The sequence below is a fragment of the Mesorhizobium sp. M0062 genome, assembly GCF_040323125.1.
GTDB lineage: Bacteria > Pseudomonadota > Alphaproteobacteria > Rhizobiales > Rhizobiaceae > Mesorhizobium.
Window position 1 is genome coordinate 1 of the sequence record NZ_JAMYUO010000016.1, and the last position, 57,047, is coordinate 57,047.

49 protein-coding genes and 3 pseudogenes (1 of these 52 running past the window's edge) are annotated in these 57,047 nt (G+C 63.7%); 22 read left to right on the plus strand and 30 right to left on the minus strand.

What is annotated here, in order from left to right:
- Positions 1–283: 283 nt before the first annotated feature.
- On the plus strand, positions 284–1,153 hold the full coding sequence (yghU, locus tag NKJ64_RS19110) for a glutathione-dependent disulfide-bond oxidoreductase (protein WP_023740034.1): 870 nt from the start codon (positions 284–286) through the stop codon (positions 1,151–1,153).
- Positions 1,154–1,273: 120 nt separating this feature from the next.
- Here yghU and NKJ64_RS19115 read toward each other — a convergent pair whose 3' ends face one another.
- Positions 1,274–2,491: an aminotransferase-like domain-containing protein gene (locus NKJ64_RS19115; protein ID WP_352463184.1), complete on the minus strand. Its 1,218-nt coding sequence runs from the start codon at positions 2,489–2,491 to the stop codon at positions 1,274–1,276.
- 269 nt (positions 2,492–2,760) lie between these two features.
- On the opposite strand from NKJ64_RS19115, the gene NKJ64_RS19120 reads away from it, so the two are divergent.
- The gene (locus NKJ64_RS19120; RefSeq protein ID WP_352463144.1) at positions 2,761–3,501 is read left to right on the plus strand and encodes a sulfotransferase family protein; all 741 of its coding nucleotides are present in this window, start codon (positions 2,761–2,763) and stop codon (positions 3,499–3,501) included.
- 22 nt (positions 3,502–3,523) lie between these two features.
- Here the strand turns inward: NKJ64_RS19120 and NKJ64_RS19125 are convergent, their stop codons facing one another.
- The 4 genes from NKJ64_RS19125 to NKJ64_RS19140 all read right to left on the minus strand — a co-directional run bounded on the left by NKJ64_RS19125 (position 3,524) and on the right by NKJ64_RS19140 (position 5,341).
- On the minus strand, positions 3,524–3,712 hold the full coding sequence (locus tag NKJ64_RS19125; protein ID WP_023671412.1) for a hypothetical protein: 189 nt from the start codon (positions 3,710–3,712) through the stop codon (positions 3,524–3,526).
- A 281-nt stretch (positions 3,713–3,993) separates the two neighbouring features.
- Positions 3,994–4,698 (minus strand): Crp/Fnr family transcriptional regulator, encoded by a 705-nt coding sequence (locus NKJ64_RS19130; protein ID WP_023671411.1) that lies wholly within the window; start codon positions 4,696–4,698, stop codon positions 3,994–3,996.
- A 173-nt stretch (positions 4,699–4,871) separates the two neighbouring features.
- Positions 4,872–5,045: a hypothetical protein gene (locus NKJ64_RS19135; protein WP_023671410.1), complete on the minus strand. Its 174-nt coding sequence runs from the start codon at positions 5,043–5,045 to the stop codon at positions 4,872–4,874.
- Positions 5,046–5,185: 140 nt separating this feature from the next.
- A complete protein-coding gene (locus tag NKJ64_RS19140) occupies positions 5,186–5,341 on the minus strand; it encodes a DUF1127 domain-containing protein (RefSeq protein ID WP_023671409.1) in 156 nt (51 codons plus the stop codon).
- Positions 5,342–6,100: 759 nt separating this feature from the next.
- On the opposite strand from NKJ64_RS19140, the gene NKJ64_RS19145 reads away from it, so the two are divergent.
- Positions 6,101–6,982: an SLC5/6 family protein gene (locus tag NKJ64_RS19145; protein ID WP_352463145.1), complete on the plus strand. Its 882-nt coding sequence runs from the start codon at positions 6,101–6,103 to the stop codon at positions 6,980–6,982.
- A 36-nt stretch (positions 6,983–7,018) separates the two neighbouring features.
- Here NKJ64_RS19145 and NKJ64_RS19150 read toward each other — a convergent pair whose 3' ends face one another.
- Positions 7,019–7,666: a class I SAM-dependent methyltransferase gene (locus NKJ64_RS19150; RefSeq protein WP_352463146.1), complete on the minus strand. Its 648-nt coding sequence runs from the start codon at positions 7,664–7,666 to the stop codon at positions 7,019–7,021.
- Positions 7,667–8,112: 446 nt separating this feature from the next.
- Between NKJ64_RS19150 and NKJ64_RS19155 the strand changes: the two genes are divergently transcribed.
- Complete coding sequence (locus tag NKJ64_RS19155; RefSeq protein ID WP_352463147.1) at positions 8,113–13,299, plus strand: phosphorylase family protein; 5,187 nt, start codon at positions 8,113–8,115, stop codon at positions 13,297–13,299.
- Between the two features lie 359 nt (positions 13,300–13,658).
- On the opposite strand, the gene NKJ64_RS19160 is transcribed toward NKJ64_RS19155, so the two are convergent.
- From NKJ64_RS19160 to NKJ64_RS19235, 16 genes are all read right to left on the minus strand, one after another.
- The gene (locus NKJ64_RS19160) at positions 13,659–13,946 is read right to left on the minus strand and encodes a hypothetical protein (RefSeq protein WP_352463148.1); all 288 of its coding nucleotides are present in this window, start codon (positions 13,944–13,946) and stop codon (positions 13,659–13,661) included.
- 90 nt (positions 13,947–14,036) lie between these two features.
- Complete coding sequence (locus tag NKJ64_RS19165; RefSeq protein WP_023689831.1) at positions 14,037–15,020, minus strand: substrate-binding domain-containing protein; 984 nt, start codon at positions 15,018–15,020, stop codon at positions 14,037–14,039.
- A 120-nt stretch (positions 15,021–15,140) separates the two neighbouring features.
- Positions 15,141–16,193, minus strand: coding sequence for an ABC transporter permease (locus tag NKJ64_RS19170; RefSeq protein ID WP_023705098.1), 1,053 nt, complete (start codon positions 16,191–16,193; stop codon positions 15,141–15,143).
- Positions 16,193–17,710, minus strand: a complete 1,518-nt coding sequence (locus NKJ64_RS19175) for a sugar ABC transporter ATP-binding protein (RefSeq protein WP_352463149.1) — start codon at positions 17,708–17,710, stop codon at positions 16,193–16,195. Before NKJ64_RS19175 ends, NKJ64_RS19170 begins: the two co-directional genes overlap by 1 nt.
- Positions 17,707–18,720 (minus strand): LacI family DNA-binding transcriptional regulator, encoded by a 1,014-nt coding sequence (locus tag NKJ64_RS19180; protein WP_023814831.1) that lies wholly within the window; start codon positions 18,718–18,720, stop codon positions 17,707–17,709. The genes NKJ64_RS19175 and NKJ64_RS19180 overlap by 4 nt, the downstream gene beginning before the upstream one ends.
- A gap of 267 nt (positions 18,721–18,987) precedes the next feature.
- On the minus strand, positions 18,988–19,452 hold the full coding sequence (locus tag NKJ64_RS19185; protein WP_023834497.1) for a GFA family protein: 465 nt from the start codon (positions 19,450–19,452) through the stop codon (positions 18,988–18,990).
- Between the two features lie 31 nt (positions 19,453–19,483).
- The gene (locus NKJ64_RS19190; RefSeq protein ID WP_023747809.1) at positions 19,484–20,020 is read right to left on the minus strand and encodes a cysteine hydrolase family protein; all 537 of its coding nucleotides are present in this window, start codon (positions 20,018–20,020) and stop codon (positions 19,484–19,486) included.
- Positions 20,021–20,099: 79 nt separating this feature from the next.
- Positions 20,100–22,109, minus strand: a complete 2,010-nt coding sequence (locus NKJ64_RS19195) for an amidase (RefSeq protein ID WP_352463150.1) — start codon at positions 22,107–22,109, stop codon at positions 20,100–20,102.
- A gap of 232 nt (positions 22,110–22,341) precedes the next feature.
- Positions 22,342–23,766 (minus strand): SEL1-like repeat protein, encoded by a 1,425-nt coding sequence (locus NKJ64_RS19200; protein WP_352463151.1) that lies wholly within the window; start codon positions 23,764–23,766, stop codon positions 22,342–22,344.
- Between the two features lie 38 nt (positions 23,767–23,804).
- Positions 23,805–25,412 (minus strand): WD40 repeat domain-containing protein, encoded by a 1,608-nt coding sequence (locus tag NKJ64_RS19205; protein WP_352463152.1) that lies wholly within the window; start codon positions 25,410–25,412, stop codon positions 23,805–23,807.
- A gap of 106 nt (positions 25,413–25,518) precedes the next feature.
- On the minus strand, positions 25,519–26,289 hold the full coding sequence (locus NKJ64_RS19210) for an exodeoxyribonuclease III (RefSeq protein WP_352463153.1): 771 nt from the start codon (positions 26,287–26,289) through the stop codon (positions 25,519–25,521).
- Positions 26,290–26,296: 7 nt separating this feature from the next.
- On the minus strand, positions 26,297–26,941 hold the full coding sequence (locus NKJ64_RS19215; RefSeq protein WP_352463185.1) for an alpha/beta hydrolase family protein: 645 nt from the start codon (positions 26,939–26,941) through the stop codon (positions 26,297–26,299).
- A gap of 21 nt (positions 26,942–26,962) precedes the next feature.
- The gene (locus NKJ64_RS19220; protein ID WP_352463154.1) at positions 26,963–28,090 is read right to left on the minus strand and encodes a tetratricopeptide repeat protein; all 1,128 of its coding nucleotides are present in this window, start codon (positions 28,088–28,090) and stop codon (positions 26,963–26,965) included.
- Entirely contained in the window at positions 28,087–28,992 is a 906-nt protein-coding gene (gene ku / locus NKJ64_RS19225) for a non-homologous end joining protein Ku (protein WP_023685883.1), read from the minus strand. Before ku ends, NKJ64_RS19220 begins: the two co-directional genes overlap by 4 nt.
- 272 nt (positions 28,993–29,264) lie before the next feature.
- Positions 29,265–31,751, minus strand: a complete 2,487-nt coding sequence (gene ligD / locus NKJ64_RS19230) for a DNA ligase D (protein WP_352463155.1) — start codon at positions 31,749–31,751, stop codon at positions 29,265–29,267.
- A gap of 116 nt (positions 31,752–31,867) precedes the next feature.
- The gene (locus NKJ64_RS19235) at positions 31,868–32,092 is read right to left on the minus strand and encodes a hypothetical protein (protein WP_023689819.1); all 225 of its coding nucleotides are present in this window, start codon (positions 32,090–32,092) and stop codon (positions 31,868–31,870) included.
- Between the two features lie 45 nt (positions 32,093–32,137).
- Here NKJ64_RS19235 and NKJ64_RS19240 point away from each other — a divergent pair, with 45 nt between their 5' ends.
- From NKJ64_RS19240 to NKJ64_RS19265, 6 genes are all read left to right on the plus strand, one after another.
- Positions 32,138–32,464 (plus strand): hypothetical protein, encoded by a 327-nt coding sequence (locus NKJ64_RS19240; protein ID WP_352463156.1) that lies wholly within the window; start codon positions 32,138–32,140, stop codon positions 32,462–32,464.
- 27 nt (positions 32,465–32,491) lie between these two features.
- Positions 32,492–33,499: an aldo/keto reductase gene (locus NKJ64_RS19245; protein WP_352463157.1), complete on the plus strand. Its 1,008-nt coding sequence runs from the start codon at positions 32,492–32,494 to the stop codon at positions 33,497–33,499.
- 406 nt (positions 33,500–33,905) lie between these two features.
- Positions 33,906–34,853 carry a substrate-binding domain-containing protein gene (locus NKJ64_RS19250; protein ID WP_023673481.1) on the plus strand — a complete coding sequence of 316 codons (948 nt, stop codon included), beginning with the start codon at positions 33,906–33,908 and terminating at the stop codon, positions 34,851–34,853.
- 171 nt (positions 34,854–35,024) lie between these two features.
- Entirely contained in the window at positions 35,025–36,656 is a 1,632-nt protein-coding gene (locus NKJ64_RS19255) for a sugar ABC transporter ATP-binding protein (protein ID WP_502902877.1), read from the plus strand.
- Entirely contained in the window at positions 36,653–37,669 is a 1,017-nt protein-coding gene (locus NKJ64_RS19260) for an ABC transporter permease (RefSeq protein ID WP_023673479.1), read from the plus strand. The genes NKJ64_RS19255 and NKJ64_RS19260 overlap by 4 nt, the downstream gene beginning before the upstream one ends.
- An 11-nt stretch (positions 37,670–37,680) precedes the next feature.
- Positions 37,681–38,178 carry a GNAT family N-acetyltransferase gene (locus tag NKJ64_RS19265; protein WP_023703086.1) on the plus strand — a complete coding sequence of 166 codons (498 nt, stop codon included), beginning with the start codon at positions 37,681–37,683 and terminating at the stop codon, positions 38,176–38,178.
- Positions 38,179–38,244: 66 nt separating this feature from the next.
- Here NKJ64_RS19265 and NKJ64_RS19270 read toward each other — a convergent pair whose 3' ends face one another.
- Entirely contained in the window at positions 38,245–38,478 is a 234-nt protein-coding gene (locus NKJ64_RS19270) for a hypothetical protein (protein ID WP_031193476.1), read from the minus strand.
- A gap of 145 nt (positions 38,479–38,623) precedes the next feature.
- Positions 38,624–39,252, minus strand: a pseudogene (locus tag NKJ64_RS19275) (glutathione S-transferase family protein).
- 210 nt (positions 39,253–39,462) lie between these two features.
- Here NKJ64_RS19275 and NKJ64_RS19280 point away from each other — a divergent pair.
- From NKJ64_RS19280 to NKJ64_RS19310, 7 genes and pseudogenes are all read left to right on the plus strand, one after another.
- Entirely contained in the window at positions 39,463–40,449 is a 987-nt protein-coding gene (locus NKJ64_RS19280; RefSeq protein WP_023699147.1) for a tagatose kinase, read from the plus strand.
- Complete coding sequence (locus NKJ64_RS19285) at positions 40,446–41,723, plus strand: D-tagatose-bisphosphate aldolase, class II, non-catalytic subunit (protein ID WP_023699146.1); 1,278 nt, start codon at positions 40,446–40,448, stop codon at positions 41,721–41,723. Before NKJ64_RS19280 ends, NKJ64_RS19285 begins: the two co-directional genes overlap by 4 nt.
- 52 nt (positions 41,724–41,775) lie before the next feature.
- Positions 41,776–42,366 (plus strand): DUF922 domain-containing Zn-dependent protease, encoded by a 591-nt coding sequence (locus tag NKJ64_RS19290; protein WP_023699145.1) that lies wholly within the window; start codon positions 41,776–41,778, stop codon positions 42,364–42,366.
- Positions 42,367–42,561: 195 nt separating this feature from the next.
- Positions 42,562–43,647: an ABC transporter ATP-binding protein gene (locus NKJ64_RS19295; protein ID WP_352463159.1), complete on the plus strand. Its 1,086-nt coding sequence runs from the start codon at positions 42,562–42,564 to the stop codon at positions 43,645–43,647.
- A gap of 39 nt (positions 43,648–43,686) precedes the next feature.
- Entirely contained in the window at positions 43,687–45,012 is a 1,326-nt protein-coding gene (locus NKJ64_RS19300) for an ABC transporter substrate-binding protein (RefSeq protein ID WP_023693796.1), read from the plus strand.
- 141 nt (positions 45,013–45,153) lie between these two features.
- Entirely contained in the window at positions 45,154–46,053 is a 900-nt protein-coding gene (locus NKJ64_RS19305; RefSeq protein WP_444849008.1) for a carbohydrate ABC transporter permease, read from the plus strand.
- A gap of 1 nt (position 46,054) precedes the next feature.
- A pseudogene (locus NKJ64_RS19310) lies at positions 46,055–46,958 on the plus strand (carbohydrate ABC transporter permease).
- Between the two features lie 31 nt (positions 46,959–46,989).
- Here NKJ64_RS19310 and NKJ64_RS19315 read toward each other — a convergent pair.
- Positions 46,990–47,694 (minus strand): SDR family oxidoreductase, encoded by a 705-nt coding sequence (locus NKJ64_RS19315; RefSeq protein WP_023715144.1) that lies wholly within the window; start codon positions 47,692–47,694, stop codon positions 46,990–46,992.
- A gap of 117 nt (positions 47,695–47,811) precedes the next feature.
- Between NKJ64_RS19315 and gcvA the strand changes: the two genes are divergently transcribed.
- Positions 47,812–48,711 (plus strand): transcriptional regulator GcvA, encoded by a 900-nt coding sequence (gene gcvA / locus NKJ64_RS19320; RefSeq protein WP_023685899.1) that lies wholly within the window; start codon positions 47,812–47,814, stop codon positions 48,709–48,711.
- Between the two features lie 58 nt (positions 48,712–48,769).
- On the opposite strand, the gene NKJ64_RS19325 is transcribed toward gcvA, so the two are convergent.
- Entirely contained in the window at positions 48,770–49,873 is a 1,104-nt protein-coding gene (locus NKJ64_RS19325; protein WP_352463160.1) for a flavin-containing monooxygenase, read from the minus strand.
- Positions 49,874–50,043: 170 nt separating this feature from the next.
- Here NKJ64_RS19325 and NKJ64_RS19330 point away from each other — a divergent pair, with 170 nt between their 5' ends.
- Positions 50,044–50,292 carry an FAD-dependent oxidoreductase gene (locus tag NKJ64_RS19330; RefSeq protein WP_245274447.1) on the plus strand — a complete coding sequence of 83 codons (249 nt, stop codon included), beginning with the start codon at positions 50,044–50,046 and terminating at the stop codon, positions 50,290–50,292.
- Between the two features lie 37 nt (positions 50,293–50,329).
- On the opposite strand, the gene NKJ64_RS19335 is transcribed toward NKJ64_RS19330, so the two are convergent.
- Positions 50,330–50,746 (minus strand): winged helix-turn-helix transcriptional regulator, encoded by a 417-nt coding sequence (locus tag NKJ64_RS19335; RefSeq protein WP_023673465.1) that lies wholly within the window; start codon positions 50,744–50,746, stop codon positions 50,330–50,332.
- A 136-nt stretch (positions 50,747–50,882) separates the two neighbouring features.
- On the opposite strand from NKJ64_RS19335, the gene NKJ64_RS19340 reads away from it, so the two are divergent.
- On the plus strand, positions 50,883–51,470 hold the full coding sequence (locus tag NKJ64_RS19340; RefSeq protein ID WP_023685903.1) for a dihydrofolate reductase family protein: 588 nt from the start codon (positions 50,883–50,885) through the stop codon (positions 51,468–51,470).
- 95 nt (positions 51,471–51,565) lie between these two features.
- Here NKJ64_RS19340 and NKJ64_RS19345 read toward each other — a convergent pair.
- Positions 51,566–51,981: pseudogene (locus NKJ64_RS19345) on the minus strand (VOC family protein).
- A 256-nt stretch (positions 51,982–52,237) separates the two neighbouring features.
- Between NKJ64_RS19345 and NKJ64_RS19350 the strand changes: the two are divergent.
- Positions 52,238–53,446: an MFS transporter gene (locus tag NKJ64_RS19350; protein WP_023740063.1), complete on the plus strand. Its 1,209-nt coding sequence runs from the start codon at positions 52,238–52,240 to the stop codon at positions 53,444–53,446.
- Between the two features lie 29 nt (positions 53,447–53,475).
- Here NKJ64_RS19350 and NKJ64_RS19355 read toward each other — a convergent pair whose 3' ends face one another.
- Positions 53,476–55,770 (minus strand): cation:proton antiporter domain-containing protein, encoded by a 2,295-nt coding sequence (locus tag NKJ64_RS19355; RefSeq protein ID WP_352463161.1) that lies wholly within the window; start codon positions 55,768–55,770, stop codon positions 53,476–53,478.
- A gap of 238 nt (positions 55,771–56,008) precedes the next feature.
- Here NKJ64_RS19355 and NKJ64_RS19360 point away from each other — a divergent pair, with 238 nt between their 5' ends.
- A complete protein-coding gene (locus NKJ64_RS19360; RefSeq protein WP_023673885.1) occupies positions 56,009–56,740 on the plus strand; it encodes a DUF2270 domain-containing protein in 732 nt (243 codons plus the stop codon).
- Positions 56,741–56,777: 37 nt separating this feature from the next.
- On the opposite strand, the gene NKJ64_RS19365 is transcribed toward NKJ64_RS19360, so the two are convergent.
- On the minus strand, positions 56,778–57,047 hold the 3' portion of the coding sequence (locus tag NKJ64_RS19365; RefSeq protein ID WP_023699394.1) for a hypothetical protein. 75 nt of this gene lie beyond the right edge of the window; the window shows 270 of its 345 coding nt (coding positions 76–345); the start codon falls outside the window, past its right edge; it ends in the stop codon at positions 56,778–56,780.

Sequence of the window (57,047 nt, forward strand, 5' to 3'; positions counted from 1 at the left end):
ACCATCGCCGGTCCTCCGGCGGACAAGAAAACTGTCACCCATGCTATCGGTCCATTCTGTTACCTATCTATCCGGTTCGGACAAGCGTCCTTCTCCCCGTCACTATACGGGGAGAAGTGCCCGGCAGGGCCATGAGGGGCGGCGCTGACATCGATAATAGTTCAACACAAGTTGAACCTTTCTGAATTGCACCTATGTGTTCCAGTATCTACGTTCCGCCGACTTTTCCGCCATCAGTCTCGCGCCGTCGTTTTCGCCCCGCCAAACCCAAGGAATTCCCCGCATGACCGAATACATCCCGCCGAAAGTCTGGAGCTGGAAGAAAGCCAATGGCGGTACGTTCGCCAGCATCAACCGGCCTATTGCCGGTCCGACGCATGACAAGGTGCTGCCGGTCGGCAAGCATCCGCTGCAGCTCTATTCGCTGGCGACGCCGAATGGGGTCAAAGTGACTGTCATGCTGGAGGAGCTTCTGGCGCTCGGCCACAAGGGCGCCGAATACGACGCCTGGCTGATCCGCATCAACGATGGCGACCAGTTCGGCTCGGGCTTTGTCGAGGTCAATCCCAACTCCAAGATCCCGGCGCTGCTCGACCGCAGCGGCAAGACGCCTGTCCGCGTCTTCGAGTCCGGCTCGATCCTGCTTTATCTCGCGGAAAAGTTCGGCGAATTCCTGCCGACCGAACAGCCGGCGCGCGCGGAAACCTTGTCCTGGCTGTTCTGGCAGATGGGCTCGGCGCCCTATCTCGGCGGCGGCTTCGGCCATTTCTACGCCTATGCGCCGGAAAAGTTCGAATACGCCATCGACCGCTTCGCCATGGAGACCAAGCGCCAGCTCGACGTGCTCGACCGGCGGCTGGCCGAGACCGAATATCTCGGCGGCGCCTTCTATTCGATCGCCGACATGGCGGTGTGGCCCTGGTATGGCGGCCTGGCGCTCGGCCGCATGTACAATGATTCCGCCGAATTCCTGTCGGTGCAGGACTACGAGCACGTACAACGCTGGGCCAAGGCGATCGACGCCCGCCCGACCGTGCAACGCGGCCGCATGGTCAACCGCGCCTTCGGCGACCCGGCCATGCAACTGCACGAGCGCCACGACGCCAGCGATTTCGAAACGAAGACGCAGGATAAATTGGTGGTGGCGGAGTGACTTTTTTACCCTCCCCCTTGTGGGGAGGGTCGATCCGCAAAGCGGATCGGGGTGGGGGTCGGCGCCAAGCACCCCCACCCGACCTTCGGTCGACCTCCCCACAAGGGGGAGGTAGGGCGCCTAGCCCTTCATCAATTTCGCCAGCCTCGGCACGCCTTCACCCACCGCGCGTTCATCTGCGAGCGTAAAGCTCATCCGCATCGTGTTGCGGCCCGAACCGTCGGCGTAGAATGCGTTGCCCGGCACGAAGGCCACGCGGGCTTCCTTGACCGAGCGGGCGAGCAGTGCCGTGGCGTCCGCACCTTCGGGCAGCGTCAGCCAAACGAACATGCCGCCTTCCGGTCGGCTCCAGCTGACGCCATCCGGCATTTCCGCTTCGAGTGCCGCAAGCAAGCCGTCGCGGCGCTGGCGATAGGCGCCGATCAGCTTTTCCACCTGGCCGTCATACACGGCCTCGGAGACCCGGTGCATCACCAGCTGGTTGATCGACGGGCTGTGCAGGTCCGACGCCTGCTTCATCAGCACCAGTCGCTCGACGACGCGGCGCGGCGCGCAGACCCAGCCGACGCGCATGCCCGGCGACAGGATTTTGGAGAACGAGCCGCAATAGAGCGTGCGGGCGTTTTCGATGCCGCCGGAGCGTTCGCAGTCGAGCGCCAGGATCGGCGGCTGGCCCTCGCCGTCGTAGCGCAGCGCGCGATAGGCGGCGTCCTCGATGACGGCAATGTCGAGCTCGTCGGCGAGGTCGAGCACCGCCTCGCGCTGCTGGCGGTTCAGCGTCTCGCCGGTCGGGTTGGCGAAATCGGGCACCAGATAGGCGAATTTCACCTTGCCGCCCTCTTTTGCAAAAGTAGAGGGGGCAGCAGCCGCCGCCTGGTAGGCGGCCGGCGTCATGTTGCCGCCATCCGGCGTCAGGCGGTCGTAGCGCGGCTCATAGGCGTTGAAGGCCTGGAGCGCGCCGAGATAGGTCGGCCACGTCACCAGCGCTGTGTCGCCGGGCGACAGGAACAGCTTGCCCAGATAATCCAGCGCCTGCTGCGAGCCGGAGGTGATGAAGATGTTGTGCTCGTCGCAGGCAATGCCGAGCTTGCCCATCTGGCCGGCCAGCCATTTTCTGAGCGGCAGATAACCTTCGGAGACCTGATACTGAAGTGCTGCGCTCGCCTCCGCACCGCCCAGCACCGAGGCATAGGCATCGGCGATCGCCTGGGCCGGAAACAAGGCCGGATCGGGGATGCCGCCGGCAAAGGAGATGATGTCGGGCTGGTCGAGCAGTTTGAGCAGCTCGCGGATTTCTGACGCCTTCATGCGCGAGGCGCGCGACGCCAACAGGTCCATCAAACTCACGAGCCAACCTCCCGGGATGCGGCATCTGGTCCAGCATGACCGTCCCGGCCATGCGAATTTAGGTCAATCTGGCTGACCTATTATCAGGCTCCCCCACCCGCGGGAATAGCCAGACCGTCATTCCGCGTGGCCCAGACGAAAAAGCAAACACATTTCTGCCCTGCACAGGAAAAATTGTTGCGCGCCGAGGGGCGCGGATGCAACCTCATTCCGAGCGGACCGGCATAAAAAGAAAAGCGGTCTCAACCAGGGGGGATAAAATGGCGCTTGAGCTCATCGGAGCCGGATTCGGCCGCACCGGCACATGGTCGACCTTTGCCGCGCTGAACAGGCTGGGCCTTCCCAGCTACCACATGCAGGAAGTCATCCTCAACAAGGCCAACAAGGGCCATCTCGACTTCTGGCGCAAGGTGGCCAACAGCCCGCCCGGCAGCCAGCACGACTGGACCAGAGTCTTTGCCAACTACAAGGCGACGGTCGACAATCCGGGATGCTGCGTGTGGCGCGAATTGATGGCCGCCTATCCCGACGCCAAGGTGCTGCTCACCCTGCATCCGCGCGGCGCCGAGGCCTGGTACGACAGCACCATCGACACCATCCACTTCACCGAGACATTGTGGCAGTTCAAGGTGCTGGAATGGCTGACGCCGTTCGGCCGCAAATTCGGCGACATGTCGCACAGGCTGATCTGGGGCCGCACGCTTGCCGGCGTGATGGACGACCGCGCCAAGGCGGTGGCGCGCTACAACGCCTATACCGAGGAGGTGATAGCGGCGGTGCCGCCGGAGAAGCTCCTGGTGTTCAAGGTCAGCGATGGCTGGGCGCCGCTCTGCGGCTTCCTCGGCGTGGCGCTGCCCAACGAGCCTTTCCCCAACCTCAACGACCGCGAAAGCGTCAAGAAGATCATCCGCGACATCATCAAGGGCAGCTACATCATGCTGGGGCTGTCGGTGGTGGCGGTGCTTGCGGCGATCGCGGCGCTGTGGTGGTGGCTGGGGTAGCCGCCGGACCGTCAGGGTACCGCTACTTGCGCGTGATCCAGCCGAGCAGATCCGGCTCGACGTCTTCGTGGTCGGTCAGGTCGCGAACCAGGGAAGCGGCGAGCGCGCGCCACCGCTTTTCCGGGACATTGTCTTCCATCACCGATTTGATGAAGGCGGCGCGCAGGATGGCGCAATCGAAGGCGGATACATCGAAAAGCAGTTCTGCCATTTCGGTTTTCCCCGTTCACATCGGCGGGCGGCCTGTCGAAGCCTCAGGCGCCAGCGCCCCCTATACATGGTCACGACAGCAGATTCATACTCTTGCCGAACCAAGGTTCAACACAATTCGAATGTACGGTTTTTACCAAGCCATTGCGGTTCGTTGCCCGCTTTTGCGCCGATGCTAGATTTGCCGGGCGGCCTCTCCCCAGATGGCCGCAAATGGCCGGCGCGGCTCTGGCAACATGCTTTCACCGGCATTCGCGTCGGCCATTTCCAGCGGTGCCAGGCTCAGCCCAGCAGGCGTTCGTAATCGGCCTCGGCCTGGCCGTAGAAACCGTCGGCGACGGCGATCAGGCCATCGCGGTCGCGGATGACGATCTCGCCGCGCCTCGACCGGATCAGGCCGCGCCCTTCCAGGATCTGCAGTCCGATGGTGACGCCCGGGCGCCTGACGCCGAGCATGACGGACAGGAACTCATGCGTGATCTGGATCTGGTGGCCGACCACCCTGTCGTCACACATCAGGAGCCATCGGGCCAGCCGATCCTCGAGCTTGGCGCGGGCATTGCTCAGCGCCGTGGATTTGGTCTGGCCGTGCAGGTAGTGGGCATAGCGGAGCAGGAAGGCGCGAAGCGTCGGGCTTTTCTGCAGCGCTGCCTTGAACGGCTCGGAATCGATGCACACCGCCTCGCCTGGCATCTGCATGTAGCAATCATGGGGCGCCCAGTCGGCGCCCATCACCAGAGCGGAGCCCGACATGCCTTCGTGGCCGATGATGCCGACCTCGGTGTCGAGCCCCGGCCGGTTCCTCGCCACCACCGAGGCCAGGCCGCTTTCCAGGAAGCATACCGAGGCGACCGGCTCGCCCGCCATTTCGAGCGGGGCTTTGAGATCGAGCACACGATGGTGCAAATGCGGCGCAAGCAGTGCGAAGTCGGCCGGGTTCATGCGGCGCAAAAGGCCGCTTTTCTCCTTGCTGACCGACTGGTCCATCGCTCTCTCCCGTCAAGGGCAAGAGCACATGTCATCTCCCAGCCGTCGGCGCCCTGCCCAAATGCAAACGGTCATTGGACGATAGCTGACTCGGATTCAGCCATTGTACTTCGTACAAAACCGACAAATCAGGGGCGACGCCCCATCAATCAATCCAGCAGCTTTTTCCTGGATCAGCGCTTCGGGCGGTCAGCCGCAACCATGCGCGCTTCGCGCACGATGGACGAGCGATCGTTGCCGATCAGCGATGCGATCTCTTGTATCTGCTGCTCGGAGGCCCCGGTTTCCCGCGCCAAGGCCGCGAGCGTCTCGGCGCTCAGACCGGACTGTCTCGGTTGCTCCGCCATGGCTCCAATGCCTCCTCTCGGGGCAGGAGTGCGATGGTCGCTCCCAAGCGTCAGCGCCCATTGATGTGGCCGACGATGCTATACTGTACGCTTCCGAACAATCGATGGCGAGCGATATATTAGCGACGCTGGATGCGGCCCTAGAACGGCAGCCTTATCTCATCGATCGACCTCGACTCCGTCCAGCCAATGTCCTTCTGGATCTCCGTCGGCAGCGCATTCAGTGCGCGCACGGTCTTCCTGTGCTTGCTGGCGCGCGCCAGGGCAGCACGAATTCTGCTGAGACTTTCAAACATCGGTTACCTCCATGCAGCAGCAAAGCGCTGCCTCAGGCCCGCTCTTGCACGGCCTCTGTAACCGATCGATTGCGCGGCAACGGTGAAGCGCTTCACAAACCGATGTCGCCCAGAAACATTTGTATACAAATTAGTTGCGCTCCCGCGGTTGCGTGATCCGACCTATGGCAGGGCGATCGCATATGGCGCTCCCTCGGGTTCGGCGACCCACCTTCCCTTCGTCGGCGCAAGGCGATCACATATGAGTTCTTACGAAGAGGACCCCACCCTAACCCTCCCAAAAAGGGGGAGGGAACGCTGCCGCAAGCCACCCTTTCTGGCGTCGAACCTAGGCGATTTGCGGCGATCAGCGCCTACCAAGTCTCCCTCCCCCTTGTGGGGAGGGATTAAGGGTGGGGGTATTCGTAGAGCGGAAACCTGTCATATGCGATTGCCCGCTCCGCGGAGGGAGAGGAAATGCCAATCACCGAGGTGGCGGCCTTGATGGGCTGGGTTTCCTCTCCCCATGGACATGGGGGAAGTGGCCGCGGCGGACGGAGTGGGGCTGGCGCCGCCTTATGCGATTGCGCTGCCCTCCTCCGCACCATTGCCCGCATCCTCGTCCGCCAGCCTCGGCTATGGACGAATCCCATCATGCGCAATAAGGATGGGGTCTGCCGTGGCGCTTTCGCGCCGGAGCAGGCGACGTTCGATCAATGACGCTGCGCCGGGCGCCTTTGACGCCGCCCCGCAAAAGTGTCGATACCGGGGGATCTGGTCATGACCGACAACAAGCCGACCGTAGACGTTACCAAGGACTGGCAGGCAACGCAGGGCCAGAAGTCCGGGGCCACGCGGCTGCGCCTGTTCGCCGTGCTGTCGTGGGTCATCGCCATTGGCGGCGAGATCGCCGGGATCGTCTTGCTCTACAAGCACAAGTTCGACCAGGGCAACCTGCCGCTGCTGATCGGCATTCTGGTCGGCATCGCGATCTTCGCCATCGTCGGCAGCCTGCTCTGGAAGGCGGCCAACCGGAAGGACCCGGCCCGCGAATCCGACACGTTCAGGTTCTTCGTCCAGAACCAGCTCGGCGCGATCATCACGCTGATTGCCTTCCTGCCGCTGGTTATCCTGATCCTCAACGACAAGAACATGGATCCGAAGAGCAAGAAGATTGCCGGCGGCGTCGGCGCGGTGCTGGCCGTGCTGGCGACCCTGATCGGGGTCAGCTACCAGCCGCCGTCGGTCGAGCAGTACACGCAGGACATGAACCAGTGCGCGGCGCAGATCAAGGCGGGCCAGCCGACCACAGCCTGTTCGCCCGAGGTCGCCGCCCAGGCGCAGGCGATCGCCACCGACTCCACCACGGTGGCCGATGCGACGAAGGACGCGGCACACCCCAATGGCCAGGATGTCGTCTACTGGATCGCGCCGGAAAACGGCGCGGCGAAGTCTACGACAGAGCATGTCTTCCACCTCTGCGCCGCCGTCAGCCCGCTGAAAGACAAGACCGTCAACAGCGGCTCGGTGACGGAAGCCTACGCCCAGAACGCCATCCGCATCACGAAGCAGATCGAGATGGAACAGAAGCAGTGCGGGTTCACGGCGGCGCCGGCGGCAGCGCCCGTGGCACCGGCGCCGGCGCCCGCTCCGGCGCCATAATCCGCCTGGGCTGAAGGCGCGCCCAGCCGGGCGCGCCTATAGCTTCCTGAAAAAGCCGGACAGAATGTTGGGACCCACTTCGCCCGGCCGCAGCCTGATTCCGTCCTCGAATCCGTTCAGCGTCACGCACTCAAAACCATGGTGCCCCAGCAGCGCCACCAGCGCTTGACGGTCGAAATGGTGCAGGTGCTCGTTGGGCAGACGCATGCGCCACGTCTCGAACCACGCATCGCCCTCGGCACCGAGTTCACGCCAACGGCAATAGGGCACGGCGATGGCCAGATGGCGGGCCTGAAGGCGGGCGAGGAAACCCAGGTCCGGGATGTGCTCGAGCACGTCGAACATGGCGACGAGATCCCACGCGCCGGCAAGCGCCTCTTCCCAATCGACAAAGCACACACCCTCGGGCAGCGGAAACCGGGTGATGTCGCAGCCGGCGCAGTCGGCAACCCCGGTAATTTTGGCGGCTTCGACGAAGGTGCCGGTGCCATAGCCAATCTCCAGCACGGATCGCGGTATCTGGCCGGTGATCCCCAGCACCCAGCCAAGCCGCTGATAACCGAGCTTGATGGTCCGGTCGCTGAGATCCTCGTAATAGGAAATGTACTGCTTGTCGTACGTGATCGGCGTGGCGTCGATCTGATGGATTACGCCGAAGCGGTCGAGTGCGTAGTTGTCTAGCATTGGCGTGCGGCCCCCAAGGATTGGGCAGACTTACATGGCGGGGATAAATGCGAGGTAAGCGGCTGGCGGCATCCCGATCATGGCTGGAGCGCGACGAGAAATAGTGTCACATTGGGCCGGTAGCGACTGTCTGTTACGCGCGGCTCTCTCAAAAAAAGCGAACGTCCTATATTCGTTTTGCGATGTCTGCGTTTGGCCCAGAAGCGACCTTGATGCAGCGCCCAAAGCGGGCGCTGCATGCAGGCGCTCGTATATCGCGGGCGAGGTCAGGTGATCCGCACCTCCAGTCCCATCGATGCTTGACGTAGCACTGAAAGGGGTTGCTGCACGCCCCGGAGCGTATCGCGCGGTTGGCACCTCGCATGGGGATCGTTGATCGGAAGCTGTTGCTCATGCCATACGAGTTTAGTAGTTTTGATTGTTCTTCTTAAGGTTGTTGCCGACCTGTGACCATCCAAAGCGCTGACGAGATTTTTGCCGAAGCTGACCGACGTGGGCTGCGCCGCGTCCTCATCGTCACGGCCATTGCGCTCGAAATGCGTTCGGTACGCGCGCACCTGCGGCCGTTGGGGGACAAGACCCTTCGCAACCATCAAATCGTCGAGCTCGGAACCTTCGCTTCGGATGGGGAGGACTGCCTTGTAGTCGTTGCCGAAAGTCGCGCCGGCAATCTTGAGGCACAGGCGTCGGTGTTCTATCCCGCCCAGGAATGCGGACCCTTCGACATGATCGTGTTCGTGGGTGTGGCTGGGTCCCGTAAGAAGGACATTCCGATCGGATCGGTGGTCGCCTCTAGTGAAGTGTATTTTCCCTACTCGGGAAAGTATGAGGGCGGCGAGTTCAATGCTCGGTCGGCGGGATTCCCCGCCGACCAGGTTCTCGTACAATTGGCAACGAAGGTTGAACGGGATGGCGATTGGGTGAATCGCATCCGTCCTGCGCTCAGGGGTACGTTGCCAAGCATCGAGGATTATCCAAAGCCGCACCCGCCTGGCGCTGTTATCGGGCCGATTGTTTCGGTAGAGGCTGTCTCCGCCGACGCGACTTCACAACTCGAAGTCCAGATTTCGAAGCATTGCGGTGATGCGCAGGCGGTCGAAATGGAGGGCTACGGCGCGCTGTTTGCAGCCCGACAGGAAAGTACGCCCGCGATCATTATCCGAGGAATCTCCGACGCCCGCGAAGGCAAGGAGCCTGACAAGGACGCCATCTACCAGCCGGTTGCCGCGGCCCATGCCGCCGCGTTTGCCTTCGAGCTAATTGCCCTCAGGATGAAGCGCTACCCAGCGAGCTCGTTGAGAGGCAGGGGGGAGGCGCTGGTCTTGGCTTCGCCACCTGAAAGATTGCCACCACCTTCCGAACCACAGCAGGATCGCGTGGGCGTTGCTTTTTCGTTTGCGGGCGGGGCGAAAGATTTCCCGCCCGAGCGCTGCGAGAAGATCGCAGAGGCCCTGCGACAACACCTCGATGACGATTCTATCGAGCTAGAGAGGACTGAAAGCGGTTCGTTCCACATGATCTTCTCGCTGCGGACCGAAGACGTTTCACGCGCTTCGGAACCGGCTCTCGCTGAACTATTGTCCTCAAGGTTTGGGGCCACGTTGACGAGTGTCGTTGAAGAGGACGTTTTTGCAGCGGCCCGTTCATCATTGAAGGCTCTCGAGGCAGCGTCTCGGGAGCTCTTGGAATGGTCGAGGAGCTTGCCTGACGGTACGGAGATTCCTCGACCCGAACTCGACACGCTACTTGCAAAGATCGAGGGCCCAGAAGGGTCGACGACCGCCTTGCTGGGCGAGCCAGGCGCAGGCAAGTCGGCTCTTCTTGCGACGATGGCTCGGAATCTCAGAGAGCGCGATCTGCCCTTTCTCGCGATAAAGGCCGATCTGATTGATCCTTCGGTGGCAGATGAAGACGCGTTGAGGGTAGCGCTTGGGTTAAACCAGAACGTCACGACCCTTCTGTCAGGCATCGCTAGCCTGAGGCCGGTCGTGCTCATTATCGATCAGCTCGACGCGCTCGCGACCTACATTGACCTAAAAACGGGTCGCTTGAACGTTTTGCTCAACATCATTCGGCGGCTGGGCGGTAATGACAACGTGCATGTCGTCGTGTCTTCGAGAACCTTCGAGTACGAACACGACACTCGCCTCAAGACGGTGCGTGCCGATAGTCTTCACCTCGACTTGCCAGCCTGGTCGACCGTCTTGGAAATCCTCGAGCGCAACGGCGTCAAGGCGGCGGGATGGCCCGCTGACGCGCAACGTCTCATGAGATCCCCCCAAACCCTCAAGACCTTTCTTAGTCTTCTTGAGGGCGGCGGTGCCGACGACTTCACCAACTATCAGAAGCTGCTCGATCGACTTTGGAAGGAACGCATTCTCGCAGTACCCAATGGTGGCGCGCTTTCCGCGCTAACTTCGCGAATAGCCGAAGACATGGCCGAGCATGAGAACTTGTGGGTTCCGAGCGCGCGGTACGCGACCGAGCCCGACAACGTCGCCGCGTTGATTGCCGCCGGCGTCCTTGCTGACTTTGGTTCAGATAGCAAGGTCGGGTTCACGCACCAGACACTGTTCGAACATGCACTCGCCCGTTCTTTCGCCGAAAAAGAGGGTCGCCTGTCGGCATATGTACTTGGCCGACAAGCGTCACTTTTCATCCGGCCGAAGACTTGGGCGGGCCTCTCCTACCTTCGCAATGTCGATCCTCCGACCTATGCCTCCGAGGTCCAAGCCATTTGGAACCACGCGACCCGCCGCCACCTGAAATTTCTGCTTGTCGAGTTCCTGGGCAGCCAGACGGCGCCGACGGAAGTCGAAGTGTCGCTGATGCGGTCCGCACTGTCTTCGTCGACCCGGAGAATTGCCCTTCAAGCCATGCAGGGAAGCCCCGGCTGGTTCGAACGCCTACAGCACTCTGCCGTACGAGAGGCGATGACGACGCCCGATGAACTTGGTATAGCGACAATCACCCTCATGAGGGCCATGCAGTTTGACAGCGTCAGCGTCGTGAAATTGATGAGGTCAGTGTGGCTTTCAGACAAGGAGAATGACGGAAACATCTGGGCTGTGCTTCAGGAAGCGCCCAAGTGGACCGATGCCGAGCTTGAAATGGCAATCGACGTCATCATGCGCACGGACATCGCCGACTTCGCATTCGAGCACACCATATCCGCGATCGGTGCGGAACAGCCGGAAACTGCGTTGAGGTTGTCGCTGGCGAGGCTCGACAAGCAACTGACGGCGACGATGGCCCAGTCAGCCTCGAGGGCTGCCGCGGCCAATCCAGAAGATGATGAAGGTTCACTTGCCTACCACCTGCACGGTTCACCGTCGGAGCCCTTCCACAAGCTTCTTGAGCAGAGCGATGGCTACAGCACGCTCGATGAGATTGCTCGAACCCGACCGGAGGACTTCTTGAGCATCCTCTGGCCGTGGCTTCAGAGAGCGCTCGGTGCACTGAGAGATGCCAGCGGCGAGCACAGCGATCTTGGCTACGCCATCCCCTATGGGGTTGATCCGAGATTCGAGGAGGAAGAGGCCGGTCGTCTGGGAGAGCATGCTCTTCTGGCCGCCTTCACCACGTCCCTCGACTCGCTCGCGGGCAAGAATCCGGGGGCGGCAAAGAACTGGATTTTAGAGCACCAGCACGAAGACTCCGTCCCTGTTCATCGCCTGTTCGCACACACACTGGCCCTGCATGCGGATAAGCTGGCCGACTTCGCGCTAACATACTTGATGGGGGATACGAGGCGCCTTCACCTCGGAGACATCCACGACGGAAGCGGCACGACGAGGCGTCTCGTCGAAGCAGCCGCAGTGCACTGGTCCGACGAGCAAATAAGACAGTTCTCGGACTATGTCGGCTCGTACAGTCCGTCGCCCGGCGATGAGCGGGACGCCAAGCAACGCCGCAGGTTCATTCGGGCCATTGAGCACATGAAGCTTGAGCTTCTTCAGTCTCTGCCGACCGAGCGGCTGACCAAGGCGACGACGCAGAAAGTCGCCGAAGGTGTGCGCAAGTTTGGCGAACGCCGTGCTCACCCCCGTATCGAGGCGCGTTGGATTGGCTCTCCCATGTCAGCCGACTCCATGTCCAAGGCAAAGGACGAGGAGATCATCAACGCCTTCAAACGACTGCCTGACGCTACCGAGTGGGACAATCCACGTGATTGGATGAAGGGCGGGAATGTTCAGCTCTCGCGAGAGTTCGCGAGTTTTGCAAAGGCGAACCCTGACCGTGCTTTCAAGATCATCGCCCAGTTAGATTCGGAGTTCGGCACTCGCGCCGCTGGGTATGCGCTTGCCGAGCTTGGCGAGGTAACTGATCCACCTGCGTTCGAGCGCGTCATCCTCGATCTGGAGAGCCGCGGGTTTGGCGGAGAGGAATATCGCGGAAGCGTTGCGCGCGGGCTTGAGCGCATCCTGCTTCGCGACAAGCCACTGAGCGATGAGATCGTAGGATTGCTAAGCGGATGGCTGGGCAAGCCCTCGGACCCGCCAGCCGCAATCAACGTCAACGATGATGACGAAGAAACTCTTCTCGATACTGGCTCCGAGGGTTCCAATAAGCTGCCCCGCGATGAATCCGTGCTGTGGGGAATGGGAGGAGTCAGCGTCCTACCCCATGGAAATTTCCCCATCTTGGAGGTGCTAGCGCGGGTCTATCTCCAGCGAAAGCTTCCCGATGAACTAGTAGCACTGCTCCAGCGTCACCTAGACAAGGGCGACGATGTGCGTGTGTGGGGCGCGATGTTGCGCTTCATGCAATACGTACGACCCGAAGACCCTTCGAAATTCCATGCATTCCTCGTGCAGCTGTTCGAGCGCTACCCCAGCCTGCAGACATCCCGCGAAGCGGCCATCTTGCTGGCGTATCTGCAGTGGCTGATACCCGCCTTCGTGAAAGGCGTGCTTCTGGATTGGGAGGGCCATGAGGCATCGCTGGTGCAGCAGGCCCGTGGAGAGCTTGCGGGTCTCATCTCTGTGGTCCAGCCGCAGCTTTCATGGTCGACTCAGATGGTTGACGCCATTCTCGAAGGGGGATCGCCCGAAGCGCTTGCCGGGGTTGCCTATGCAGCGGTCAACATGTGGCCCGACGAACTCTGCCGACGCGCGTGCGTAGAGATACTGAAGAGGGCGATTCCTCGGGCGGGCGACCGCACATGGTCTGCAATCATCGACTTGTTCCGCATCGTCGATGACATAACGCCTACACCGGAGTGGCTCGAGCTTCTCGAAGTCATTGCTCCCTTCATCGAGAAGCATTCGCCCGTACAGTCGACCTTCATAGTCGATCGGCTCCAAACGCTTCTGCCGGACGGTGCCGAATTGGTCGGGGCTATCGCATCTGCGCTAGTTGCAACCTGGAAGGGGGAGTTGGGCGACATTCGAACCGCTACAGCCGGGACCGCCGCCGAGCTTGTCGACATCTCGATCACGTTGCACCGCCTCGGCCCGGCGACGCGAGAACGCGGAACTGACTTGTTCGAGGATCTTCTTGAGGTCAACGCATATACGGCCCGCGAAACCCTCGACCAGATTGACAACAGGTTCAGAGGGTCGGCGCCAACTGCGCGCCGCCGGCTACCCCGCAGGACGCGCCGCGCACAGCGACTGAGAAGAGTCCCGTAGATGCCTCCTGGCAGGGCAGAAATAGCCGAACATCCATCAATCCCAACTAGTGTAAGTTGCGCACTTTAGCCTTCAGCCTGTCGATGTGCAGGTCGGGGATGTAGGTGTTCTCAGTGGAGGCGGCTCGACGCGGCGGTCATAGCATCGGGGCGCATTGCGCAGCCACCTCGCTCGGAGCCCGATCGCAATAGGAGCGCCCGTCTTGCTCGAAAACCGATGTCCGCCTCTCGCGCAAGCTGACACGTGACCACTGCGCTTGGACGTCCGCCCATAAGATCAGTCCAAGCCAGCTCAATGGCCGAGATGAGGCGCGAAGCTGCCACTCACCGCTTTTGCTGTCGTAGAGCGGTGCGCCCGCCCTACTCCGAAAAGCTCACGCTCACGCCGCGCTGGCGAAAATAGGCCTGCATCAGCTTGCGGCCCTGGCGGTTGTTCTGCATCAGTTTGGCCGGGTCGAACACCGCCTGTTTTATGTCTTCGCGTGCCAGCGCCGCCTTCAGCGTCGCGATATGGGCGTCGATGTCGGCATTGTCCGCCTTGAGCGAGGCATAGATGCTCTCGGTCGCCTGGGCCACGGTCGGTTCGCTCACTGGTGTCGTCCTTTGGTTGATCGAGCGGCGCCTAACACAGATTCGCTGATACACCATACCGATCAGACCGTCGGTGCAAAGCGCCAAAAACAAACAAGGCCCCTTCCGGGGCCTTGCTCACAAACCTCAGTGCCGGACTCCGCCCCCTCACTTCCCCATCAGCTGCTTGGCATTCTCGGCCGTGATCGCGGTGGTCTCCACCGTCACCGTCTTGTCCACCTCGGTCGCGCAGTCGAGCAGGATCTTTTTCGACATTTCGATCGCTTCCTTGGCGCCGGTCGGGTAGGTGAAGGTTGCGACCCAGTCGCCCTTGGCCACGGCTTCGATGCCGCCGGCCGGGCCTGGCAGGCCATCGGTGCCGATGATCTTGACGTCCTTGCCCGCCCCCTTGGCGGCGAGCAGCGCGCCGGCGGCCATCATGTCGTTGGAGGCGTAGAGCACCTTGATGTCGGGGTGCGCCTGCAGCATGGCGGCGAAGGCGACCTGCGCTTTGTCCGGCACCCAGTCGGCGGCCTGCTCGGCGACGATCTGGACCTTCGGGTTGCCTTTCACGCCTTCCTTGAAGCCGTTGAGGCGCTCCACCGCCGGCGTCGAGCTCGGCAGGCCTTGCAGCACCGCCGCCTCGCCGCCATCGGGCAGCAGCGTCTTGGCGGTGTATTTGCCGGCTTCCTCGGCGATCTTGAAATTGTCGCCGCCGATGAAGGCGGTGTAGTCCTTGCCGGGGTCGCCGACCGTCTTGCGGTCAAGCTCGATTACCGGGATGCCGGCATCCATGGCGCGCTTCACCGCCGGCGTCAGCGGTGCCGCCTCGAAGGGCGAGATCAGCAGGATGTCGACCTTCTGGGTGATGAAATTGTCGACCTGCGAGGTCTGCGTGTTGACGTTGCCGGCGCCGTCGGCGATCTGCAGCGTGAAGCCGGGCACTTCCTTGGCGGCCGCCTCAAGCTCGTCATTGACGTGCTGGCGGTAGGGCTCGGCATTGTTGGCCTGCGAAAAGCCGATGACGAACTGGCCGTCCTTGGCGCAGGCTTTCACCAGCGGCTCGGCGGCGTAAGCGGAGCCGGCAATGCACAGGCCAGCGCCGGCCAGCAGCACGGCCTTGAGGGTCGATCCTCTTAGTGTCGTTTTCATAACTCACTCTCCTCCTCGTCCGGCCGGGGGGCCAGACCTTGGTTTGACGTTCACGTGTTGCCGTCTCCTCCTTGTTTGTTTGTGCATGTCGTCATCGCAAAACCTTTTGCGCGACATGCACTAACGACCCAACCCCTCGCGGCGGCGAACGAGGGACTGAAGCACTGCCGCCAAAACGATGATCGCGGCGGTCGCGAGCAGCTGCATGGCGGGGGTGATGTTGTTGAGCTGCAGGATGTTGGCGAGCGCGCCCAGCATGATGGTGCCGGCGACGGTGCCGACCATCGAGCCGGCGCCGCCAAACAGGCTGGTGCCACCGATGACCACGGCGGCTATGGCCGTCAGCTCATAGCCCATGCCGTCATTGGCGCTGCCGAAATTGAACTGGCCGGCATGGACGATGCCGGCGAGTGCAGCGGCAAAGCCGGTGATGGCATAGACCGATATCTTCACCATCGAGACCGGCACGCCGGATATGCGCGCGGCGCGCTCATTGCCGCCGACGGCAAAGACATAGCGGCCGAAGCGCGTGGTGTTGAGCACGATGGTGGCGATCGCGGCAAAGACGACGAACACAAGCGTCGCCACCGGCACGGTGTTGTTGAACAGCCGCTCGCCCAGCACGGCGAACACCGGCGGCGCCAGGCCCGGCCCTTCGCCATAGGAAATGTTGATGTACTGGTTGCCGGAGACGACCAGCGCCAAGCCGCGCGCGGCCTGCAGGCCAGCCAGCGTGACGATGAACGGTTCCAGCCTGAAACGCGTCGAGATGGTGCCCTGGATGGCGCCGAAGACGATGCCCAAAGCGAGCACGGCGAGGATGGTGGGGATCAGGCCGAAGCCGCCGGAGATCATCATCGAGGCGGTGACGACGCTGGACAGGCCAAGCACCGCGCCGACCGACAGGTCGATGCCGGCGGTGATGATGACGAAGGTCATGCCGATGGCGATGATGCCGGTCTCCGACACGGCGCGCACGATGTTGGCGATGTTGTCTGGGTTGAGGAACAGGATCTCGCCGTGGCGGCGCGGCGAGAAGATGATGCCGCCGATCGCCACCAGCACCAGGCCGATCAGGCTCTGGAAGCGCACGATGAGCGCCAGCGGGTCGCGATGCTTTTGAGGCGCCGCCATCACCGGGCTCGCTGCCACTGGGTTGTTGTCCTGAGACATCAGGCCTCCCTGCCGTTAGCCGCGGCCAGCACCGTGTGCTCGTCGACGCCGCCCATGAATTCCGCCACATTGCGCCCCTGGCGCAGCACCACGATGCGGTCGCACAGACCGATCAGTTCAGGCATCTCGCTTGACGCCACCAGAATGCCGAGCCCTTGCGCCGCGAGTGCCCTGAGCCGCTGGTAGATCTCGCCCTTGGCGCCGACATCGACGCCGCGTGTCGGCTCGTCGAGCAGCAACAGGCGCGGATTGCCGAGGATCTCCTTGGCCAGCACCACCTTCTGCTGGTTGCCGCCAGACAGCGCGCCGACGGCGATATCGGGGTTCTTCGGCCGGATATCGAACTGACCGAAGGATTCCTTCACCGCCTCGGCCTGGCGGCGCGGCGAGACCAGCCAGTTCGGCGAGATTCTGGATATGACCGACATCACCAGATTGAGGCCGACCGCCATGCGCAGCATCAGGCCCGAGCCCCGGCGATCGTCGGTGACGAAGGCGATGCCGGCGTGGCGGGCAGCACTGATCGAATCCAGTTTCACCGGCTTGCCCGATATGGCGACCTCGCCCTCCCAGCGGCCGGACAGGCCGGTGCCGTAGAGCGCGGAGAGCAGTTCGGTGCGCCCTGCCCCCATAATGCCGGCCAGGCCGACGATCTCGCCTTCATGGACATCGAGCGAAACACCTTGCGGCGCCTGCCAGCCGGCGCTGTCGCGGGCGAGCCTGAAGCTGGCGTTCCTCAGGCTGAGCAGCGGCTTGCCCGCGGCCTTGGCGCGTTGCGGATAGAGCTCGTCCAGGGGACGTCCGACCAGCAGCCTGACCAGCTCCGCCTGCGGCGCGTGCGGCTCGGTGATGCCGGCGACACGGCCGTCGCGCATTACCGTCACCCGGTCGGCAATGCCGGGCACTTCCTCCAGCCGGTGCGAGATGTAGACGATGCCGACGCCGGTGGCTGCGAGTTTTCTCATGATGTCGAACAGCCGCTCGACTTCGCCGACGGTAAGTGCGGCCGTCGGCTCGTCCATGATCAGCACGCGCGAGGCGTAGGACAGCGCCTTGACGATCGCCACCACCTGGCGCTGGCCGATCGACAGGTCCGCCACCATGGCGGCCGGATCGATTGCGATCTCGATGGCTTCCAGCCGCTTCTTGGCCTCGCGGCGCATTGCCGGCACGTCGAGGAAGCCGCCCGGACGCATCAATTCGCGGCCAAGGAACAGGTTGGCCGCGACATCCAGCGACGGCACCAGGTCGAGCTCCTGGAAGATGGTGGCGATGCCGGCCGCTTGCGCCTCACGCGGGTTGTTGAAACGCACGGGTTTGCCGTCGATCTCGATGGTGCCTTCGTCCGGCGTGTAGACGCCCGACAAAAGGTTCATCAGCGTCGACTTGCCGGCGCCGTTTTCGCCGAGCAGCGCATGGATTTCGCCGGCCTTGAGATCGAAGTCGACACCGCGCAGCGCCTGCACGCCGCCGAAGCGTTTGACGGCGCCGGTCATTACCAGCAGCGGCGCGCTCATGTTAGCCTCGTGTGGGTCGGCCTCCCGCAGGAGGCGCGCGCCCGCAGCGTCGCCTGCAGCCGCACCGAACGTGGCTCTGAACCGGTCGCCGCGATGCGGGCGCTGAGCAGGGCTGCCGCCTGCCTGCCTATCTCGGTGCAGGGCTGGGCAACCAGCGTCAGGCGCGGTTCGAAACAATCGGCCCATTCGAAATCGTCGAAGCCGGCCAGCGACAGATCGCCCGGAATGGTGAGGCCCTTTTCGCGGATGGCGCGGACGGCTCCGATCGTCGTCATGTTGTTGCCGGTGACCAATGCGGTTGGTGGCGACGGCAGCGACAGGATGGCGTGGGTGGATGCGGTCGCCGCCGCCGTGTCGACATTCTCGGCCGAGAGATAGCGCGGCACGCACTCAAGTCCATTGGCGGCGAGCGAAGCCTGGAACGCCTCGATGCGCTCGCGCGTCGTCGTCAGGCCGGGCTGTCCGGCGATATAGCCGATGCGCTTGTGGCCGAAGGAGGCGACATGGTCGATCAGCGCGCGCATCGACGTTTCGTTCTCGACGCCGATCTGGTCGAAGCGCTGGTCGGCGAAACGGTCGATCAGAACGCATGGCATCTTCTTGTCGGCGAGGTAATCGATGGCGCGCTGCGGCGAGCCCGACGGGGCCAGGATGACGCCGTCGACGCGGCGCTGATGGAAAGCGCGCACCACCTGCAGTTCGCGGTCGGGATCCTCCTGGGTATCCGACAGGAAGACCATCAGCCCGAGCCGTGCGCATTCGGCCTCGACCGCGCAGATGATGTCGGTGAAATAAGGGTTGGAGATCGCCGAGATCGCCAGGCCGACGCTGTTGGTGGTCGAGGCCTTCAGCGAGCGCGCCAGCTCGTTGGGCTGGTAGCCCATGGCGGCAATGGCGTCGTTGATCAGCCTCGCCTTTTCCAGCGAAACGAAGCGCGTGTTGTTGACGACATGCGAGACGGTCGACACCGACACGCCGGCGCGCCGCGCCACTTCAGCCATTGTCGGCAAGACATATCAGCGCCTGCAAGCGCTCCTCCCTTTTGCGTTTCCCGTCCGCTCTGATGGCGGATTTTAAGGGAGCTTAGGGCGATCGAAACGTTTGCGCAATCGATTCGATGCAAATTTTTAGCGGGGCTTATCTCCCCCCTCGAGGGGGAGGATGTCGCCGAAGGCGACAGAGGGGGTCGCCGCGCGTGAGGCGCCAACCTTCCATCTGCAGCAAGGACGTCGAGCCCAGTCGCACCGACCCCCTCTGGCCTGCTGGCCATCTCCCCCTCAAGGGGGGAGATTCGCAGTTTCAGCAAACTCGGCCACCAGCCCCTCATACGCCTCGAAGGCCGGCAGCGCCTCGTAACTATGCACCGCCGGCGTCGTCGCCCAGGGCAGTTTCTCGCTGGTCCATGTCTCGATGAACGGCGTGAACCAGCCGGGCTCGTCAAGCATGGTGGGGCGCAGATTGACGAACCAGTCGAGCCCTTCGGGGCGCGTGAACATCCAGCTCATGCAATAAGGGCAGAAGTAATGACGCGAGGCGCCGTGCAGCCCGCCGATCACCGGCTCGCCTTGCATGATTTCGAAGCCGTCCGAGGGAATGGCGGCGCTCAGTGAATAGGCGCTGGCCGACATGCGCTGGCAGCCGATGCAATGGCAAGCCATGGTCAAAAGCGGTTTTGCGGAAATCTTTAGCCGCACACGTCCGCAGCGGCATCCGCCTTCGGCCGGCAATTTCAGGGTTGGCACGGCAGTCTCCCACTCTTCGAAGCGCGGTGCTTCAGTCGCCGGTCAGCGCCTTCGTCGTCACCAGCGTGACGCCGGCATCGGTGAAGTCCGCATTGTACCGGGCGATGATCTCGGTCGCGGTTTCGCCTTCAGTGTCCAGCGTCGAGTGCGCATCGGAAACGACAGTGACGCCGAAGCCTTCGGCCAGGGCGCCCTCAACGGTGCCGGCGATGCAGAAATCGGTTTGCGCTCCGGCAAGCACGACTTCGCCGACCCCTTGCCCGGCCACCCAGGCGCCAAGCTCGGCATTCGAGAAGGCGTTGCGGACGGTCTTGGAGAATGTCGGCTCGTCCTTGGCCTGGCCGAGTTCCGGCCATACCGGCCAACCCGGCTCGCCGGGCGCCAGCGGATCGCCGGCCGGCCCGTCATGCCTGACGAAAGCAACCTTGCGCCCCTCGCGCCGCGCCCAGTCGATCAGCGAGCAGGTACGCTCGGCTATGCCAGGCGCATCGTGGATCGGCGGCTCGACGCGGCCGTCGAACATGTTGGTCTGGAGGTCGATGACGATGAGGGGAGCGAGGTTTGGCATGGCGCGAAGATAACGCGGGCGATGGGAGGGTCAAGACGGCGAAGCTGCTGATCTCCCCCTTGGGGAGATTACATGTACCTCACCCGATTCCACCCGCGACCACGTAAGCACCAGCCGTGCGTCCATCCTCCAGCCGGATGACGGCCGTAACGATCGAGCCGTAAGCGCCTCGCCACACACTGTGCATTCTTTCGTGCTCGCCGGCGGGCACCAGGATGCGACCGTGAAAGCTTGTGCCGCTGCGCCGCAGAGCGACCGGTTCGCCATTGACGTGAACCTTGACGCCAGCGGTCTCCGCATCGAGTTCAACCGTCACGGCGATCTCGGCCTGGTCTCCTCGCCGCATCGTCTCGGCAACAAGCGTAAGCCTCGGCGCCGGCGCATCGCTGGCCCGCAATCCACCAGGCCGCCCCGCAAACACATCGTCCGGCAATTCCGGCGTGCGCGGCGGGCTGGTGCGGGGTTGGGTGGCGCGCTCGTAATCGCCGGCGAGCCGCAGCAACTCCGCATCATCATAGGCCTTGCCCGCAAAGGTCAGCCCGACCGGCATGCCGATATCGGCCATCGTTCCCATCGGCACGGTGACGGTCGGGATGCCGAGATGACGCCAGACCAGATTGCCGTTGGCGACCCAGGTGCCGTTGCGCCAGGCGATTGCTGCACAGGTCTCGTTGACGTCGGCATCGGCCGGGCCGACATCGGCGACCGCCGGCAGCACGACGGCGTCGAGCCTGTGCTCGTCCAGCCAGTCCTCGAAGTCGATGCGCCGCGTGGCCTCCAATCCCTTCAGACCTTCCGCCAGCGTTGGGATATCCAGCAATGGCATCACGCCCTGCTTGGCGCTCGTGACGTAGTCGGCCAGATCGAAACCGTCGTCGCCATAGCGGTCCGGCAGCGCGCCCGGCGGCCGCGGGAAGATTTTTGGCCCGTCGACCGTGGCCAGGTCGGGGATGGCCGGGTCGGCATTGGCGCGCAGGAAATCGTCCCAGCCCCAGATGCAGAGATCCCAGATTTCGCGCTCGGCGAATGCTTCCGGCACCAGCCCGCGTTCGACCATGGTTTTTGTGCCCGGACGGTCGCGCTCATAGTTCGAGACGACGGGGAAATCGACCTCGACCACCTCCGCGCCGAGCTTTTCCAGATCACGCGCCGCCTGCCGCCAGAGGTCGAGCACCGAGGCGCGGGTCTCGATGGGTTTGGGCGCGCCGCCATCGCGGCCGATATACATTTTCGGCACGCCGAGGCGTTTGCCTTGTAATGAGCCTTGCAGTTGGAGCGCAGTGTAGCTTGGCGGCCTGAGAGCAGCGCTCTTCGCGATCGACACCCAGGGCTGCACACGCCAGAAATCGCCGCGCGTCTCGGCATCGTCGGCGACGATCACGTCGAGCAGTTCCAGCATGTCGGCGATGCCGCGCGTGTGCGGCACCACCACATCCATGGTCGGCACCAGCGGCCAGTTGCCCCTGACCGAAATGACGCCGCGCGACGGCGTGTAGGCGACAAGTGCATTGTTGGACGCCGGCGCGCGGCCGGAAGACCATGTCTCCTCGCCCAGCCCGAAAGCGGCAAAGCTCGCAGCGGTCGCGGTGCCGGAACCGTTGGACGAGCCGGAAGCGAAGGCGGCGGTCAGGTAATCTGCATTGTAGGGGCTTTCGGCGCGGCCATAGACGCCGCGCTGCATGCCGCCATTCGCCATTGGCGGCATGTTGGTCAGCCCGATCAGCACCGCGCCGCCGGCCCGCAGCCTGGCAATGGTGAAGGCGTCCTCATTGGCGACGAGATGCTCGAAGGCGGGCGAGCCGGCGGCCACCGTCAGGCCCTTCACCTTATAGCTGTCCTTGGCGGTGTAGGGGATGCCGTCGAGCGGCCCGAGGGAAGCGCCTTTGCGGCGGCGCAGGTCGGACGCCGCCGCCTCCTCGAACATTGCCGGGTTAAGCACCGGCACGGCATTGAGCGCAATGCCATGGCGGTCGTAGTGCGCGATGCGCCTGAAATACGCGCCGGCCAGCTCGACGCTGGTGACGGTACCGTCTTCCAACGCGCGCCGCAGATCGGCAATCGAGGCTTCGACGATGTGGAGGTTGGGCATGGGATTCTCGAGATGCAGCGGCAAATGAGTCTTCGCATCGTGCGATGCGAGTGTCACGCCTCAAACGGAAGGCGTGACGGCGACGCTGCTGATCTCCCCCAAGTGGGGAGATGGCCAGCAGGCATAAGTGGCCTCCGAAATTGACTGATGAAAGACAGTTTTGGTATCCGCTGCCGATGTCCATTATATGACACGACCTCACCGACGTCATCGGCGTTGCCTGACCCTGAGCTCACAGCGTCTTGCTGTCGAACTGGCCTTTTTCCTTCATCATTTCGAGGAAGGTCCTGGCCTCGGCGTTTCCGTGGCTTGCCGATGTGGAAAACCACTTGGCAGATTCCGGATAGTTCGGCTTGCCGCCGATCCCGGTGTAATAAAGCTTGCCAAGGTTGAGTTCTGCTTCGACATTTCCCGCCTTGGCTGCCTCCAGCAACCAGAATTCGGCGGATTTTTCATCCTTGGCTATCCCTCTGCCGCGGGCATACGCAACAGCCAGGTACAGTTCAGACGAAACGTCCCCCTGCTTTGCGGCCTTGAGCCACCACGAAACGGCATCAGCGTCGCTCTGAGTCAGTCCGGCGCCCGTCCAATATGCAAGGCCGAGGTTCGCCTGCGCATAGGCGTCTCCCTGGCTCGCCGCCTTCAGCCACCAGGACGATGCTTCGGCATCACTTTTGGCAATGCCCTTGCCCGTAGCATAGGCAAAGGCCAGCGCAGACTGCGCCCGGACATTGTCCTGTTCCGCCGCCTTGACCAACCAGGCGAACGACTGGGCGTCGTCCTTGCCGATGCCTTTTCCCAATTCATACGCATTTGCTAATGAGTATTGCGCTTCCGGCACACCGGCGATCGCGGCTTTCATCCACCATTCGAAGGCCAGGCGGTCATCCTGACCGACGCCGTGACCAAGCGAATACAGCGTGCCCAACAAAGACTGGGCATTCGGCTCACCCATGTCGACCGCCTTTCGCACCCACATCACGGCGAGTTGATCGTCCTTCTCGACGCCTTCACCGAGATAATAGGATCGACCGATGCAGTAAGCAGCTTCGGTACTGCCGCCATCGGCTGCCTTGCGCCACCAGGAGAGAGCTTGCTCATAGCTTTGCGGAACACCTTGGCCCTGCGCGTACAGGGTGCCGATGGCATAGTAACCATTCGCGTTGCTCTTGTCGGCCGACTGTGTGGCAAATTTTAACGCCAGTTGGTCGTTTCTTTCGACACCTCGGCCATGGGAATAGGCCTGGGCGAGCAAGGATGCCGCATCTGAATTTCCTTGCTCGGCTGCTTTGCCCCACCAGTAGGTCGCCTGCCTGTCATTTTGGGCAATACCCTGGCCACGCCAGTACAATAATCCCAGATTGTACTGTGCGTCAGCATTTCCCATGTCGGCCAGCACGGAGATCTGATGGAATTGCTCGCGATAATCCTTTGCCAGGACAGCCGCTTGAATCTTCTTAATGGCTGACCACTGCACATAGTAATTTCGGCCAGGACCGAGCAGCACAAAAGCCGCCAGCAACACCAGAACGACGGTAAGGACCCCTCGGCGACGCGACTTGGGCGGGCTGTAGACAGGTGTATCCACTTTGGGCGCCCAGTCGTTGTTGCTCACGGTCCCCAATCCATTTGCAGCCACCAGTAATTCATAGCGCAAGCCAGGCTGTTCTGGAATATCCAAAGCATTTGATATCGCTACTGCGCCGCGCCGGCAAAGAGGATCTCGCCATCGCCGCCAGCCGCCGGCCAATCCCTGATGGTGCGATCGTCGCCGCCGGTGAGCAGCGTGCCGTCGGTGGCGAAGGCAACGGCGTAGATCGGGCCGGTGCGGCTGTCGAACATGGCGGTCTGGCCGCCGGTGCCGACATCCCACAGCCGCGCCGTGCCGTCGAGCGAGCCGGAGGCCAAGCGCTTGCCGTCGGCCGACAGCGCCAGGGTATAGACGGTGCCTTCGTGACCCTCGAAGCGGCGCAATTCCCTAAACGTGTCGAGGTCCCAGAGCTTGATCGTGTAGTCGCCGCTGCCGGTGACGACATGATGGCCGTCGGCGGTGAAGACGGCGCCGTAAATGCCCTGCTCGTGGCCGTGCCAGCTTCGCAATTGCTTGCCGCTTTCGACGTCCCAGAATTTCAGCGTGCCGTCGATGGAGCCGCTCAGCGCGCGCGTGCCGTCGGGCGAGATTGCGACCGTGCTGATCGGCCAGTCATGTCCGATCATCACATGCAGCACCGATTTGTTGACGAGATCCCAGACGATGACGTTGCCGGTGTCGTGGCCACTGACGGCGCGCTTGCCGTCCGGGCTGATCGCCAGCTTACGCACGCCGCCATTCGCGCCCGACGAGAAGACATGCAGCACCGTGCCGTCGGCAAGCTTTCGCAGCACGATCTCGCCATCGTCGCCGGCGGTCAGCGCGGTTGCGCCGTCGGGCATGAACAGCGCCGTGCGCGCCATGTCCTTGTGTTCACCAAGGTTGCGGATCAGCCGCTTGCCGGCGATGTCCCAGAGCTTGATCATGTGGTCGGTGCTGGCGCTCATGACGTCGCGGCCATCGGCCGAGACGGCGAGCCAGACGACGGCGTCGCGGTGGCCGTCGGGCTCGGTCGGCAGCGCCGGCGGAGGCGGCGGCAACGGCGCGACGGTTTGCGGTGGCGTGGCCGGAGCCGGCGGTGGAGCAGTCTCCGGTGGCGGTGTCGCCGGAGCGAGTGCGACTTGTGGCGGCTGAGGGGGAGCAGCCGGAGGCGTAGGCTGCGCCGGCTCGGGCGGTTTGGCAGCCTGCTCAGGCGGGGTTGGCTCGGGAGGCGAGGCGAGCGGCGGCGAACTCGGTGGAACCGCCGGCGTCGCCAGGTCCGGTGGGACGCCGGCGATATCCTGGCCCTTCGGCTCGGCTTTGGGCTCCCTCGGGGCGACGACCTCAGCGCCCGGGCCGGCGTCACGCGCCCAAGGGAAGTGGTCGGCCAGCAGCGCCAACACGGCGAGCACCGGCAACATGAGGAAGGCGCGCCGCAGACCGGGGCGGCCCTTTGGGTCGATCTCGGCGTCGCGGCCAAAAAGCGGCGTTCCAGCAGGCTGGCTTCGCCGACCCGGCAGCAGTCCGGCCCAGAACAACAGGGCGCCAAGCAGGCAAAGCCCGCCGACGGTCAGGAACACCACCGGTCGCAGCGTGGCTGGGCCGTGCAGCATGTGATCGATCCCGCTCCAGCTGAAATCTCTGTCGCCGAGCAGCAGATACGCCCGCACCAGACAAGCCAAAGCGGCCGCCAGCAGCGGAAGCGCAAACAGCCTTTCGGCCAACCTGTCCATCGGACTCCCCCTCCGGTGCCGCACCTTGCTCATCATGCGGCCGCCGCAGCGAAACAAATAGCGCAAAACTGCGCCCACGAAAGTGGGCGCGATCACGCAGCCAAATTCACTTCAATTCGACCCATACCGGCGCGTGGTCGCTGGCGCCGTCCTCACCTCTGACATCGCGGTCGATGCCGGCAGCGGTGAGGCGGCGCGCCAGTTTCTTCGACAGCAAGATGTGGTCGAGCCGCAGCCCGGCATCGCGCGGCCAGCGGTTGCGGCGGTAGTCCCAGAATGTGTAGAGCGTTTCCTTCGGATGCTTCTTGCGCAGCGCATCGGTCCAGCCCTGCTCGAGCAGACGCTGGAACGACGCCCGGCTTTCCGGCTGCACCAACGCGTTGTCGTCATAGGAGCGGGTGGCGTAGATGTCGCGCGGCTCGGGCACGATGTTGTAGTCGCCGACCAGCGCCACCGGCAGGCCGGTGTCGAAGAGTTCTGCGGCATGCGCCTCCAGCCTTTCATGCCAGGCCAGCTTGTACTGGAATTTCGGCCCCGGCTGCGGGTTGCCGTTGGGCGCGTAGAGACAGGCGATGACGACGCCCGACACCGCCGCCTCGACGTAACGGCTCTGCTTGTCGGCGGTATCGCCGGGCAGTTCGTCACGGGTCAGCACCGGCTCGGCTCCTCGCGCCAGTATGGCAACGCCGTTCCAGGTCGGCTCGCCCTTCCACACCGCGCCATAGCCGGCGTCGGCCAGTGCCGTGCGCGGAAACTGCAGGTCGCGCGCCTTCAGCTCCTGCAGGCAGACGACATCGGGCTTGGCTGCCGCCAGCCACGCCAGCAGGTTTTGCAGCCGGCTGTTGACGTTGTTGATATTGAAGGTGGCGATTTTCATTTGGCGATCAGGAAACGATCCGCCCTGTCCACGCCTTCACCGTCCCGGCCAGCGTCTTCAGATGATCGGCGGTCGAAAACCCCGACACGCTCTTGCGCGGCTTCAGGTCGTGGTCGCCATCCTCCAGCCAGATCACCTCGATGGCTTTGGAAAGGCCGTAGGTCGCGACCTCTTCTTTCGTGCCGAACTCGTCGCGGGTGCCCTGGAAGATCAGCGTCGGCGTCTTGAGGTCGGCGAGATGTTTTGTCCTGAGTTGCTCGGGCTTGGCCGGCGGATGAAAGGGATAGCCGAGGCAGACGAGGCCCGAAATCTCGCCCTTGGCGAACATCTCGTCGGCGACCATCGAGGCGACGCGCCCGCCCATCGACTTGCCGCCGATGATGAGCGGACCAGCGACGCCCCTCGCCCTCAGATCGGCGATGGCCTTGATGTATTCCGGGTTGACCGTTTCGGCGTGCGGTGGCGGCTTGCGCTGGCCATAGCGGCGGGCCGCCATATAGTGAAATTCGAAGCGCGCGACCTGGAAGCCGGCGGTGGCCAGCGCCTTGGCGGTGGCGGTCATCGAAGGCGAATCCATCGACGCGCCGGCGCCGTGGGCTAGCAAGATGGTGACCGCGGCGGTTTCGTTACCGTCGAAGAGGAAGGCGGTCATGGGGTGCGCTGCCATTGCGCCTCACCCCGCCGTCCGCGCCAGCTGCAGATCGACGAACTGTATCCCCTTTTGCGCAGTGCGCGCCCATTCGCTGTCAGCATCGAGTTCGAGATAGCGCACCCAGTGGCGGCGGGCTTCGGTCAGATTGCCGGCGTCGAACTCCAGCCGGGCGAGGTTGAACACTGGATCGGCGTAGCTCTTGTCGAGCGCGATGGCCTTGACCAGATGCCGGCGCGCCGAGGCGATCTTGCCTTCGTCGCTCATCAGCCCGGCGAGGTTGAACCAGGCCTCGACGAACGCCGGATCGAGCTTGATCGCTCTTGCATAGTCATGCGCCGCGTCGGCCACGCGACCGGCGCCACGCAAGCAATTGGCGCGGTTGAACGCGGCGATGGCGTCGCTCGGATCGATGCTGAGGCAGCGTTGGTAGAGCGCCGCGGCATCGTCGTCCCGGCCCTCCTCTTCCGCGCTTTCAGCCTCGGCGAACAATTCTTCCAGCGTGTCGTCGCCGGCTGCGCTTGCGCTGCCGAGATCGAACAGCAGCTGGCCGTCGAGTTCGCTCTGGCCATCCTCGAGATAGATCTGATCGGGCCGGCCATGCTGCGAGCCGACATTGAGCGATTTGGCGGTGAGCGAAGCGACCGGACCGGAGCGATGCACGGAGCGCGCGATCGCGCCCCAGGATGCACCGCCGGCGACCAGCCCGGCATATTTGCGGGCAAGGATCAGATCGCGGAACGAGTAGGGTTCACAATCGTGCTCGAAGGCGTCGAACAGGCTGAGCAGGTCGAGGTCGGCACCGGACAGTCTGGACTGGTCGACGAGAGACTGCCTGGACAGCGAAGACGCCTCCGGCGCCTTCATCAGACCAAGCAGGCGCAGGAAGCCATTTTCGCTAAGGAGTGTTCGGCCAGCGGAGCCCTCGGCTGCAACCCGGCGCTCGATCTCGGCATCGCCGCCCTTCGCCGTGCCGGCCTTGGCGATCAGCGTTCGGCCGAACACAACATGGCTGGTGCGCCTGGTGACGCCGCGCCGCAACTGGCCGTGCTGACGCTCCACCTCACGGGCCGCGAGCCGCAGCGGAAATGCCGCCAGCGCGCCGATGGCGCCGAAGACGGTGCCCGGGATTATACCGGTCGGCGCCGTCACCCCTTGCTCTTGCCGACGGCCTTGAGCAGATTGGCCTTCAACGGGTTTTCCTTGGCCGCACCCGCCTTACCCTTGGCGGCAGGTTTTTCAGCGTCGTCGGCCTTGCTCTTCGACTTGGCCGGCGGCTTGGCTGATTGCGACAGGCTCGCCTTCAACGCGTCCATGAGGTTGATGACATTGCCACGCTCGGGCGCCGCCGCAATGATCGGCTTATGGCCCTTCAGTTTCTCGCGGATCATCGTCATCAGCGCGATCTCGTAGCGGTCCTCATAATTCTTCGGATCGAAGGTGGTTTCCTTCTGCTTGATCAGCGCTTCGGCCAATTGCAGCATTTCGGGATCCGGCTTGCCAGCCGGGATGTTGCCGAAATATTCAGCCGTGCCGCGCACTTCGTTCGGGTTCCTCAACGTACACACGAACATGCCGTTCTCGCGCGCGCCGATCGTCACCACGCGCTCGCGGCTGGACAGGACAAGGCGGGCAATGGCCAGCTTGCCGGATTTGCGCATTGCCTCGCGCAGCACGGCGAAGGTTTCCTCCGCCATGGCGCCATCCGGCGCCATGTAGTACGGCGCATCCTGATAAATGACGTCGACCTCGTCTTCGTCGACGAAGGCCTCGATGTTCATCGTGTGATTGGATTCGATGCGCACTGCTTCGAGGTCGGCCTCGTCGATGATGATGTACTGCTTGTCCTCGTATTCGTAACCCTTGACCAAGTCCGCGCGCTCGACCAGGCCGAGTTCAGGGTCGACCGGCTTCATGTTGATGCGGTTGTGGGTCTTCTTGTGCAATTGGTTGAACGATATGCGCTCGCTGGTCGTCGTTGCCGGATAGAGCCGGACCGGACAGCTGACGAGGCTGAGCTTGAGGTAACCTTTCCAACTTGCCCTGGGCGCCATGATACTCTCCTACGCGGCCACGCACTGACATTTCAGACTGAGCATGATCTTCTCCGAAAACCGTTCCCACGTTTCGGGATCATGCTTACTGCAGCGCTTCGTCCAAAGGACGAATGGTGCTGCGGAAATCCTACACCGACCGGGCACGATACAGGCAAATCCCTAGCGAAATCTTCCAGTCGCCCTGAAGGTCCAAGGCCGAGAATAATTCAAATTGTCCGAAGCGTCGATGGACTTGGGTTCCTCGCCCCCATGAAATGGGGAGAAAAACCTTATTTGAAGGCCGGCAAATCCCTCGCGAAATCCTCCATGTCCGCCCAGGGGTCGCCCGAGGTCGCCAACAACCCCGGCAGCGAGGAATAGTTCAGATCCTGCGGCGCATCGATCGTCTCAAGGTCGCTCCAGCTCACCGGCGTCGACGCCGGCAGGTTGGTGCGGGCGCGCAGCGAATAAGGCGCCGCGGAGGTGTGGCCGCGCGCGTTGCGGTGATAGTCGATGAAGATGCGGCGCTTGCGGTTTTCCTTGCCCATTGTGGTGGTGAAAGTGTCGGGCGCGGTGGCCGCCAGGTGCGTGGAGATGGCGCTGGTCGCCTGGTGCAGCTTCTTCCAGTACTGCTTTTGCGTCACCGGCACGGTTATGTGGATGCCGCTGCCGCCGGATGTCTTGGCGAACGGCACCAGGCCGAACCGCTCCAATTCGCCCTTGATGTGGACGGCGGCCTCGACCACCTCGCGCCAGGCGATGCCCTCACCCGGATCGAGATCGAAAACGATCTGGTCGGGCTTGTCGAGGCTCAAGCGATGCGTGCCCCAGGTGTGGAACTCAACTACGCCGAACTGCGCGAGTGCCAGATAGCCTTTTGCTCCCTCGACCGACAGATAGGATTTGGTTTCACCTTCGAAGTTGGTGGCGTCAAAAGTGACCACCGACGGCGGCATGCCGGTGAAGGCGTGGCGCTGGAAGAAACAGTCCTTCGGCAGGCCCGTCGGGCAGCGCACCAGCGACACCGGGCGGCCCATAATGTGCGGCAGCATGAAATCGCCGACCAGCGCGTAATAGACGGCGATGTCGAGTTTGGTCGGTCCGGTCTTGCCGAACAGCCGCCGCTCCGGATTGGTCACCCAGATGGTTGCGAGATCGGCTTCGGCGATCAGCCGCTTGCGCTTCGGCGACACCGGCGTCGACAGGCCGACATCGCGCAAGCCCCGAAACACACCGTGGCGCAGCGAATTGTCCGCCGTTCGGTTGGCGTAGTGGATGCGGGCCGACAGCATCGGCCGCACCCATTTCATCTCGCGCATGATCTCGCGCGGCACACCCTCGGGTGCTGTCGCGCCGTCGCGCAGCGGCTGCAGCCGGGCCAGCAAGTCGCCCGCCGTCGCGGCATCGAAGCCGGTGCCAACCTTGCCGCGATAGTGCAGTTCACCATCCGCGAATTCAGCCATGCCGATTGCCGCCAGTCCTTCGGCCGCGTCGGAAACGGTGTAGCCGGCGATGATGAAATCGCCGGTCTCAAGCGCTTTGACCTTGGTCCAGCTCTTCGTGCGGCCGCTCTGGTAGATGGCGTTGGCGCGCTTGGAGACGACGCCTTCCAGCCCAAGGATCGAGGCCTGATCGTACAGCCCCTGTCCGTCGCCTTCGACATGGTCGCTCAGCTGGATGGCGGAGTTGGCGCCCTGCCCGGCTAGCAGTTCGGCGAGCAGGGCCTTGCGGTTTGCGAGCGGCGCCTTGCGGAGGTCCCAGCCGTCGAGATGCAGCAGGTCGAAGGCATAGAAATGGAGCTTGCTGCCCGCACCCGCCGACAGCGCATCCTGCAGCAGCGCGAAACGCGAGATGCCCTTCTCGTCCAGCACCATGATCTCGCCGTCGATGATCGCCTGGCTGAGCGGTAGCCGGGAAAAGGCTTGCGGCAGGTCGCCGTAACGCTTCGTCCAGTCGATGCCGCCGCGGGTGATCAGCCTGACCTCGCCATCGGCGATATGCGCCATGGTACGGTAGCCGTCGAATTTTATTTCGTGCAACCAGAGTTCACCTGTGTCTTCCACTGGCCCACCCGGTGGCTTCGGCACCTGCGTGGCGAGCTGCGGCTCGATGCGCGACGGCGGATCGCCCCTGACAGCGCCGGGCAGCGCGCCGGGTTTCAGCGCGCCGGGTTTGGGCGGCAGGCGGGCCGGCTTCTTCGGCGGCGCCACCAGCTCCTCGATCCGCTTGCCGGACTTCACGCTTTCCGGCCGCGCTTCCAAGATGTCGAGGCCGGTATCGGCGGCGAGATCGCGCTCCTTGAACAGCAGCCAGTTTTTCTTCTCGCTGTCTTCGCCGGGCTTGGGCTTCAGACGGGTCAGCATCCAGCCGCCATTCAACTTGTCGCCGGCCAGCCGGAACTTGAAGGCGCCGGTGCGCAGGCTCTTGTCGACATCGTCCATCGGTGCCCAGGTGCCGGTGTCCCAGACGATCATTGGCCCGCCGCCATATTCGCCTTCGGGAATGACGCCCTCGAAGTCGATATATTCGAGCGGATGGTCCTCGGTCTCGACTGCAAGCCGCTTGTCGGCCGGGTTGAGCGAGGGCCCGCGCGGCACCGCCCAGCTTTTCAGCACGCCGCCGACCTGCAGGCGCAAATCGTAATGGTCGGCGGTGGCGTGATGCTTGTGGACGACGAAACGGTTGCCGTCGCCTGAAATGAGCCCGCCCGCCGGTTCCGGCGTCTTCGAAAATTCGCGCTTGGCGCGATAGGCCTTGAGTGTTGGCGGGGTTGGCATGGGTCAGGCGGGAGCGGCGGCGGCGGACGAACCTTCCCTGCGCAGCGTTCCTGCACACTGCTGTCCCGCCAACATTTCAGATTTCCCAGCACGGTGCGAAGGAACGAAGATCACGCTCAATCGTCAGCAGCCGGCATCAACTCAAGCTCGGCCGGCGACAGCCCCTGCTGCAGCTGGCTCAGCCGGAATTCGTCGACCCAGTAGGCCTCGCCGTCGACCAGCACGCGGGCCGAGTAGACGCCGCCGGAAAAGCTTTGCGCGGTGACGTAGACCTTGTGGCGGTCGAGCGCCTTGCGCACCGCGGCGCGCTTGGAATTCTGGCTGGTGACGGAACTGGCCATGGCTCACTCATACACAAGACCGCAAGACATGGCGGCGGCATAAGGATGCTGGAGATCGGCCGCTCTGTCAATTTTGACCGCCTGCTTCTGGCAGCGCTACGATCCGGCGGCAGCAAAAAACCGCTGCGCCTCGGCAGCGGACTTTGCAATGGCGACGACAATATTCGGTTAGTGGTCCGAAGGAATTATGAGCGCGGTGACGCGCGGGAGCTGCTGACGCCGGTTCAGCGTCGGCTTCTCGTAGATCTTCTTCATTGGTATCCCCATGGCCCCCAATGGCCGCAGGCAAAGGCGCTTGCGGCTGGGTTTTGTCAAGGGAAGCGCTGTTCTTCCGCCGAACAGCTATGGAAACTGGAGGAGCGGCCGCTATAGTTTCCTCAGCCCCAGAGGAGAACGGCAATGACCCTCGGCACCCGCAAACTCGGCAGCCAGGGGCTGCAGGTCTCGGTGATCGGCCTCGGCTGCATGGGCATGAGCCAGTCCTACGGCCCTGCCGACGAGGCGGAATCGATCGCCACCCAGCACCGCGCCGTCGAACTCGGCTGTACCTTCCTCGACACGGCGGAAGTCTACGGCGCCTATGCCAATGAAGAACTGCTCGGGCGGGCGCTGAAGGGCCGGCGCGATGAGGTGACCCTTGCCACCAAATTCGGCTTCCGCATCGAAAACGGAAGACAGGTCGGTACGGAGCGTGACAGCCGGCCCGACCATATCCGCGAGGCGCTGGAGGGCTCGCTGAAGCGGATCGGCACCGACCATATCGACCTTTATTACCAGCATCGCGTCGATCCGGCGGTGCCGATGGAAGATGTCGCCGGCACGGTCGGCCGGCTGGTTGCCGAGGGCAAGGTGCGCTTCTTCGGCCTCTCGGAAGCGGGCGCGGCGAATATCGGCCGTGCTCATGCCGTGCACCCTGTCTCGGCCCTGCAGAGCGAGTATTCGCTTTGGGAGCGCAATCTGGAGCCGGAGATCATCCCGCTGCTCAAAAAGCTCGGCATCGGCCTGGTGCCGTTCGCGCCGCTCGGCCGCGGTTTCCTCGCCGGCGACGTCAAGCGCGCCGAGGATTATCCGGAAGGCGATTTCCGCCGCGGCGACCCCCGCTACCAGGGCGCCAACTACGACGCTAATATCGCGGCTGCGGCTGCGGTGCAGGAGGTGGCCGCGGCCAAAGGGGCAAAGCCCGCACAGATCGCGCTGGCCTGGGTGCTCGGCAAGGGCGACGGTTTCGGCATTGACATCGTGCCGATCCCGGGGACAAAGCGGCGCAAGTATCTCGAAGAAAATGTTGCTGCGGCCGCGATCACGCTCGACGCGGCCGAGATAGCTGCGCTCGATGCAGCCCTTGCGCCGGGCAAGGTCTCAGGGCCGCGCTACAATGAGCGGGTGATGACGACGATCGACAGGTAGAGGCGTCTAAGCTGCCAATCTCCCCCCTCGTGGGGGAGATGCCTGGCAAGGCAGAGGGGGCGCGAAGGATCGCCCGCATCAAGTATTCTGCGTAGAGGTTAGCTCAAAGATGTAAGTGAAATTGGCCAATGTCGGCGGGACAGCGCCCCCCTCTGTCCTGCCGGACATCTCCCCCACAAGGGGGGAGATTAGCAGTTTCAGCCCCTCGCCTCACCTTGCGTAATCGATTTTCCTTGGCTAGCATCCTCGGGTCGGCGCCGTGCGGAGGAGAACGTTGCGGCGGACCGGCTGGAGCGCCTCGCGTCCCCTCGGGGCGTTCACAGGACACTCCATTTTTGAATTGACGCAAGGACCGTCCCGAGCCGCTCCGGGTTTCGGGCTCCTGCGTTCATGTGGAGGATATCTGATGAACAGACGCGAATTCCTGTTGTCGACCGTGGCGACCGGCGCCATGGCGCTGGCCGCGCCCATGGCCTTTGCCGCCGACAAACTGACCATATTGGGCTCGGTGCCCAATCTCGGCTTTCCGTTCTTTGTGCACATGCTGAACGAGATCAAGGCGGAGGCGCAGGCGCAAGGCGTCAACCTGACCGAGAGCGACGGCCAGAACTCGGCGCCGAAGCAGACCGCCGACATCGAGGCCGCACTCGTGCAGAAGGTCAACGCCATCGTGATTTCGCCGCTTGACGTCAACGCGCTGGCGCCGGCGATCGAGGAAGCGGTCAAGGCCGGCGTTCCGGTGGTGACGATCGACCGCCGCGTCGACGGCGTCGAGGGCATTCTCGCCCATGTCGGCGCCGACAACGTCAAGGGTGGCGAAGCCGAGGCGCAGGCCATGGTGGCGGCGTTCCCGAACGGCGCCAAGCTGTTCCATTTGCAGGGCCAGCCGGGTGCCGGGCCCGCGATCGACCGCAACAAAGGCGTCCACAATGTGCTCGATCCGCTCAAGGACAAGTACCAGATCATCTTCGAGCAGACCGCTAATTTCGCCCGCGCCGAAGCGCTGTCGGTGACCGAGGCCGGGCTTGCCGCCAACGGCAAGCCGGACGCCATCATCTGCGCCAATGACGACATGGCGCTCGGCGCGCTCGAAGCCTGTGCCGCGCGCAACTTCACCGACGTCAAGATCTACGGCTTCGACGCGCTGCCGGAAGCGCTGGTCGCCGTGCGCGACGGCAAGCTCGCCGGCACGGTCGAGCAGTTCCCCGGCGAACAGTCGCGCAAGGCGGTGCAGATCGCGGTCGCCTTCGCCAGGGACAAGACCGAGCCGAAGGAGAAGCTGGTGCTGTTGACGCCGATCGTCATCGGCAAGGACAATCTCGACAAGGCGGAGAGGTTGAACGAGACGAAGTGAGAGTAGGGCCCATGACGGGTGGAGGTCGCGCTCTGTCGCGCCCCCCTCTGTCCTGCCGGACATCTCCCCCACTTGGGGGGAGATTGGCCGTCACGTCTGCTTTCGCCAATCGCCAACGTTATAGAAATAGTGCTGCCGGCAAAACTGCTGATCTCCCCCCGTGTGGGGGAGATGTCCGGCAGGACAGAGGGGGGCGCTGTCCCGCTGCCTATCGCAATCCGGGAGCAATGCTTGTCCGCCGTTGAACCCACCGCATCATCGCCCCCGCTCCTTTCCGTCGAAGGCGTGACCAAGCATTTTTCCGGCGTCACCGCGCTCATCGACGTTTCGCTCGAGGTGCGGCCCAGTGAGATCCTTGGCCTGCTCGGCGAGAACGGCGCCGGCAAGTCGACGCTGTTGAAAATCCTGTCCGGCGTGATGCCGCCGTCAAGCGGCCGCATCGTCTTCGACGGCGCCGACTACGCGCCGTCCAGTCCGCAGGATGCGAAGCGGCATGGCATCGTCACCATCTATCAGGAACTGAGCCTGATCCCGACGCTGACGGTTGCGGAAAACATTTTCATCGGCCGCGCGCCGCTCGGGCCGCTCGGGCTGGTCAGCTGGCGCAGGATGGAGGACGCCTCGCGCGCGATCATCGCCCGCGTCGGTCTCGACATCGATCCGGCGACGCCGGTGTCGTCGCTCTCGGTGGCCGAACAGCAGCTGGTCGAAATCGCCCGCGCTCTGTCGCTGGAAAGCCGCCTGATCATCATGGACGAGCCGACCTCGGCGCTGACCGAGACTGAGGTGCAGAAGCTTATGTCGATCATGGACAGGCTGCGCAAGGACGGCGTGGCGATCATGTTCGTCACCCATCGGCTGGAAGAAGCGTCGGCGATCTGCGACCGGATGACGGTGTTGCGCGACGGCAGGCTGGCCGGCCATCTCGACCGTGACGGCCAGCCGATCCAGATCCCGAAGATCATTGAGAAGATGGTCGGCCGCGCCGCCTCCGAACTCTACGCGCGGCCGACGCAGCGCGACGTCGCCGGCGAGGTCAGGCTCTCGGTGCGCGGGCTGCGGACGGTACGCGACCCGTTGGCGCCGCATGCCATCGTACTCGAAGGCGTTAACCTCGATCTGAAGGCCGGCGAAATCCTCGGCGTTGCCGGCCTCGTCGGTTCCGGCCGCACCGAGCTTGCCCGCGCCATTTTCGGCGCCGACCGCATCGCGGCCGGCACGATTGCGCTCGACGGCAAGCCGATCGCCCTGGCTTCGCCCGCCGACGCCATCAAACTCGGCATCGGGTTGGTGCCGGAAGACCGCAAGCACCAGGCGATTTTTGCAGCACTTGGCATTCTCAACAATTTCTCCATCGCCTCGCTCGGCCGCTACAGCAATGGGGCCGGCTTCATGGCCGAACGGCGCGAGCGCGAGGCGCTGGCCGGCTATCGCAAGGCACTGTCGATCCGCATGGCCTCGCCCGAGCAGGCGATCGAGGGCCTGTCCGGCGGCAATCAGCAAAAGGTGATCCTGGCCCGCTGGCTGGCGCGCGACCCGAAAGTACTGATCGTCGACGAGCCGACGCGCGGCGTCGATGTCGGCGCCAAGGCCGAAGTGCACCAGATCCTGGTGCAGCTTGCCGCACGCGGCATCGCCATCATGATGATCTCGTCGGAGCTGCCGGAGGTGCTGGCAGTGTCGGATCGCATCGTTACGATGCGGCGCGGCCGTATCACCGGCGAAATGCCGGGCATCGAAGCGACCGAGGAAAAACTGATGGAACTGATGGCGCTCGACCGCAAGCAGGACGCGATGCAATGACCAGCACCACCGAACAGACCCAGCGCAGCGGCATCAACATCGCACGGCTTCTGATGAGTTTTGGGCCGCTGATGTTCCTGGCGGTGTTGATCGTCATCTTCACCGTGCTGAAGCCGAGCTTCATCGATCCAATCAACCTGTTCAACATTTTGAGGCAGATCTCGATCACCGGGCTGATCGCGCTCGGCATGACTTTCGTCATCCTCACCGCCGGCATCGACCTGTCGGTCGGCTCGCTGCTCGCCTTCTGCGGCATGGTGGCGGCGGTGGTGGCCAAGGGCGGCACCGCCAACACGCTGTCGCTGTCGACCACGGGCACGCAAGGATATGGCTGGTTCGCCGCCTTGCTTGCCGCCGTCATCGTCGGGGCGCTGGCCGGCGGCGTCCAGGGCTTTGCCATCACCAGGCTGAAAGTGCCGCCCTTCGTCGTCACGCTGGGTGGTCTCACAGTGTTTCGCGGCCTGACGCTGACCATCTCCAATGGTGGACCGATCTCCGGTTTCGACGCCTCGATGCGCTGGTTCGGCACCGGGCTCATCGGACCGGTGCCGGTGCCGGCGATCATCTTCGCGGTGGCGGCCATCCTGTGCCACATCGTGCTGCGCTATACGCGCTACGGCCGCGCCGTCTATGCCGTCGGCGGCAATGCCGAGGCCGCGCGCCTTTCGGGCCTGCGCGTCGACCGCATTCTGATCTCGGTCTATGTCATCGTCGGCTTCTTCGCCGGGCTGGCGGCCTTCGTTTTGTCAGCACGGCTCAACTCCTCCGAAGCCGTAGCCGGCATCGGCTACGAACTTACGGTGATTTCCGCCGTGGTCATCGGCGGTACCTCGCTATTCGGCGGCATCGGCTCGGTCGGCGGCACGGTGGTGGGCGCAGCGCTGATCGGCGTGCTGCAAAACGGGCTGCAGTTCAACAATGTCTCGTCCTACACACAAAGCATCGTCATCGGCCTGATCCTGATCCTCGCCGTGGCCTTCGATCGTTGGCTGAAGTCGCGGGTGAGGCGGTGAGGATTTAGGCCATGGTTCAGATCAGGGCGATGACCGAGAAAGATATAGCGGCGGTGTCGCGGCTGTTGGGGGAATCCTGGCGGCGCACCTATTCGGCGATTATGGGGCCAGAGACCACTGCGCGGCTCTCGGACGACAAGCATGCGCCCGAGCGGCTGGCCGAGGAACTTGCGGACGACAACAAGATGTCGTTCGTGGCCGAACGGCCGGACGGTTCGATCGCCGGCTACGCGATGGCGGCGATGGACGATCGTGGCGATGTCCTGCTCGACCGGCTGCACATCGACAAGACAGAGTTCGGCAGCGGGCTCGCCACCGACCTGCTGCACGCGGTGCTTGTCGCGCATGCCGGCATCCCCAGCATTGCGCTGGAAGTGATCGAGGGCAACGACCGGGCGATCGCCTTCTATCGCAAGCACGGTTTCGAAGTGGTCGAGCGCCGCACGGCCGCGCACGGCGTTGGCGGCCACGCCTCGCTGATCATGCGCCGGCTGCTGTCGAGGGCGTAAGGGGAGGGAATAGGCCGTAGGGAATAGGGAATAAGGTGGCGCAGACCGATACCCTACGCCTACAGCCTACTGCGCCGCCGCTTGCCGGCCGTCCTCGTCGTCCGGCATATCGAGAATTTCGATCAGCCGCGCCACCTTCGTTCCCGGCAAGGGGCGGCCCTCGTTGACCAGCGCCTCGTCGGCACCGAGCCAGGCGAACGCCTCGCGCAGTTCTTGAAGGGTGGCGCCGGTCAGCGCGATGTCGGCTATGACCGCCTCGTCTACCGGCCCCAACACCGAAATGATGTCGTCGCGTGTCATGGTCACCTCCATGCTAAGTGCCGGCAGGTCGTCGAGTTGACGCCGGGATCCGGCCATCCAGTCAACGGATTGCGAGCGAAAGCCGCCGACAAAGCAGAATCTGGGTCTTCTTTTCGACTAAGCAAGGTGAACGCGCCTTTTGCCTTCAAGCAGCCGAATGCCGATCGATGCTGTAGAGATGCACGGGATAGCCGGGACCGATGGCGTCGCGTACCCGGCCCGTCCAGGCACGAACCGCCGGATAAGCCGCCAGCGCAAAGCCGCAATCTTCGGCACGGTGGCCGTAGGCATAGACAGCAATGTCGGCGATGGTGAGCATGTCGCCGACAAGGAACGGCGTGTCGTTCAGGCTGCGCTCCAGCGCTGCCAGCGTGCGGGCGCCGGCTTCGCGCTTGGCCGGAAGCGTCGCCTGGTTGCGCTCCAGCCTTCCGGCCAGCGTCCAGAAGCGCAGGGAGCCGATGACCGGCTCACATGGTACTGTTCGAAGAACAGCCATTGCATAACTTTCGCGCTGACATAGCGATCCGCCGGCAGCAAGGGCGTGCCTTCGGCGAGATAAATGAGGATCGCATTCGATTCGGCGATAGCACGGCCATCCTCGAGTTCGAGCACAGGAACGGCGCCGGCCGGGTTGAGCTTCAGGAAGGCGTCGGTGTGGCTCTCGCCCTCGAAAATCGACACCAGGCGGCTTTCATAGGGAATGTTGAGCAGGCCGAGCACGACCCTCGCCTTCCAACCGTTTTGCGACGGCAAATAATCATGAAGCGTGAGCATGGCTGTCCTTTCGCTGCGGTCGACGCCTGATTTGCACGGTGCCACGATACCAGCCACCCGAATCCTGCAATGTGTACGCGCGGAAACAGATAAACTATACGCATGTAGAGTTTTATTGACTTCGCTGTATGTGCGATTTACCCGATAAACACTTGCGTCGGATAACTGCGCGGGCAAGCAATCAGTTTGCGTGTGAGAGGAATCGCAAGCATGAGCCTTTCGCGCCGAAGCGAGATCGCCGCCGAGGCCGTGGGGCCAACGATTGTCGCCGGCGAAATCCTGGTCGAGATCATGGCGACGGAACGGGGTTTCGGCTTCCTCGAGCCGCAATCGCTTGTCGGGCCATTCCCCAGCGGTGCGCCGGCGATCTTCATCGATCAGGTCGCCCGGCTGGGAGGCGGCGCCGGCATTATCGGCTGCGTCGGCCGCGACGATTTCGGCACGCTCAACCTGGACAGGCTGGAGCGCGACGGCGTCGACGTCTCAGCCGTCGATATCAGCGACCGCTTCCCGACGGGATGCGCCTTCGTGCGCTACCGGCCCGATGGTATCAGGGACTTCGTCTACAACATCGCCGAATCCGCCGCCGGGCAGATCCACCTGACCACTGCTGCGCGCCTGCTGGCGGACAGGGCCGGCCATCTGCATATCATGGGATCGACGCTGTCGGTGGCAGGGCTGAAGGAGATCGTCAGCTACGCAGTGCAGGCGGTTCGTGCCCGCGGCGGCTCGACCTCATTCGACCCGAATGTGCGCAAGGAGCTGATCGACGGCTCCGACGGCGCACTGTTTTCCGCACTCATCGACGATGCCGACCTGCTGCTGCCGTCCGGCGACGAATTGCTCGCTACGGCGGGCGTCGATGACGAGCACCGGGCGGTGGCGGCGCTGTTTGCCAGGGGCGTCGGCGAGATCGTGCTGAAGCGCGGTGCTGACGGCTCTTCCTGGTTCGGCGCCGACGGCGCCAGGATCGACTGCGCCGGTTTTCAGGTCGAGGAAGTCGACCCCACGGGCGCCGGCGATTGTTTCGGCGCCACCTACCTGACCTGCCGCCGCCAGGGGATGGAGCCCGGCAAGGCGCTGCTTTATGCCAATGCCGCCGGCGCCCGCAACGTCACCCGGCGCGGCCCGATGGAGGGCGTCACCAGCTTCGACGGACTCGATCAATTCATCAAGGGAACAGCGAGACGGACATGAGCGCCAACCCGCTTGCAGGCCTCGCCAGCGCGCGCAAAAACGGCTCGCCCTACGGCATCACCTCGATCTGCTCCGCGCATCCGCTGGTGATCCAGACGGCGATCAGGCGCGCCGTTGCCGACAGGGAGAAAAACCTGCTGATTGAGGCAACCTGCAATCAGGTCAACCAGTTCGGCGGCTATACCGGAATGACCCCGGCGCTGTTCGTCGCCTTCGTGCTGGAGATCGCCTGCCGCGAGGGGCTGGAAGCCTCGCGTATCATCTTCGGCGGCGACCATCTGGGACCGAACCCGTGGCGCGCAGAGCCGGCGGCGCAGGCGATGGACAAGGCCGAGGCCATGGTCGGCGCCTATATCGCGGCCGGCTTCACCAAGATCCATCTCGACGCATCGATGGGCTGCGCCGGCGAGCCGGCGGCGCTTGACGACGAGACCATCGCCACCCGGGCGGCGCGGCTGGCAAAGGCGGCCGAAACGGGCGCGCACGCCGCAGGCAGCACCTTGCCGGTCTACATCATCGGCACCGAAGTTCCCGCCCCCGGCGGCGTCGACCATGCGATCAGCGAGTTGAAGCCGACCGAGGCGGCGGCGGCGCGGCGCACGATCGAGGTTCACCGGGAGATCTTTGCCCGCGAAGGCCTGACCGAGGCGTTCGGCCGCGTCATGGCCGTGGTGGTGCAGCCGGGCGTGGAATTCGGCAGCCAGAATGTCGTCGCCTACGCGCCCGAAAAATCCAAGGGCCTGACCGGCTTGCTCGATGAGCAGCCGTCGCTCGTCTACGAGGCGCATTCGACCGACTACCAGACCCGTGCGGCTTTGACCGCGCTGGTCGCAAACGGCTTTCCTATCCTCAAGGTCGGCCCCGGCCTGACCTTCGCCTTGCGCGAGGCGCTTTACGGGCTCGACCTGATCGCCTCCGAAATGGCCAGGGACTATGGCGACCGGTCGCTCGCCCGCACCATGGAAAGCGCGATGCTGGCAGCACCCGGCCATTGGCACAGCCACTATCATGGCAACGAAGCAGAGCTCTATGTGCAGCGGCATTACAGCTACAGCGATCGCATCCGCTATTATTGGAGCAACCCCACCGCTGTCGCGGCGGTCGAGCGCCTGCGCAAGGCGCTGGACGACGTTGCCATTCCCGAAACGCTGATGCGGCAATTCCTGCCGGCGCTGCCGGCCGAACTCGGGCCGGCGGGCAATCCCGAGGCTATCCTTCTCGAAGCTGTCGATCAGGTGCTGGCCGACTATGACGCGGCCTGCCGTGGGACCTGAGTGCATTGCGCCGGGTTGATCTTTGCCTCAGCCCAGTGTCTCTGACGTTTCCATGAAACCAGCCATGTTCTTTCTCCTGTTCGCGGCCTCCCTGCTGGCGTCGCCGGCACGCGCCGACTGGAAGCCGGTCGAAAAGGTCGAGACCTACGCCATCGCAGGGCGGACCGGCCCGGAACTCTATGCCGCGATCGGCGAAGCCGGCCCCTTGCTCGGCAAGGGTCGGGTCATTGCGCACACCAATTTCAAGCTGACCTGGACCAGGGACTACAGGCCGCAAGGTGACGCCTGCGTGCTCAAATCGGCGCGCCCGAAACTGATCATCACCTACACCTTGCCAAAGCCGGCCGAACCGTTGCCGGCTTCCGTCCAGAAGAACTGGACGGTGTTCATCGCCGGGCTCGCCGCCCACGAGAGAGTGCATGGCGCAGCCATCGCCGAGATGGTGCGCAAGATCGAGGCGGTGAGCGTCGGCCTGACCGTTAATGATGACCCCGGCTGCAGCAAGATCAGAACCGAGCTGACGAGGCAACTCGTCCAGATCTCGCTGGCACAGCGGCAGGCGAGCCGCGACTTCGACCGGGTCGAATTCGGCCCCGGCGGAAACCTGCAAAAGCTGGTGCTGGCTTTTGTGAATGGGGGGTAGTTTGCCGGTGTGCCGTTCATTGCGCCGAGTGTTTCGAACGACAAGAAAACCGTCCGCATGGCCGCTTTACAGGCAGGCTTGGTAGCGCTACCGTCTGATCGTCACGCGACCTGTTGGGGGAATGGGAGACGGTCGCGAGGCGGGAGAGGAGCGGTTTCCTTCGGGGCGTCGCAAGAAGCATTCGGGAGGAGATCGATGGCGTCTGTCGCGATCGGCGATGTTTACAAATCGTTCGGGACCGTCGAGGTCCTGCATGGCGTCAGTGTGGATATCGACGACGGCGAATTCGTCACGCTGGTCGGCCCGTCGGGTTGCGGAAAATCGACCCTTCTCAGGATGATCGCCGGCCTGGAAAAGATTTCTCGGGGCGAGATCGCGATCGGGGATCGGGTCGTCAACAACGTTGCGCCGAAAGAGCGCGACGTTGCCATGGTGTTCCAGAACTACGCGCTCTACCCGCACATGACGGTCGCCGAGAACATGGCGTTCTCGCTCATGCTCAAAGGTGTTTCGAAGGCCGATTGCGCTACCAGCATTCAGCGCGCCGCCGAAATCCTCGGGCTGGTGCCATTGCTGACGCGATATCCGCGCCAGCTTTCCGGCGGCCAGCGCCAGCGCGTCGCCATGGGCCGGGCGATCGTGCGCGATCCACAGGTTTTCCTGTTCGACGAACCGCTCTCCAATCTCGACGCCAAGCTCAGGGTGCAGATGCGCGCCGAGATCAAGGAACTGCACCAGCGGCTCAAGACGACCACAGTCTATGTCACCCACGACCAGATCGAGGCCATGACCATGGCCGACAAGATCGTCGTCATGCATGACGGCATCGTCGAACAGATCGGACCGCCGCTGGAGCTCTACGACAGGCCAAACAATCTCTTCGTCGCCAGTTTCATCGGCTCGCCCGCCATGAACCTGATCAAGGGCGAGATCGTCACCGACGGGTCTCCGTCCTTTCGCGGCGCCGGGGGAATTTCCGTGCCGCTGGCCGGCGCGCCGGCCGTTGGCAACGGTCATCCGGTGGTGCTGGGAATACGGCCCGAGCATTTGCGGCTATCGTCAGACCAAAGCAATACAGTAACCGTCGCGGTGGTCGAGCCGACCGGGTCGGAAGTGCAGATCATCGGCCGCACCGCCGGCGGCGACGAGATCGTCGCCAATTTCCGCGAACGCCATGCCTTAACACCGGGCGAATCCATACGGCTCTCTGCCGCGCCTGGCCTGATTCATCTCTTTGACGGCAAGACCGGAACACGATTTGAAACGCGTAACGGATGGTAAGGACCGCATAGCAAGGAAGATAAACCGGAGGAGACGACCATGAAATTCACGAGACGCGATGTAATCCGCACGACCGCAGGTGCCGCGGCGGGAGCTCTGGGAAGCCGGTTCGTCGGCTCGCCGGCTTTTGCCCAGGAGGGCTTGAAATACAAGCCCGAGGAAGGCGCAAAGCTGCGGCTGCTGCGCTGGTCGCCCTTCGTCAAGGGCGATGAGGATCAATGGCTGGCCAACACCAAGCGCTTCACCGAGGCGACAGGTGTCGAGGTTCGTGTCGACAAGGAAAGCTGGGAGGACATTCGCCCCAAGGCAGCGGTCGCGGCCAATGTCGGTTCCGGCCCGGACCTGATGTTCGTCTGGTTCGACGACCCGCATCAATATCCCGACAAGCTGCACGACGTGACCGAGCTCGGCGAGTATCTGGGCTCGAAATATGGCGGATGGCACGACGGACCGAAGCAATATGCGACGCGGGACGGCAAGTTCGTCGGCCTGCCGCTGGCCACGATCGGCAATGCCATCGTCTATCGCGAAAGCTGGGTGAAGGAGGCCGGCTTCTCCGAATTTCCGAAGGACACGGCAGGCTTCCTCGAGCTTTGCAAGGCGTTGCAGGCGAAAGGACATCCGGCCGGCTTCACGCACGGCCACGGCGTCGGTGACGGCAACAATTACGCGCACTGGCTGCTGTGGAGCCATGGCGGCCAGATGGTCGACGAGAGCGGCAAGGTGGCGATCAACAGCCCCGAGACGCTAAAGGCGATCGGATACGCGCAGGAACTCTACAAGACCTTCATTCCCGGGACCGAAAGCTGGCTCGACGTCAATAACAACCGCGCCTTCCTGGCCGGCGAACTCGGCGTCATCGCCAACGGCATTTCCGCCTACAATACGGCCAAGATCAACAAGGACAACGATCCGAAGCTGGCTGAGATCGCCAAGGACATCCGCACCACCAACCTGCCGATCGGTCCCGTCGGGAAATCGGTCGAACTGTTCCAGGTGACCACCGCCGTCATCTTCAACTACACGCCCTACCCCAATGCGGCCAAGGCCTATCTGCAGTTCATGTTCGAGGATCCGCAGATGACCGACTGGATCACCTCCTCGGCGGGCTATTGCTGCCAGACGCTGAAGGCCTTCGACAACAATCCGGTGTGGACGGCCGACCCGAACAATGCCGCCTATGCCAAGGCCTCGGCGACGCTGCGCCCCAACGGCTATGCCGGGCCGCTCGGCTATGCCTCGGCGGCGACCATGGCCGACTATGTCCTGGTCGACATGTTTGCCAAGGCGGTGACCGGCCAGGCGACGCCGCAGGAGGCGATGGAGGAGGCGGAGAAGCGCGCCAACCGCTACTACCGCGTTTGATCACGGCACCGCCGGGCAGCGTCTAGTGCGCTGCCCGGCCCGTCGCACAATCCCATGGCGGCCGTTGACGCCGTGACCTGATTCCCCGATGAGGAGCCCTCCATGGCCGTGCCGTCCGTTGCCGCCCAGCCGCGTCCGTCGATGCTTTCGCGGATCTCCGAAAGCCGCAACGCGCTGGGCTTCGGCTTCATGCTGCCGGCGGCGGCGCTGCTGCTGGTCTTCCTGACCTATCCGCTCGGGTTGGGCGTCTGGCTCGGCTTCACCGATGCCCGTATCGGCCGCCCCGGCATCTTCATTGGCACCGAGAACTATCAGTATCTGTGGAGTGACGCCGTCTTCTGGCTGTCCGTCTTCAACACCTTGCTCTACACGGTCAGCGCCTCGATCCTGAAGTTCGTGCTCGGCCTGTGGCTGGCGCTCATTCTCAATGAAAACCTGCCGTTCAAATCGTTCTTCCGCGCGATAGTCCTGCTGCCTTGGGTGGTGCCCACCGTACTGTCAGCCATCGCCTTCTGGTGGATCTACGATTCGCAGTTCTCCATCCTGTCCTGGGCGCTGCAGCAAATGGGCCTGATCGACCACCGCATCAATTTCCTCGGCGATCCGGAGAATGCGCGCGCTTCGGTTATCGCCGCCAACGTCTGGCGCGGCATTCCTTTCGTCGCCATCACGCTGCTCGCCGGCCTGCAGACCATTCCGCAGTCGCTCTACGAGGCGGCCACGCTCGACGGCGCCAGTCGCTGGCAGTTGTTTCGTTATGTGACTCTGCCGCTGCTGACGCCGATCATCGCCATCACCATGACCTTCTCGGTGCTGTTCACTTTCACCGATTTCCAGCTGATCTACGTGCTGACCCGGGGCGGACCGGTGAATGCCACGCATCTGATGGCGACATTGTCTTTCCAGCGCGGCATTTCCGGCGGCCAGCTTGGCGAGGGCGCGGCCATCGCGGTGGCCATGATCCCGTTCCTGCTGGCGGCGATCCTGTTCAGCTATTTCGGCCTGCAACGCCGCAAATGGCAACAAGGCGGCGGAGACTGACATGGTCAAGACGGCCGCGACAAGGAAGGCGAAACGTGGGGATATCGACGAAGGCGGCATGGGCTACCTGCAGAGCCTGCCGCGCCGCGTGGTGACGGTCTATCTGCCGCTGCTGGTGTTCGTCTTCGTGCTGTTGTTTCCGTTTTACTGGATGACGATCACGGCGGTTAAGCCCAATCTCGAGATGACCGACTATGCGCAGTTCAATCCGTTCTGGGTGGTGCATCCGACATTGGAGCACATCCGCTATCTCCTGTTCGAGACCTCCTATCCGGGCTGGCTGCTCAACACGATCATCATCTCGACCGCCGCTACTTTCCTGTCGCTGCTGGCGTCGGTGTTCGCCGCCTATGCGATCGAGCGGTTGCGCTTCTCCGGGGCGCGGCAGGTCGGCCTCGGCATCTTCCTAGCCTATCTGGTGCCGCCCTCGATCCTGTTCATTCCGCTGTCGGTGATGGTGTTCAACCTCGGGCTCTACGACACGCCCTTCGCGCTCATCCTTACCTATCCGACCTTCCTGGTGCCGTTCTGCACGTGGCTGTTGATGGGTTACTTCCGCTCCATCCCGTTCGAACTGGAAGAATGCGCGCTGATAGACGGAGCGAGCCGGTGGCAGATCCTCACCAAGATCGTGCTGCCGCTGTCGGTGCCCGGCCTGATCTCCGCCGGCATATTCGCCTTCACCCTGTCAATGGAACGAGTTCATCTATGCGCTGACATTCATCCAGTCCTCGGAAAACAAGACCGTGCCGGTGGGTGTGCTGACCGAGTTGGTGCGCTCCGACGTCTACGAATGGGGGGCGCTGATGGCGGGAGCGCTGATCGGCTCGCTGCCGGTGGTGGTGCTCTATTCGTTCTTCGTCGAGCACTATGTCTCGTCGATGACCGGCGCGGTGAAGGAGTGACGCGCCGGCTCACGCGAGGCGACCGGCGCGGTCAGATCGCGCCGATGATGCCGCCGTCGACGCGGATGTTCTGGCCGGTGATGTAGCCCGCACCTTCGGAAGCGAGGAAGGCGATGGTCGCGGCAATTTCCTCCGAGGTGCCGTAGCGCTGCATCGGCACGCTGTCGCGGCGCTCCTCGGTGGCCGGCAGGCTGTCGATCCAGCCGGGCAGCACATTGTTCATGCGTACATTGTCGGCGGCGTAGGTGTTGGCGAAGATCTTGGTGTAGGCGGCAAGACCGGCGCGGAACACGGCGGATGTCGGGAACATCGGGCTCGGCTCGACCACCCAGGCGGTCGAGATGTTGATGATGGCGCCGGCCTTCTGCTTGACCATCTGCGGCGCCACGATGCGCACCGGCCGGATGACGTTCATCAGATAGACGTCGAGACCGGTGTGCCACTGCTCGTCGGTGATTTCGAGGATCGGCGCGCGTGGCCCGTGGCCGCCGCTGTTGACCAGCACGTCGATGCGGCCGAAGCGCTCGAGCGTCAGATCGGCGAGCCGCTGCAGATCGTCATTCGACTGGTTGGAGCCGGTGACGCCGAGGCCGCCAATCTCCTTGGCCAGAGCCTCGCCCTTACCGGAGGACGACAGGATCGCGACCTTGAACCCGTCCGCCGCCAGCCGCTTGGCCGCCGCCGCGCCCATACCGCTGCCACCCGCGACGACGACTGCCACTTTTTCTACACTCATTTTTCTCTCCTTGGGGTTTTGCGGCGTGTGTCTCGCGACTTCAAAGGATGATATAGCCGGTCTTGCCATCTGGTTCGAACCAGAAAGCCTGAAATCAAGCTGTAGAAAAACTCCTGCATGCCCGAAGCCTTCCTGAGCCTGCCGCCGTTGAATGCGCTGCGTGCCTTCGAAGCCGCCGCGCGTCATCTCAACTTCCGCATCGCCGCGCAGGAGCTGAACGTGACGCAAGGGGCGGTGGCGCAGCATATACGCGGGCTGGAGGCGGATCTCGGCGCAAAGCTGTTCGACCGGCTGCCGCGCGGCCTGGCGCTGACCGATGAGGGACGTGCCTATGCGCCGAACATTCGCCGCGCCTTCGAGCTGATCTCCGAGGCAACGCTGCTGTTGCGGCCCGAGCCGGCGCGGCTGACGATCAGCGTCACGCCGAGCTTTGCCACCAAATGGCTGATCCCCAAACTGCCGGAGTTCGTCGCCCACAACCCGCTCGTCGATTTGCGCATCCTGGCCAGCCAAAGCCTGTCGAGTTTTCAGGCCGACGGCGTCGACATTGCGGTCAGGCAAGGCCGCCCGCCCTTCGGCGCCGGCCTGATGGTCGACCTGTTGTTCCCACAGCAGATCGTCGCCATCTGCAGCCCTGCCCTGCTGCCAACCGAGGCGAACGAGATCGCGACGGCCGATATCCAGCATCATGTCCTGTTGCACGACGCGCACAATCTGTGGCCGGAATTCATGGAGAGAGCGCTCGGGCTGAAGATGGCCACCGAGGCCAAACGCATGCGCTTCAACCAGACAGGCCTCGCGATCGACGCCGCCATTGCCGGCCAGGGCATCGCGCTGGCCAGCCGGTTTCTCGTCGCTGCCGACATTGCCGCCGGCCGGCTGGTGCAGCCGATCAACGCAGAGATGCGTGGGACGCACGATTTCTATGTCGTGATGCCGCGCAAGCAACGGCACCCAGAACCGACGCAAGCCGTGCGGCAATGGCTGCTCGATGAGGGCGACGCGGCGGGGCTGTGATGGATAGCCGATCTCCCCGCAAGGCGGGAGATCCGCAGCTTGGCCGACGCCGCCCCTTTCAGCCTCGCCGAGCAATGTCGGCCGCCACTGCCTTCGCCTCGCGTCCAATTTCCCTGAGCAGACCGGTGACCGGATTGTAGAAGCCGACGAGGTAGAGGCCGAGTTGCGAGGCGCGGGCGTTGACGCCACTGCGCTCCGGCTGCAATTCCACGGGCAGAAACTTTTCGTAGCCCGGGCGATAGCCGGTGGCGAGGATGACGGCGTCGAAATTTTCCTGCCTGCCGTCGGTGAACGCAGCGCCGCGCTCGGTGAAGCCCGTTATGTCGGGCGCGATCTTGATGGCGCCTTTGGTGATGGCGTCGACCGTGCCGACGTCGATGACCGGGATGCGGCCGACTTCGTCGATCTGTTGCAGGATGCCCTGTTTCGGCCTGACGATGCCGTATTTCTCGAGCTTGCCCAGCGCGAAATCGAGGATGATCGGAAACATCCAGTCGTTCAGCGCCTGCGGCATTGGCCGGCTGGCGATGCCGACCATCTGGATCGGCACGCCAAACAGCTGGCGCGGCACGATGTGGACGCCCTTGCGCACCGAAATGGTCGGACGCGCGCCACTTTCCGCCAAGTCGAGCGCGATCTCGGCGCCGGTGTTGCCCATGCCGACGATCAGCACCGAGCGGCTGGCAAAGGGCGCCGCTTGCGTATAGTTGGCGCTGTGCAGCACCTCGCCCTTGAAAGCCTCGATGGCAGGGAGCCGGGGGACGATCGGCTCGGCATTGTTACCGCTGGCGATGACGACATGGCGCGCCTTCAGGTTGTCCGAACCTGTCTCGACCAGAAAACCGCTGTCGGTACGGCGAATGGCTTTCACCGTTACGCCGAAGCGCGGGCGCAGATCGAATTTTTGCGCGTAGTCGTCGAGATAGCGGACCACCAGTTCGCGCGGCACGTAGCGCGGATAATTTTTGGGAAAGGGCTGGAACGGCAGCGACGAGAACGACTTGACCGTATGCAGATGCAGCCGCCGATAGTGCCGCCGCCAGGCGGGGGCGATCTCCTGCGATCTTTCGAGCAGGATGAAATCCACTCCTGCCCGCTTCAGGCAGGCACCGACCGCAAGGCCGGCAGGCCCGGCGCCGACAATAACGACAGTGGTGTCCAAGCGATTCTCCTCCCGCTAGTTCCTTAGGCTACGCGTAGAAGCGCAGGCGGGACAAGGCGCGCCTCACCTTCTGCCCTTGTTGGAGAAGGTGGATCGGCGCGCTAGCGCCGAGACGCCTTCGCATCGCGGCGCGCACGCTGCGCATCCTGTCCGGTCTCGGCTCACCCAGGGTGACGAATGTCTATCCCGGCAATCGCCCCATGCTGTCGGACGGGCTGCCTGTCGACGGCCGCACCGCGGTCGAAGAGCTCTACGTGCATGGCGGCATGGGCCCAATCGGCATGCATGCCGCCCCCGCCACCGCGCGCTGGCTGGAAGAGGCCGTGTTCGGGCGATGGCAATCCGAAGCAGACATGGCTCTGGCCACAGCGATTTGCAGGATGGGAAGGGTGAGGCTGCGCGACGTCGTGTCGATGTAGCCCGCCATCGGCCCGAAGGGAGGGCTGGCGTTGCTCCTTAGCCGATATGCTCGGCGCGCAGCTTCTTCTTTATCTGCTCCAGGCCTGCCTCGCCGCCCGTCGCCAGTTCATCGGCGATCCTTGCCAGCTTGTCATCGGCGTTGCGGTATTTGCTGCCCCAGGCGCCGAGCGTCGCCAGCACCGGCAACAGGTCGATGCCCGCCTCCGTCAGCTTGTAGATCGCCTTGAGCTTGTGCGTGGGGTCGTCGCTTCTGGTGACAATGCCCTCATCCTGCAAGGTCTGCAGCCGCTCGGCCAGCGTGCGCGACGAGATGCCTTCGCCTGATAGCAGAAACTCCCGGAAGTGCCTTTTTCCCGCGAAAATCATGTCGCGGATGATCAGCAGCGTCCAGCGGTCACCGAGCAATTCGAGCGACAGGCTGATGGGGCAGCCGGATCTTTCCCTGGTCGACATTTGAATGCTTCCATTTTTAAATCACTTTACTATTGACATCATTTTTCTCTCGTGTCAATGGTTCCGAAAGTAAAGCAATCACTAACGCCGCCTGACCTGGCGCTGGTGACACCAGAGCTCAATCAGGAGAACGACGATGAGAAAGCTGATCCTGCAGATGCAGATGTCGGTCGACGGTTTTGTCGGCGCGGCCGGCGATGAGCACTGGCAGCTCTGGGAATGGGGCGCCAACTGCCCGTGGGACGACGACTTGAAGCAGGATTTCAACGCGGTGTTCGCCGGCATCGATACCATTCTGCTCAGCCGCAAGATGGCCGAAGAAGGCTATCTAACCCATTGGGGCAATGCGGCAAAAAACTATCAGCGCGATCCCTTCTACGCCTTTGCGCAGCGCATCGTCGAGGCGCGCAAGGTGGTGCTGAGCGACAAGCTCGCGGCATCGCGGTGGGAGCGCACGACGCTTGCCAGCGGCGACCTGCCGCGCGAGGTCAAGGCCCTGAAAGCTGAAGGTGAAGGCGACATGGCGGTATTCGGCGGCGCCGGCTTTGCCTCGGCGCTGATTGCAGCGGGGTTGGTCGATGAGTTCCAGCTGTTCATCAATCCGGCCGCGCTGGGCGACGGCGAGCGGATTTTCGACCGTGGCGGCTTCCGGAAATTGCGCCTGCTCGGCTCTAAAGCCTATGCCTGCGGAATGGTGGTGAACCGCTACGCGCCGGCAATGTGAAGCAGTTCAGCGATTGAATCCGTGGACCGCTTCAACTCTTTGTTTTTACGAGAACTCCGGACGGATCACCGCAACCCGCTCCTCGTGAACCTGCGCTAGAAATTGATCTCGACCGAAGCGGCACTTCGCTTTGCCGGCCCGTGAAAGCCTCGATGTTGTTGCCGTCGGGGTCGAGCAGGAAGGCGGCGTAGTAGCCGGGGTGGTAGGGCCGCTCACCCGGCGCGCCATTGTCGGCGCCGCCGGCATCGAGGCCGGCCTTGTAGAAGGCATCGACCATGGCCTTGTCCCTGGCCTGGAGGGCCAGATGATGGCGCCCGGTCAGCTGTCCCTTCGCCGCCCGGCTGTCGAGGCTTGAGATGAACAGCTCGTCGGCCCAGAAATAGTCCTCGGCCTCGCCGCCGATCGGAATGCCGAGCACCTTGAAGACGGCTTCATAGAAGCGCCGGCTCGCCTTGAGGTCCCTGACCACCAGCTGGACGTGGTCGATGAGGCGGCCGCGATGCAGTTCCATGAGCGATATCTCCCGTCGCGAGACCACAAAGCTAGTGCCGCGGAGCGGCTCGTCAATTCGGCAGTCTATCTTGTCGGCGCGCTTGGCAGCCTTACACCCCTGCTTTTGTCATATCCGGATGGACTTCCACGCAGACCGGATAAAAAATGCAACCGGATTGTCGGATTCGAAATCCCGCCAACGTCCTTCGGACGCAAGCGGCGCAACGGAGCTGGAGCGAGTGGCGCCGCATCGAAACCGATCTCGGGAGAAGAGCATGAACAGTTCCTACCGTTGGGTGATCGTCGCGTGCGGCGCGCTGATGACCTGTGTGGCGCTCGGCGCGATGTTTTCGCTGGCGATCTTTCTCGAGCCGATGGCGCTCGACACCAACTGGTCGCGAACCGGCATTTCCAGCGCCATGACGCTGAATTTCTTGGTGATGGGTGCAGGCGGTTTCGCCTGGGGCGCCATCTATGACCGTGTCGGCGCCCGCCCGGTGGTTTTTGCCGGCGCGGTGCTGCTCGGCCTGTCGCTGGTGGTGGCGAGCCGAGCCCAATCGCTGCTAGTCTTCCAGCTGAGCTATGGCGTCATCGTCGGGCTGGCGGCCAGCGCCTTCTTCGCGCCGATGATCGCGCTGACCACCGCCTGGTTCGAGACCCATCGCAGCCTGGCCGTGTCGCTGGTCTCGGCCGGCATGGGCGTGGCGCCGATGACCATTTCACCCTTCGCGCGCTGGCTGATCACCGCCTACGACTGGCGTACCGCCATGTTCGATATCGGCATCATGGCCTGGGTGCTGTTGCTGCCGGCCGTCTTCCTGGTGCGCCAGCCGTCGACGGCGGTCGCGGCAGCGGATGGCAGCGCGCCCGCGCCTGCCGCGGCCCCCGGCATGTCAGTCGGCCAGGCGCTGCGCTCGCCGCAATTCCTGGTGCTGGGTATGACCTTCTTCGCCTGCTGCGCAGCGCATTCGGGGCCGATCTTCCACATGGTGAGCTATGCCATGTCGTGCGGCGTGGCGCCGATGGCAGCCGTGTCGATCTACAGCGTCGAGGGCCTTGCCGGGCTTGGCGGGCGCGTGCTCTACGGCGTGCTCGGCGACAGGCTGGGCGCCAAGCCGGTGCTGATCGTGGGCCTCGCCATCCAGGCGGTGGTGATCGCCGCCTATCTCGCCGTCGGCAATCTCGAGCAGTTCTATCTCCTGGCGATCATCTTCGGCGCCACCTATGGCGGCGTCATGCCGCTCTATGCGGTTCTGGCGCGCGACTATTTCGGGCCGCGCATCATCGGCACGATACTTGGCGCCGCGACCCTGTTGTCCAGCCTCGGCATGTCGTTCGGCCCGCTCGCCGGCGGCATGATCTTCGACGCCTATGCCAGCTATTCCTGGCTGTTCATCGGCTCGGCGCTGATCGGACTCGGTGCTGCCGGCATCGCCATCGCGTTCCCGCCGCAGCCCGGCCGAGAGAGGCTGCAGGCGGCATGAGCGAAATTCCCCTCGAGGGCAAATACTCATCACCCTGTCGCCGTTCCCGAGCGCAGCTCTTCCCTGACCTCGTCGTCGCGGCTGAGCCTGGCGTCCGAGATCAGCACCACCGGGCATTGGCAGCGCTGCAGCACGCCTGTGGTCGTCTCGCCAAAGAAGAGTTCCTCGCCAGGGCGCCGCGCCACGCCCATGACGATCAGCGCCGCCCCCCTGCCGGCCTGGCGGGCAATGGCATCGGCGGCGGCGGCCCGGCTGCGGATGGCCGTCTCGATCTCGACGCCATAGCGGTCGGCTAGTGCGACGGTATCCTTCAGCACCGCCTCCCTGCGGCGATGCGAGACAGTGTCGCGCGGTTCGTCGCGGCCGACGCGCGCGACATAAAGTATCTTGACCCGCGCACCCGTGACCGCTGCAATCGCCAGCGCCATTTCGGCACCCCGGCGGGCGATCGCGGTGCCGTTGACCGGAACCAGAATCTTCCCGCCTTCAGGTCCTAGCCTTGGCATCTGGCGGCCGGCGCCGGGCGCCTTCAGCACCAGGCATAGCGGGCCCTCGAAGGCGCCGGCGATCTCGTTGATGCGGCGGGCAAACCCACCTTTCGACGTGACCGCGCGGCCGAGCCCGATCAGCAGCAGCCCATAGCCTTTGCGCGCCTCCTTGGCAACCGTTTCGGCCGAAAGCTCGGCCTCGTGGCGCCGCGTGACAGGCGCCGCGCGGGCAAGCTCCTCGTCCGAACTCCTGGCGGCCTCGCGGCTGTCCTCGGCACCCTTTTCGATCGGCTCGAGCTTCGCATCCGTGCCGGGCTCGGCCTCCTCCCCCTCGCCTCGGGCATGCAGCACCGTCGTCGGCCTGCCGGCGCCCACGACTCCTGCGAGGTAAGCGGCAAAGCGGCCGACAACGCCCTCATCGGTCACCACCAGCAGTCGTTCCAGATTGGCGATGAAGCCGCGTTGGTCGATCTCCTCGCGCTCCAGACGCTTCTTCTCGTTCTCGCCCATCGGCAAGCGGCCGAGTGCCCAACGCAAGGTCGGCGGCATGGCGAGCGTGGTGATGACGGCCATGGTCACGATCATGGTGAAAAGATTGTGCGACAGAACGCCGATCGACAGGCCAATAGAGGCGACGATGACTTCGGTCGAGCCGCGCGCGTTCATGCCGCAACCGACGGCGATGCCTTCCTTGCGGCTCATGCCGGCAAGCTCGGCGCCGATGAAGGCGCCGGCGAATTTGCCGAAGCTGGCGATCAGCACGAAAGCGGCCGTGAGTAGCGCAAGCTCGTGGTCGACAAGCACGGTGAAATCCGCCGAAAGGCCGGCGACGCCGAAGAAAACCGGCATGAACAGCGCCATGATGACGCCGCGCAATTGCCCTTCGATATGACGCGACAGGATCGGCGATTCCCCAACCAGTATGCCGGCGACGAAGGCGCCGAGCACGGTGTGGACGCCGATCAGATCGGTGATCAGCGCCATTGCGCCCATGATGGCGAGAATGACGGTGACGACGGCGTATTCGCTGCGGAACGTATCGTTGGTCCAGCGGATGGCGTCGAAGACGATGCGGCGGCCAATCGTGAAGGAAAACCCCATGAAGGCGGCGACGCCGACAATGGTGAAGGCAAGGCTGCCGAGCTCGATGCGCCCCTTGGTGGCGATGCCGATGGTGATGGCGATGATCACCCAGCCGATCGTGTCCTCGATGATGGCCGACGAGACGATGATCTGACCGAGATCGCGGCGCATGAAGTTCATCTCGCGCACCACCATGGCGACGATCTTGACCGAGGAGATCGACAGCGCCGTGCCGAGGAAGAGACCGGCGACAATGCGCTCGGTTCCGTCGGCCAGCAGCGAGGCCGGCATGAACTGCGCGGCGGTGAAGCCGAGCGCGAAAGGCACGGCGACGCCCGCGGCGGAGATGGAAAAGCACGCACGGCCGACCCTGCGCACCAGCCGCAGATCCGTCTCCATCCCGGTGAGCAACAGAAGCATCAACACGCCGAGCTGGGCGATGGCGCTGATCATGCTCTTTTGGGTGGCGTCGCCTGAAAAGATCACGCGTTCTGCTTCCGGCAATAGCCAGCCGAGCAGCGATGGCCCGAGCAGGATGCCGCCGATGAGCTGACCCATCACCGCCGGCTGGCCGAGACGCTCCAGCAATTCGCCGATGCCGCGGCCGACGAGAAGCAGAAGGAGGATTTCGAGAACGAAAATGCCCTCGCTGGACATGCTGGTCTTTTCGGCTGCCAACGATGCGGCCGGCATGAATGCGAAAGCTGCCGCGGCAAGCGCGACCGGCCGGCGCCGGTTGACCACGAAGGACATCCACCCCCTCATCGTGCCCGGTATAACGTTTGCGGGCGAGATCGGTTGCACGCCACGCTCCCTTGGCGCGCCGCAGGTTCCTCATTACCTGAATCGCATAACGGGCCTATCTGACTGCGGATACACCGCCGAGACCCGGGCCGGCGACGGAACATTTTCAACCGATTGCGCGTTGCGCGGATGGGGATGACCGGCGTCGTTTCGGCCGGCCATGGCGTTGGGAGGCGCGTGGCAAGGGATGTCTCAGGTCAAGACCGTGAAAACCGACGAAGCGGCTGCAGCGCCGCGGGCCTCTGATGCGTTCGCGCTGAAGCTCACCTCATCGGAATTCGTGGCCACCATGTCGCATTTCCACCGCGCCGAAATCGCCCGCATGGCCGGCTGGCGCGACCGGCTGGACCGTACCAGCAACTGGGCGATTACTGTCGTCGCCGCCATGCTCTCAGTCTCACTCTCGACGCCCAGCGCCCATCACGGGGTGCTGCTCTTTGCCATGCTGCTGACCACGCTGCTGCTATGGATCGAGGCGCGGCGCTATCGTTTCTTCGACGTCTACCGGGCCAGGGTGCGCCAGTTCGAGCGCTATTATTTCGCGCAGATCTTCTCGCCGCAGCCCGACTACGCCTCCAACTGGCTGGCCATCGTCGGCGAAGGCCTGCGTTCGCCGCGCTTCCTGATCTCGCAACGCGCGGCGTTGGTGCGCCGGCTGCGCCGCAACTACATTTTCATGTACACGATCCTGATGCTGGCGTGGGTGCTGAAGATCACGACGCCCAGTCTGCAGCGCGAAGGGTCGCCGATAGGCTTGGGCGCGTCATTTCTCGACGCCGCGCGCGTGGCGCAGCTCGGCCCGGTTCCAGGCATCTATGTCGTGTGCATGGTCGGGCTGTTCTATGTCGGCCTACTCGCAGCCGCTTTCCTCATCTCAAGCGACGAGGGCGAGCTTTCGCATGGCACCGTGCATGTCTGAGAGCGGCCTCGAAAAGCGCAATCTGCCGCGGTGATCTTCAGCAGACATTGTCGACCATCAGAGCGGTCGCTTCCGACCGGCTTGCGGCTTCCTCAACCGGAAGCCGTGCGCGATGGCGCTTGTAGGCGGTGAGCGCGATGACCAGCACGCAGCATACGGCGTTCAGCCAGTTGATCGCCGCCAGAGCGGGATCGTTCAGATTGATGTGGGCGTAGAGTCCCGTCGTGGCGTTGGCGCCTGTCCACAACAGCCAGGTCGCGTAGGAAATCACCGACGCCCCGTGCCTGTCCCGGGCCACCCGCACGAT

What these genes read in the sequence shown, in the direction of transcription:
- NKJ64_RS19115 (WP_352463184.1), bottom strand. Translation starts at nt 2,491, where the DNA reads ATGGACCTGTTGGCGTCGCGCGCCTCGCGCATGAAGGCGTCAGAAATC.
- NKJ64_RS19280 (WP_023699147.1), top strand. Translation starts at nt 39,463, where the DNA reads ATGAGCCTTTCGCGCCGAAGCGAGATCGCCGCCGAGGCCGTGGGGCCA.
- NKJ64_RS19130 (WP_023671411.1), bottom strand. Translation starts at nt 4,698, where the DNA reads ATGGACCAGTCGGTCAGCAAGGAGAAAAGCGGCCTTTTGCGCCGCATG.
- NKJ64_RS19120 (WP_352463144.1), top strand. Translation starts at nt 2,761, where the DNA reads ATGGCGCTTGAGCTCATCGGAGCCGGATTCGGCCGCACCGGCACATGG.
- NKJ64_RS19350 (WP_023740063.1), top strand. Translation starts at nt 52,238, where the DNA reads ATGAACAGTTCCTACCGTTGGGTGATCGTCGCGTGCGGCGCGCTGATG.
- NKJ64_RS19240 (WP_352463156.1), top strand. Translation starts at nt 32,138, where the DNA reads ATGCTGGAGATCGGCCGCTCTGTCAATTTTGACCGCCTGCTTCTGGCA.
- yghU (WP_023740034.1), top strand. Translation starts at nt 284, where the DNA reads ATGACCGAATACATCCCGCCGAAAGTCTGGAGCTGGAAGAAAGCCAAT.
- NKJ64_RS19245 (WP_352463157.1), top strand. Translation starts at nt 32,492, where the DNA reads ATGACCCTCGGCACCCGCAAACTCGGCAGCCAGGGGCTGCAGGTCTCG.
- NKJ64_RS19170 (WP_023705098.1), bottom strand. Translation starts at nt 16,193, where the DNA reads ATGTCTCAGGACAACAACCCAGTGGCAGCGAGCCCGGTGATGGCGGCG.
- NKJ64_RS19140 (WP_023671409.1), bottom strand. Translation starts at nt 5,341, where the DNA reads ATGTTTGAAAGTCTCAGCAGAATTCGTGCTGCCCTGGCGCGCGCCAGC.
- NKJ64_RS19150 (WP_352463146.1), bottom strand. Translation starts at nt 7,666, where the DNA reads ATGCTAGACAACTACGCACTCGACCGCTTCGGCGTAATCCATCAGATC.
- NKJ64_RS19135 (WP_023671410.1), bottom strand. Translation starts at nt 5,045, where the DNA reads ATGGCGGAGCAACCGAGACAGTCCGGTCTGAGCGCCGAGACGCTCGCG.
- NKJ64_RS19255 (WP_502902877.1), top strand. Translation starts at nt 35,025, where the DNA reads ATGTCCGGCAGGACAGAGGGGGGCGCTGTCCCGCTGCCTATCGCAATC.
- NKJ64_RS19215 (WP_352463185.1), bottom strand. Translation starts at nt 26,941, where the DNA reads ATGACCGCCTTCCTCTTCGACGGTAACGAAACCGCCGCGGTCACCATC.
- NKJ64_RS19265 (WP_023703086.1), top strand. Translation starts at nt 37,681, where the DNA reads ATGGTTCAGATCAGGGCGATGACCGAGAAAGATATAGCGGCGGTGTCG.
- NKJ64_RS19335 (WP_023673465.1), bottom strand. Translation starts at nt 50,746, where the DNA reads ATGTCGACCAGGGAAAGATCCGGCTGCCCCATCAGCCTGTCGCTCGAA.
- NKJ64_RS19190 (WP_023747809.1), bottom strand. Translation starts at nt 20,020, where the DNA reads ATGCCAAACCTCGCTCCCCTCATCGTCATCGACCTCCAGACCAACATG.
- NKJ64_RS19360 (WP_023673885.1), top strand. Translation starts at nt 56,009, where the DNA reads ATGTCTCAGGTCAAGACCGTGAAAACCGACGAAGCGGCTGCAGCGCCG.
- NKJ64_RS19160 (WP_352463148.1), bottom strand. Translation starts at nt 13,946, where the DNA reads ATGGTGTATCAGCGAATCTGTGTTAGGCGCCGCTCGATCAACCAAAGG.
- gcvA (WP_023685899.1), top strand. Translation starts at nt 47,812, where the DNA reads ATGCCCGAAGCCTTCCTGAGCCTGCCGCCGTTGAATGCGCTGCGTGCC.
- ku (WP_023685883.1), bottom strand. Translation starts at nt 28,992, where the DNA reads ATGGCGCCCAGGGCAAGTTGGAAAGGTTACCTCAAGCTCAGCCTCGTC.
- NKJ64_RS19270 (WP_031193476.1), bottom strand. Translation starts at nt 38,478, where the DNA reads ATGACACGCGACGACATCATTTCGGTGTTGGGGCCGGTAGACGAGGCG.
- NKJ64_RS19300 (WP_023693796.1), top strand. Translation starts at nt 43,687, where the DNA reads ATGAAATTCACGAGACGCGATGTAATCCGCACGACCGCAGGTGCCGCG.
- NKJ64_RS19165 (WP_023689831.1), bottom strand. Translation starts at nt 15,020, where the DNA reads ATGAAAACGACACTAAGAGGATCGACCCTCAAGGCCGTGCTGCTGGCC.
- NKJ64_RS19295 (WP_352463159.1), top strand. Translation starts at nt 42,562, where the DNA reads ATGGCGTCTGTCGCGATCGGCGATGTTTACAAATCGTTCGGGACCGTC.
- NKJ64_RS19175 (WP_352463149.1), bottom strand. Translation starts at nt 17,710, where the DNA reads ATGAGCGCGCCGCTGCTGGTAATGACCGGCGCCGTCAAACGCTTCGGC.
- NKJ64_RS19285 (WP_023699146.1), top strand. Translation starts at nt 40,446, where the DNA reads ATGAGCGCCAACCCGCTTGCAGGCCTCGCCAGCGCGCGCAAAAACGGC.
- ligD (WP_352463155.1), bottom strand. Translation starts at nt 31,751, where the DNA reads ATGCCAACCCCGCCAACACTCAAGGCCTATCGCGCCAAGCGCGAATTT.
- NKJ64_RS19340 (WP_023685903.1), top strand. Translation starts at nt 50,883, where the DNA reads ATGAGAAAGCTGATCCTGCAGATGCAGATGTCGGTCGACGGTTTTGTC.
- NKJ64_RS19205 (WP_352463152.1), bottom strand. Translation starts at nt 25,412, where the DNA reads ATGGACAGGTTGGCCGAAAGGCTGTTTGCGCTTCCGCTGCTGGCGGCC.
- NKJ64_RS19195 (WP_352463150.1), bottom strand. Translation starts at nt 22,109, where the DNA reads ATGCCCAACCTCCACATCGTCGAAGCCTCGATTGCCGATCTGCGGCGC.
- NKJ64_RS19290 (WP_023699145.1), top strand. Translation starts at nt 41,776, where the DNA reads ATGAAACCAGCCATGTTCTTTCTCCTGTTCGCGGCCTCCCTGCTGGCG.
- NKJ64_RS19125 (WP_023671412.1), bottom strand. Translation starts at nt 3,712, where the DNA reads ATGGCAGAACTGCTTTTCGATGTATCCGCCTTCGATTGCGCCATCCTG.
- NKJ64_RS19235 (WP_023689819.1), bottom strand. Translation starts at nt 32,092, where the DNA reads ATGGCCAGTTCCGTCACCAGCCAGAATTCCAAGCGCGCCGCGGTGCGC.
- NKJ64_RS19250 (WP_023673481.1), top strand. Translation starts at nt 33,906, where the DNA reads ATGAACAGACGCGAATTCCTGTTGTCGACCGTGGCGACCGGCGCCATG.
- NKJ64_RS19315 (WP_023715144.1), bottom strand. Translation starts at nt 47,694, where the DNA reads ATGAGTGTAGAAAAAGTGGCAGTCGTCGTCGCGGGTGGCAGCGGTATG.
- NKJ64_RS19210 (WP_352463153.1), bottom strand. Translation starts at nt 26,289, where the DNA reads ATGAAAATCGCCACCTTCAATATCAACAACGTCAACAGCCGGCTGCAA.
- NKJ64_RS19145 (WP_352463145.1), top strand. Translation starts at nt 6,101, where the DNA reads ATGACCGACAACAAGCCGACCGTAGACGTTACCAAGGACTGGCAGGCA.
- NKJ64_RS19355 (WP_352463161.1), bottom strand. Translation starts at nt 55,770, where the DNA reads ATGTCCTTCGTGGTCAACCGGCGCCGGCCGGTCGCGCTTGCCGCGGCA.
- NKJ64_RS19260 (WP_023673479.1), top strand. Translation starts at nt 36,653, where the DNA reads ATGACCAGCACCACCGAACAGACCCAGCGCAGCGGCATCAACATCGCA.
- NKJ64_RS19305 (WP_444849008.1), top strand. Translation starts at nt 45,154, where the DNA reads ATGCTTTCGCGGATCTCCGAAAGCCGCAACGCGCTGGGCTTCGGCTTC.